Source organism: Streptomyces sp. P9(2023) (assembly GCF_032436795.1).
Classification (GTDB): Bacteria; Actinomycetota; Actinomycetes; order Streptomycetales; family Streptomycetaceae; genus Streptomyces.
This window is the reverse complement of sequence record NZ_JAUPWM010000004.1, coordinates 279187-334853: the sequence shown is the minus strand read 5'-3', so window position 1 is coordinate 334853 and position 55667 is coordinate 279187. Positions and strand designations below refer to the sequence as shown.

At 69.9% G+C, this 55667-nt stretch carries 53 protein-coding genes and 4 pseudogenes (2 of these 57 only partly in view); 32 read left to right on the top strand and 25 right to left on the bottom strand.

The features are described 5' to 3' along the window. Both xseA and Q5762_RS08715 read right to left on the bottom strand, forming a co-directional pair. On the bottom strand, positions 1 to 263 hold the 5' end (the start) of the coding sequence (gene xseA, locus Q5762_RS08720) for an exodeoxyribonuclease VII large subunit (protein ID WP_315891415.1). Its footprint begins 958 nt before the window's first position; the window shows 263 of its 1221 coding nt (coding positions 1–263); the start codon lies at positions 261 to 263; its stop codon lies off the left edge, out of view. 34 nt (positions 264 to 297) lie between these two features. Continuing rightward, complete coding sequence (locus tag Q5762_RS08715; RefSeq protein WP_315891414.1) at positions 298 to 1641, bottom strand: APC family permease; 1344 nt, start codon at positions 1639 to 1641, stop codon at positions 298 to 300. Positions 1642 to 1775: 134 nt separating this feature from the next. On the opposite strand from Q5762_RS08715, the gene Q5762_RS08710 reads away from it, so the two are divergent. Then, the gene (locus Q5762_RS08710) at positions 1776 to 2780 is read left to right on the top strand and encodes a 4-hydroxy-3-methylbut-2-enyl diphosphate reductase (RefSeq protein ID WP_315891413.1); all 1005 of its coding nucleotides are present in this window, start codon (positions 1776 to 1778) and stop codon (positions 2778 to 2780) included. A gap of 89 nt (positions 2781 to 2869) precedes the next feature. After that, positions 2870 to 3619: a polyphosphate--glucose phosphotransferase gene (ppgK, locus tag Q5762_RS08705; RefSeq protein ID WP_315891412.1), complete on the top strand. Its 750-nt coding sequence runs from the start codon at positions 2870 to 2872 to the stop codon at positions 3617 to 3619. Positions 3620 to 3645: 26 nt separating this feature from the next. Here the strand turns inward: ppgK and Q5762_RS08700 are convergent, their stop codons facing one another. Continuing rightward, positions 3646 to 4347, bottom strand: a complete 702-nt coding sequence (locus Q5762_RS08700) for a DUF6542 domain-containing protein (RefSeq protein ID WP_399494718.1) — start codon at positions 4345 to 4347, stop codon at positions 3646 to 3648. 208 nt (positions 4348 to 4555) lie between these two features. On the opposite strand from Q5762_RS08700, the gene ychF reads away from it, so the two are divergent. Further along, positions 4556 to 5644 (top strand): redox-regulated ATPase YchF, encoded by a 1089-nt coding sequence (gene ychF / locus Q5762_RS08695; protein WP_315891411.1) that lies wholly within the window; start codon positions 4556 to 4558, stop codon positions 5642 to 5644. A 243-nt stretch (positions 5645 to 5887) separates the two neighbouring features. On the opposite strand, the gene Q5762_RS08690 is transcribed toward ychF, so the two are convergent. The 5 genes from Q5762_RS08690 to Q5762_RS08670 form a co-directional block, all read right to left on the bottom strand. Beyond that, positions 5888 to 6697 (bottom strand): strictosidine synthase, encoded by an 810-nt coding sequence (locus tag Q5762_RS08690; RefSeq protein ID WP_315891410.1) that lies wholly within the window; start codon positions 6695 to 6697, stop codon positions 5888 to 5890. A 72-nt stretch (positions 6698 to 6769) separates the two neighbouring features. Beyond that, the gene (locus Q5762_RS08685; protein ID WP_315891409.1) at positions 6770 to 7636 is read right to left on the bottom strand and encodes an alpha/beta hydrolase; all 867 of its coding nucleotides are present in this window, start codon (positions 7634 to 7636) and stop codon (positions 6770 to 6772) included. 178 nt (positions 7637 to 7814) lie between these two features. Then, complete coding sequence (locus Q5762_RS08680) at positions 7815 to 8819, bottom strand: NADP-dependent oxidoreductase (RefSeq protein WP_315891408.1); 1005 nt, start codon at positions 8817 to 8819, stop codon at positions 7815 to 7817. Between the two features lie 135 nt (positions 8820 to 8954). Then, entirely contained in the window at positions 8955 to 10010 is a 1056-nt protein-coding gene (locus tag Q5762_RS08675; RefSeq protein ID WP_315891407.1) for an aldo/keto reductase, read from the bottom strand. A 58-nt stretch (positions 10011 to 10068) separates the two neighbouring features. Next, positions 10069 to 10761 (bottom strand): SDR family oxidoreductase, encoded by a 693-nt coding sequence (locus Q5762_RS08670; RefSeq protein WP_315891406.1) that lies wholly within the window; start codon positions 10759 to 10761, stop codon positions 10069 to 10071. A gap of 117 nt (positions 10762 to 10878) precedes the next feature. On the opposite strand from Q5762_RS08670, the gene Q5762_RS08665 reads away from it, so the two are divergent. Continuing rightward, the gene (locus tag Q5762_RS08665) at positions 10879 to 11448 is read left to right on the top strand and encodes a TetR family transcriptional regulator (protein ID WP_315891405.1); all 570 of its coding nucleotides are present in this window, start codon (positions 10879 to 10881) and stop codon (positions 11446 to 11448) included. Between the two features lie 384 nt (positions 11449 to 11832). Here the strand turns inward: Q5762_RS08665 and Q5762_RS08660 are convergent, their stop codons facing one another. The 5 genes from Q5762_RS08660 to Q5762_RS08640 all read right to left on the bottom strand — a co-directional run bounded on the left by Q5762_RS08660 (position 11833) and on the right by Q5762_RS08640 (position 14069). Further along, a complete protein-coding gene (locus Q5762_RS08660) occupies positions 11833 to 12240 on the bottom strand; it encodes a PIN domain-containing protein (RefSeq protein WP_315891404.1) in 408 nt (135 codons plus the stop codon). Next, complete coding sequence (locus tag Q5762_RS08655; protein WP_093723595.1) at positions 12237 to 12512, bottom strand: hypothetical protein; 276 nt, start codon at positions 12510 to 12512, stop codon at positions 12237 to 12239. Before Q5762_RS08655 ends, Q5762_RS08660 begins: the two co-directional genes overlap by 4 nt. A gap of 299 nt (positions 12513 to 12811) precedes the next feature. Then, positions 12812 to 13075 (bottom strand): type II toxin-antitoxin system RelE/ParE family toxin, encoded by a 264-nt coding sequence (locus Q5762_RS08650; protein WP_315891403.1) that lies wholly within the window; start codon positions 13073 to 13075, stop codon positions 12812 to 12814. Then, positions 13068 to 13334 (bottom strand): type II toxin-antitoxin system Phd/YefM family antitoxin, encoded by a 267-nt coding sequence (locus Q5762_RS08645; protein WP_315891402.1) that lies wholly within the window; start codon positions 13332 to 13334, stop codon positions 13068 to 13070. Before Q5762_RS08645 ends, Q5762_RS08650 begins: the two co-directional genes overlap by 8 nt. 153 nt (positions 13335 to 13487) lie before the next feature. Then, positions 13488 to 14069, bottom strand: a complete 582-nt coding sequence (locus Q5762_RS08640) for a Uma2 family endonuclease (RefSeq protein WP_315891401.1) — start codon at positions 14067 to 14069, stop codon at positions 13488 to 13490. A 207-nt stretch (positions 14070 to 14276) separates the two neighbouring features. Between Q5762_RS08640 and Q5762_RS08635 the strand changes: the two are divergent. The 4 genes and pseudogenes from Q5762_RS08635 to Q5762_RS08620 form a co-directional block, all read left to right on the top strand. Further along, a pseudogene (locus Q5762_RS08635) lies at positions 14277 to 14540 on the top strand (type II toxin-antitoxin system Phd/YefM family antitoxin); the annotation flags it as partial. A 17-nt stretch (positions 14541 to 14557) separates the two neighbouring features. Beyond that, positions 14558 to 14813, top strand: a pseudogene (locus Q5762_RS08630) (Txe/YoeB family addiction module toxin). Beyond that, positions 14723 to 15145: pseudogene (locus Q5762_RS39930) on the top strand (hypothetical protein); the annotation flags it as partial. The pseudogenes Q5762_RS08630 and Q5762_RS39930, both read left to right, overlap by 91 nt. Before the next feature lie 203 nt (positions 15146 to 15348). Beyond that, positions 15349 to 15495 (top strand): hypothetical protein, encoded by a 147-nt coding sequence (locus tag Q5762_RS08620; protein ID WP_315891400.1) that lies wholly within the window; start codon positions 15349 to 15351, stop codon positions 15493 to 15495. A gap of 204 nt (positions 15496 to 15699) precedes the next feature. Here the strand turns inward: Q5762_RS08620 and Q5762_RS08615 are convergent, their stop codons facing one another. Next, positions 15700 to 17205, bottom strand: a complete 1506-nt coding sequence (locus tag Q5762_RS08615; protein WP_315891399.1) for a phosphoesterase — start codon at positions 17203 to 17205, stop codon at positions 15700 to 15702. 385 nt (positions 17206 to 17590) lie between these two features. Here Q5762_RS08615 and Q5762_RS08610 point away from each other — a divergent pair, with 385 nt between their 5' ends. Together Q5762_RS08610 and Q5762_RS08605 are read left to right on the top strand one after the other, a co-directional pair. Further along, positions 17591 to 17971, top strand: coding sequence for a hypothetical protein (locus Q5762_RS08610; RefSeq protein ID WP_315891398.1), 381 nt, complete (start codon positions 17591 to 17593; stop codon positions 17969 to 17971). 466 nt (positions 17972 to 18437) lie between these two features. Then, positions 18438 to 19466: an NlpC/P60 family protein gene (locus tag Q5762_RS08605; RefSeq protein WP_315891397.1), complete on the top strand. Its 1029-nt coding sequence runs from the start codon at positions 18438 to 18440 to the stop codon at positions 19464 to 19466. Between the two features lie 842 nt (positions 19467 to 20308). Here Q5762_RS08605 and Q5762_RS08600 read toward each other — a convergent pair. After that, entirely contained in the window at positions 20309 to 21883 is a 1575-nt protein-coding gene (locus tag Q5762_RS08600; protein ID WP_315891396.1) for a hypothetical protein, read from the bottom strand. A gap of 1308 nt (positions 21884 to 23191) precedes the next feature. Here Q5762_RS08600 and Q5762_RS08595 point away from each other — a divergent pair. Continuing rightward, a complete protein-coding gene (locus tag Q5762_RS08595) occupies positions 23192 to 23755 on the top strand; it encodes a hypothetical protein (protein ID WP_315891395.1) in 564 nt (187 codons plus the stop codon). Between the two features lie 43 nt (positions 23756 to 23798). Here Q5762_RS08595 and Q5762_RS08590 read toward each other — a convergent pair whose 3' ends face one another. The 6 genes from Q5762_RS08590 to Q5762_RS08565 all read right to left on the bottom strand — a co-directional run bounded on the left by Q5762_RS08590 (position 23799) and on the right by Q5762_RS08565 (position 30514). Further along, positions 23799 to 25535: a TraM recognition domain-containing protein gene (locus Q5762_RS08590; protein ID WP_315891394.1), complete on the bottom strand. Its 1737-nt coding sequence runs from the start codon at positions 25533 to 25535 to the stop codon at positions 23799 to 23801. A 38-nt stretch (positions 25536 to 25573) separates the two neighbouring features. Further along, positions 25574 to 27712: a peptidoglycan DD-metalloendopeptidase family protein gene (locus tag Q5762_RS08585; RefSeq protein ID WP_315891393.1), complete on the bottom strand. Its 2139-nt coding sequence runs from the start codon at positions 27710 to 27712 to the stop codon at positions 25574 to 25576. Positions 27713 to 27718: 6 nt separating this feature from the next. Beyond that, complete coding sequence (locus Q5762_RS08580; protein WP_315891392.1) at positions 27719 to 28408, bottom strand: hypothetical protein; 690 nt, start codon at positions 28406 to 28408, stop codon at positions 27719 to 27721. Between the two features lie 203 nt (positions 28409 to 28611). Further along, the gene (locus tag Q5762_RS08575) at positions 28612 to 29367 is read right to left on the bottom strand and encodes a DUF4913 domain-containing protein (RefSeq protein WP_315891391.1); all 756 of its coding nucleotides are present in this window, start codon (positions 29365 to 29367) and stop codon (positions 28612 to 28614) included. After that, positions 29364 to 29990: a hypothetical protein gene (locus Q5762_RS08570; RefSeq protein ID WP_315891390.1), complete on the bottom strand. Its 627-nt coding sequence runs from the start codon at positions 29988 to 29990 to the stop codon at positions 29364 to 29366. The genes Q5762_RS08575 and Q5762_RS08570 overlap by 4 nt, the downstream gene beginning before the upstream one ends. 14 nt (positions 29991 to 30004) lie before the next feature. After that, positions 30005 to 30514: a hypothetical protein gene (locus tag Q5762_RS08565; RefSeq protein ID WP_315891389.1), complete on the bottom strand. Its 510-nt coding sequence runs from the start codon at positions 30512 to 30514 to the stop codon at positions 30005 to 30007. A gap of 290 nt (positions 30515 to 30804) precedes the next feature. Here Q5762_RS08565 and Q5762_RS08560 point away from each other — a divergent pair, with 290 nt between their 5' ends. The 12 genes from Q5762_RS08560 (at position 30805) to Q5762_RS08505 (ending at position 43893) form a co-directional block, all read left to right on the top strand. Then, the gene (locus Q5762_RS08560; protein WP_315891388.1) at positions 30805 to 32556 is read left to right on the top strand and encodes a conjugal transfer protein; all 1752 of its coding nucleotides are present in this window, start codon (positions 30805 to 30807) and stop codon (positions 32554 to 32556) included. A gap of 124 nt (positions 32557 to 32680) precedes the next feature. Then, entirely contained in the window at positions 32681 to 32950 is a 270-nt protein-coding gene (locus tag Q5762_RS08555; protein ID WP_315891387.1) for a hypothetical protein, read from the top strand. 82 nt (positions 32951 to 33032) lie between these two features. Then, the gene (locus tag Q5762_RS08550; RefSeq protein WP_315891386.1) at positions 33033 to 33593 is read left to right on the top strand and encodes a hypothetical protein; all 561 of its coding nucleotides are present in this window, start codon (positions 33033 to 33035) and stop codon (positions 33591 to 33593) included. A gap of 7 nt (positions 33594 to 33600) precedes the next feature. Continuing rightward, positions 33601 to 36615 (top strand): ATP-binding protein, encoded by a 3015-nt coding sequence (locus tag Q5762_RS08545; RefSeq protein WP_315891385.1) that lies wholly within the window; start codon positions 33601 to 33603, stop codon positions 36613 to 36615. Between the two features lie 39 nt (positions 36616 to 36654). After that, positions 36655 to 37191 (top strand): hypothetical protein, encoded by a 537-nt coding sequence (locus Q5762_RS08540; protein ID WP_315891384.1) that lies wholly within the window; start codon positions 36655 to 36657, stop codon positions 37189 to 37191. Between the two features lie 90 nt (positions 37192 to 37281). Then, complete coding sequence (locus tag Q5762_RS08535; protein ID WP_315891383.1) at positions 37282 to 37818, top strand: hypothetical protein; 537 nt, start codon at positions 37282 to 37284, stop codon at positions 37816 to 37818. Between the two features lie 69 nt (positions 37819 to 37887). Further along, complete coding sequence (locus tag Q5762_RS08530) at positions 37888 to 40122, top strand: hypothetical protein (protein ID WP_315891382.1); 2235 nt, start codon at positions 37888 to 37890, stop codon at positions 40120 to 40122. An 11-nt stretch (positions 40123 to 40133) separates the two neighbouring features. Further along, positions 40134 to 40748, top strand: coding sequence for a hypothetical protein (locus tag Q5762_RS08525; RefSeq protein WP_315891381.1), 615 nt, complete (start codon positions 40134 to 40136; stop codon positions 40746 to 40748). Positions 40749 to 40863: 115 nt separating this feature from the next. Then, complete coding sequence (locus tag Q5762_RS08520) at positions 40864 to 42219, top strand: WhiB family transcriptional regulator (RefSeq protein ID WP_315891380.1); 1356 nt, start codon at positions 40864 to 40866, stop codon at positions 42217 to 42219. Positions 42220 to 42232: 13 nt separating this feature from the next. Then, positions 42233 to 42472: a hypothetical protein gene (locus tag Q5762_RS08515; protein WP_315891379.1), complete on the top strand. Its 240-nt coding sequence runs from the start codon at positions 42233 to 42235 to the stop codon at positions 42470 to 42472. 53 nt (positions 42473 to 42525) lie between these two features. After that, on the top strand, positions 42526 to 42771 hold the full coding sequence (locus Q5762_RS08510; protein WP_315891378.1) for a hypothetical protein: 246 nt from the start codon (positions 42526 to 42528) through the stop codon (positions 42769 to 42771). A gap of 39 nt (positions 42772 to 42810) precedes the next feature. Next, entirely contained in the window at positions 42811 to 43893 is a 1083-nt protein-coding gene (locus Q5762_RS08505) for a zeta toxin family protein (RefSeq protein WP_315891377.1), read from the top strand. A gap of 50 nt (positions 43894 to 43943) precedes the next feature. Here the strand turns inward: Q5762_RS08505 and Q5762_RS08500 are convergent. From Q5762_RS08500 to Q5762_RS08490, 3 genes and pseudogenes are all read right to left on the bottom strand, one after another. Next, positions 43944 to 44225 (bottom strand): annotated as a pseudogene (locus Q5762_RS08500) (DUF4913 domain-containing protein); the annotation flags it as partial. Beyond that, the gene (locus tag Q5762_RS08495) at positions 44182 to 44817 is read right to left on the bottom strand and encodes a hypothetical protein (RefSeq protein WP_315891376.1); all 636 of its coding nucleotides are present in this window, start codon (positions 44815 to 44817) and stop codon (positions 44182 to 44184) included. The gene Q5762_RS08495 and the pseudogene Q5762_RS08500, both read right to left, overlap by 44 nt. A 108-nt stretch (positions 44818 to 44925) precedes the next feature. Beyond that, positions 44926 to 46047 carry a threonine synthase gene (locus Q5762_RS08490; RefSeq protein ID WP_399494705.1) on the bottom strand — a complete coding sequence of 374 codons (1122 nt, stop codon included), beginning with the start codon at positions 46045 to 46047 and terminating at the stop codon, positions 44926 to 44928. 178 nt (positions 46048 to 46225) lie between these two features. Between Q5762_RS08490 and Q5762_RS08485 the strand changes: the two genes are divergently transcribed. Together Q5762_RS08485 and Q5762_RS08480 are read left to right on the top strand one after the other, a co-directional pair. After that, positions 46226 to 47800 carry a S8 family peptidase gene (locus Q5762_RS08485; RefSeq protein WP_315891374.1) on the top strand — a complete coding sequence of 525 codons (1575 nt, stop codon included), beginning with the start codon at positions 46226 to 46228 and terminating at the stop codon, positions 47798 to 47800. A 208-nt stretch (positions 47801 to 48008) separates the two neighbouring features. Then, complete coding sequence (locus Q5762_RS08480) at positions 48009 to 49187, top strand: DUF4190 domain-containing protein (protein ID WP_315891373.1); 1179 nt, start codon at positions 48009 to 48011, stop codon at positions 49185 to 49187. Between the two features lie 82 nt (positions 49188 to 49269). Here Q5762_RS08480 and Q5762_RS08475 read toward each other — a convergent pair whose 3' ends face one another. After that, complete coding sequence (locus Q5762_RS08475) at positions 49270 to 50616, bottom strand: glycoside hydrolase family 18 protein (protein WP_315891372.1); 1347 nt, start codon at positions 50614 to 50616, stop codon at positions 49270 to 49272. A 225-nt stretch (positions 50617 to 50841) separates the two neighbouring features. Between Q5762_RS08475 and Q5762_RS08470 the strand changes: the two genes are divergently transcribed. The 7 genes from Q5762_RS08470 to Q5762_RS08440 form a co-directional block, all read left to right on the top strand. Continuing rightward, complete coding sequence (locus tag Q5762_RS08470) at positions 50842 to 51594, top strand: GntR family transcriptional regulator (RefSeq protein WP_315891371.1); 753 nt, start codon at positions 50842 to 50844, stop codon at positions 51592 to 51594. A 15-nt stretch (positions 51595 to 51609) separates the two neighbouring features. Beyond that, a complete protein-coding gene (locus Q5762_RS08465; protein WP_315891370.1) occupies positions 51610 to 51777 on the top strand; it encodes a hypothetical protein in 168 nt (55 codons plus the stop codon). Between the two features lie 186 nt (positions 51778 to 51963). Beyond that, positions 51964 to 53682 (top strand): hypothetical protein, encoded by a 1719-nt coding sequence (locus Q5762_RS08460; RefSeq protein WP_315891369.1) that lies wholly within the window; start codon positions 51964 to 51966, stop codon positions 53680 to 53682. A gap of 188 nt (positions 53683 to 53870) precedes the next feature. Continuing rightward, positions 53871 to 54050 carry an SPOR domain-containing protein gene (locus Q5762_RS08455; protein WP_315891368.1) on the top strand — a complete coding sequence of 60 codons (180 nt, stop codon included), beginning with the start codon at positions 53871 to 53873 and terminating at the stop codon, positions 54048 to 54050. A 46-nt stretch (positions 54051 to 54096) separates the two neighbouring features. After that, a complete protein-coding gene (locus Q5762_RS08450; RefSeq protein ID WP_315891367.1) occupies positions 54097 to 54513 on the top strand; it encodes a (deoxy)nucleoside triphosphate pyrophosphohydrolase in 417 nt (138 codons plus the stop codon). A 378-nt stretch (positions 54514 to 54891) separates the two neighbouring features. Continuing rightward, the gene (locus tag Q5762_RS08445; protein ID WP_315891366.1) at positions 54892 to 55311 is read left to right on the top strand and encodes an ATP-binding protein; all 420 of its coding nucleotides are present in this window, start codon (positions 54892 to 54894) and stop codon (positions 55309 to 55311) included. Positions 55312 to 55458: 147 nt separating this feature from the next. Further along, a protein-coding gene (locus tag Q5762_RS08440; protein ID WP_315891365.1) for a SpoIIE family protein phosphatase crosses the window boundary here: on the top strand, positions 55459 to 55667 show its beginning. The gene runs 2392 nt beyond the window's last position; only the first 209 of its 2601 coding nucleotides appear in the window; the start codon lies at positions 55459 to 55461; its stop codon lies off the right edge, out of view.

Here is a 55667-nt window from a genome sequence, read left to right as displayed (position 1 = left end):
TTGGCGTGCACGACGACCCGGGCGCCCTCGGAGACGATGTCGGCGACGGCGTCGAAGACCTGGCGGTAGCAGGTGACGCCGATGGAGATGTCGTACGAGGGATCGCGCAGCGTCAGGAACACGACCCCGGCGCCGGGCCGCCGCGACAGCTGCGTGATCTGCCCCTCGACCCAGATGGCACCGAGCCGGTCGATCCAGCCCCCGATCAGCCGGGAGACCTCCCCGACGGGCAGCGGCGCTTCGGCGGACGTAGTGAGAGCCATGCGGCGAGCGTAGCGGCGGGCACGGACACCGCGGTCATTCCGAGCGCGCCGCTCCCTGCAGCGCGAGCACCACCAGGCCCACGCCCAGCCAGATCACGCCCACCACCTGCGCCGACACCGACGCCTCCACGATCACCGCGATCAGGATGGCCGCGCCCACCACCGGCATCACGACGTGCTTCAGCCAGTGCGGCGGCCCTTCCATCCGGCGTACCGCGAACCAGCCGACCACGCTCGCGTGCAGCAGCGTGAACGCCGTCAGTGCCCCGACGTCGACCACCGACACCAGGTGGTCGAGGCCGTCGTCGCGCTGGGCCGCCCAGACCGCCGCCACCATCGTCACCGCCGCCGCGAGCAGCAGCGCCACGCGCGGCACCCCCGAGTCCGTACGGGCGAGGGGCCGCGGCAGCCGCCGTTCCCGGCCCATCGCGAAGAGCAGCCGGCTCGCCGCAGCCTGCCCCGCGAGCGCGGCGAACGCCGCCCCGATCGCCTTCGACACCGCCACCAGGTCGTGCAGCCAGGTCCCCACCGACGCGTCCACCGCGTCGTAGAACGCGGACCCCTGCTTCCCCGGATCCGCCGCCAGCTCGGCCGACGACAGCGGTTCGAGCAGCGCCACCAGATACGTCTGGGCCACGAACAGCACACCGGCGAGCGCCAGGCACAACAGCACCGCCCGTGCCACCTTCTCCGAGCCCCCGGTGACCTCCTCCGCGAACGAGGCGATCGCGTCGAAGCCGAGATACGAGAGCACGGCCACCGACACCGCGCCGATCACGGCCGCGAGCGAGAACGTCGTGTCCCCGGCCAGCGGCGACCACCAGTCGCGCCGCGCCCCGTCCCGGACGAGGACGACGATCGCCGACACGACGAAGATCAGCAGCACCACGATCTCCATCGCGAGCACCGCGAAGCCGACGCGTGCCGCCGCCCGCACGCCCCACAGGTTGAGCAGCGTCGTGACGACCACCGCGATCATCGTCCACACCCACCGGTCCACCTCGGGGACCAGCGCCTCCATGGCGATGCCGGCGAAGAGGTACGCCACGGCCGGGATGAGGAGGTAGTCGAGCATCGCCATCCACCCGGCGACGAACCCCGGCCCCTCGCCCAGGCCCTTGCGGGCGTACGTGAAGACGGAGCCGGCGAGCGGGGCGACCCGCACCATCTGCGCGTAGCTGAAGGCCGTGAACGCCATCGCGACGGTGGCCACCACGTACACCAGTGCCACCGCGCCGTGCGACTTCGCGTCGAGCGTGCCGTAGACGCCGACGGGGGCCATGGGCGCGATGAAGAGCAGCCCGTAGACGACAAGGTCGCGGAACCCGAGGGTCCGCCGCAGTCCGGTGTGCGATGCCACCTGTGCTTCCTCGGCCATGCGGTCAGTCTCGGCCACGGTGTCGATCACGGCCCGTACCGACGCGGCCGAAGCGGGAGGGGTGGTACGGACCCCGACGTACCGACACCCCCCGCACCCGGCCGTAGCCGACCGGGGTATCACGCGGCCTTACGATGGGACGCATGACTGCGACGCCCGCGACCAACCGCCCGAAGCGTGTCCTCCTCGCCGCTCCCCGCGGCTACTGCGCGGGCGTGGACCGTGCCGTGATCGCCGTGGAGAAGGCCCTGGAGCAGTACGGTGCGCCGATCTACGTACGCCACGAGATCGTGCACAACAAGTACGTCGTCCAGACCCTGGAGCGGAAGGGCGCCATCTTCGTCGACCAGGCGACCGAGGTGCCGGCGGGCAACATCGTGATGTTCTCCGCGCACGGCGTCGCCCCGGCCGTGCACGAGGAGGCCCGGCAGGGCCGCCTCAAGACCATCGACGCGACCTGCCCGCTGGTCACCAAGGTGCACAAGGAGGCGGTCCGGTTCGCCAACGAGGACTTCGACATCCTCCTGATCGGTCACGAGGGCCACGAGGAGGTCATCGGCACCTCCGGCGAGGCCCCCGACCACATCCAGCTGGTCGACGGCCCCGAGGACGTCGCCAAGGTCGAGGTCCGCGACCCGTCCCGGGTCGTCTGGCTCTCCCAGACCACGCTCTCGGTGGACGAGACGATGGAGACGGTCGACGCGCTGAAGGAGAAGTTCCCGAACCTGATCTCGCCGCCGTCCGACGACATCTGCTACGCCACGCAGAACCGGCAGCTGGCCATCAAGGAGCTCGCCGGCCAGGCCGAGCTGGTGATCGTCGTCGGTTCGAAGAACTCCTCGAACTCGATCCGTATGGTCGAGGTCGCCAAGCAGGCGGGCGTCCCGGCCGCCTACCTGGTCGACTTCGCGAGCGAGATCGACGAGGCCTGGCTGGAGGGCGTCACCTCGGTCGGCCTGTCCTCGGGCGCGTCCGTCCCGGACGTCCTGGTGCAGGAGGTCCTGGAGTGGCTCTCCGAGCGGGGCTACGCGGACGTGGAGATCGTCAAGACGGCCGACGAGTCGCTGACCTTCTCGCTCCCGAAGGAGCTCCGGAACAGGGATCTGCGGGCCGAGGCCGCCGAACTGATCAAGGAGTAGTACTTCGCTGATCAAGGAGTAGTACTCGCTTGATCAAGGAGTAGTACTCCGGGGAGTCACTCCGCGGCCGAGCCTCTACCGTGGGTTCCATGAACGTCTTCGGAGTGGACATCGGCGGTTCGGGCATCAAGGGCGCTCCCGTGGACCTGGAGCGCGGTGAGCTCGCCGAGCCCCGCCACAAGGTACTGACCCCGCAGCCCGCCACACCCGACGGTGTGGCGGGCTGTGTCGTGGAGGTCGTGGAGAACTTCGGCTGGTCGGGCCCGATCGGGGTGACCTTCCCGGGCGTGGTCACCGGCTCCACGATCCGTACCGCCGCGAACGTCGACAAGAGCTGGATCGGCGTCGACGCGGGCAAGCTGCTGAGCGACCGGCTGGGCGGCCTCCCGGTGACGATCCTGAACGACGCGGACGCGGCGGGGATCGCCGAGATCACCTTCGGCGCGGGCCGGGGCCGTACGGGCACGGTGATCCTGCTGACGCTCGGTACGGGCATCGGCTCGGCGCTCTTCGTGGACGGCCGGCTCGTGCCGAACACCGAGCTGGGCCACCTGGAGCTGAAGGGCCACGACGCGGAGAAGCGGGCGTCGACGAAGGCCAAGGAGGACGAGGACCTCAGCTGGGAGCACTGGGCGCGGCGGGTGACGAAGTACCTGGCGCACGTGGAGATGCTGTTCTCGCCGGAGCTCTTCATCATCGGCGGGGGAGTGAGCCGGAAGGCGGACAGGTTCCTGCCGCTGATCGAGGGGATCAGCGCGGAGATCGTGCCGGCGGAACTGGAGAACAACGCGGGGATCGTGGGCGCGGCGATGGCGGCGGGGGGCGGGCGGGGGCGTTAGGGGCGCGGGGCGCGGGGCCGCAGTCGTCAGGGCCGCCGGACTCTCTCGGGGCTTTGGGGACTATGCGAGCCCTTCCGGCTCTCCGGGCGCTCGAGCTTTTCAAGCTTCTGGAGCTTCTGGGGGGTGCGGGGGGTGCGGGGGGTGCGGGGGGTGGCGGCGAGGCGCTGGCGGCGCCCCATGTCGCGTACCTTCCGGACGCTGGTGATCAGCCCGGCGACGAGGGTGCCGCCGTACAGCCACCCGGCGTGGACGGCGAGCGCGGTGACGACGGCCATGGCCTGCCCGCCGAAGCCGCCCGTACCGCCCGCGATGGGCACGACGCCGACGGCGAAGGCGATGGGCACGCTGATCGGGGCGGTGACCAGGTCGGCGGTCCGGACCCAGAGCGCGGTCAGGGCGCTGACCGGCAGGAACAGCAGGCCGAAGGCGATCGGGGAGCCGTCGAGGAGCAGCTGGTCGAGGAGGCCGAGCACGAGCATGGTGGCGGCGGCGAAGAGCCCGGCGCCGAGGCCGGTCAGCCTCGGGTTCGGCAGCCGCCGCAGCGCGACGACGACGGGCGGCACGGGGCGTCGCACGGGCACGGCCCGCTCGACCCGGCCACTGCCGGGGCTACCCGGACGTGCGGCGACCCGGTAGACGGCGGCACCCTCCACGAGCGCGCCGGGCGGCGTGAGGGGCGTTTGCGGTCGTCGGCGGCCTTGAGGCTGACTTGTCCTGTGCTGCTCCACTACACCAACGTAGGTCGGGAGGGGGTGGGGGAGCGGCCCAGGACACGCCCTTTGGGTGACGTAGCCGTCGAGAACGGCCGAAGGTCGGCGTCACAGGCCGGTTCGAGCCCCCCGTAAACTGGGGGATCGCCCCACCCGCCGCACCCCATACGTAGCCGTATCCGTATCCGTACGCCCATCCGCACTCCAGCTCCAGAAGGTCGCCACCGTGTCGCTCACGATCGGAATCGTCGGTCTGCCGAATGTCGGCAAGTCGACCCTCTTCAACGCCCTGACCAAGAACGACGTCCTGGCGGCCAACTACCCGTTCGCCACGATCGAGCCGAACGTCGGTGTCGTAGGCGTTCCGGACACCCGCCTGACGAAGCTGGCGGAGATCTTCGGCTCCCAGCGGATCCTCCCGGCGACGGTCGACTTCGTGGACATCGCGGGCATCGTGCGCGGCGCGAGCGAGGGTGAGGGCCTGGGCAACAAGTTCCTGGCGAACATCCGCGAGTCGGACGCGATCTGCCAGGTCATCCGGGCCTTCAAGGACGAGAACGTCGTGCACGTGGACGGCAAGGTCTCGCCGAAGGACGACATCGAGACGATCAACACCGAGCTGATCCTCGCGGACCTCCAGACGATCGAGAAGGTCCTCCCGCGCCTTGCGAAGGAGGCGCGGATCAAGAAGGACGTGGCGCCGAAGGTCGCGGCGGTCGAGGTGGCGAAGGAGATCCTGGAGCGCGGCGACACGCTGTTCTCGCAGGGCATCGTGCAGGGCACGGACAAGACGGAGCTCCTCCACGACCTGCACCTGCTGACGACGAAGCCGTTCCTCTACGTCTTCAACGTGGACGAGGACGAGCTGACGGACGACGCGTTCAAGGACGAGCAGCGCGCGCTGGTGGCCCCGGCGGAGGCGATCTTCCTCAACGCCAAGCTGGAGCAGGACCTCGCGGAGCTGGACGAGGAGGACGCCATGGAGCTCCTCCAGTCGGTCGGCGCCGAGGAGCCGGGCCTCGCGATCCTGGCCCGCGTCGGCTTCGACACCCTGGGCCTCCAGACCTACCTGACGGCCGGCCCGAAGGAATCCCGCGCCTGGACGATCAAGAAGGGCGCGACGGCCCCGGAGGCGGCCGGCGTGATCCACACGGACTTCCAGAAGGGCTTCATCAAGGCCGAGGTCATCTCCTTCGCCGACCTCGTCGAAACGGGCTCGGTAGCCGAAGCCCGCGCGGCCGGCAAGGCCCGCATGGAGGGCAAGGAGTACGTGATGCAGGACGGCGACGTGGTGGAGTTCCGCTTCAATGTGTAGCGGCTGACATACCACCACGTCGCTGATCTGGCAAACGTGCAGGTCAGGTGGGGCCCGGCTCTTCGGAGTCGGGCCCTTTGTCTTGTCCCGTGCTGGGATGGTGCTGGGATAGCTGACCCCTCGTCACCTGTCATCACCCCTGCTCATCCTTACCGTGCTGGGATGGTGCTGGGACGGCATGAAGCGCCCGCGCTGGCTTGATTGCTCAGCAGGTCCGCCGGACCTGCTCCACGCTCTGGCCGTTCACTCCTGGTAACGCGGGAGGATGTCGCCGTTCTTGACGAAGGTAAAGGCGGCGGCGACGTCGTATGCATGGATCGCGGAGGCGAGCGGTGCCAGCTGGTTGGTCAGGCCCTCGATCGCATTGCCGGTGAAGAATGCGTCCCGTGCCGCGCTGTCGCTGAACCCAAGGACGAGGGAGGCGTGGAATCGCTGGTCGTGGGGGTTGTCGTGGGCGACGTTCGGGGTGTCCCAGAGCTTTTCGCTCCAGGGCAGGAACGTCTGCGTGCGCAGTTCCTTCAACGCTGCAGTGTCGGCGAGTGCGAAAACGAGCTGCTCGTTGACGAACTTCCGGAACTCGCCTGCGCCGACCCCGTCTCTGCGGCGCAGGTAGATCAGGGTGCGGGCACCGACCGTCTCGCCGGGGCCGACGACGTCATACCAGCGGGAGGAGTTCGGCGGGCCGGCGTAGAGCAGGGTGCGGCGGAACACGTTGATCTCGTCGGCGTGGGCCAGCTTCGTCTGCTTACGCCCTTTCAGGGGCGCAAGCGCCGATTGGAAGGTGACTTCGGCGACGCCGTCGATCTTCCGGTCCGCGGGGATCGAGGTCTGCACCCGGTCGGTCGCCGGCCACCGGCCCGGGTTGTGCTCGGCGAGGTGGATCTGCCGGTACTCCTCCAGGCCCGGGGTGGCGGAAATGATCCCTGAGTGCGGGCCCTTCCAGTGGTCCATGCCGGTCTGGCGGGGCTGGTCGGTGCGCACCCACAGCAGGATCGAGGAAGTGAGGTGCTTCTTCTCCACACCCAGCCGAGCGGCGGACGGTGAGGTGCTCATGGTGCTGCTCTTCTCTTCCTGGTCACCGAAGCTTCCTGGTCACCGAACGTAAGTTGCGATGTTCGCCGGTGGTCAACGGGCGAGGAACTCGACCGTGAGGGGGGCGAACTGCTGGTGGTACTGGAAGATGCCGCCGTGACCGGAGTCGGGGTAGATGATCAGCTCGCTGTCCTTGATGCGTCGGTGCAGGTCCTCGGAGAGGACCGAGGGCACCATGCGGTCGTTGTCGCCGTTGGCGATCAGGGTGGGCTGGGCGAGCTGCGACAAGTCGTCGGGGGTGGAGCGCCCCCACTTCTTGATCGCCTTCAGCTGCATCTGGAATGCCTTGACCTTGATTTTGGCATCGCGGTCAGCGGTGCGCTCCTTGAGCCGGTTGACGAACGCGCGCGCGGCGGGCTTGCCGGTGGCGTTGCGGTTGAAGAACAGGAACTCCTTGGGGTCCGACCGGGTCAGGGTGGCGCGCAGCACGTCCCAGTACGTGATACCGGCGACCTTGTCGATGTCCTTGCCGCCCTTGGGCCCGGTGCCGGTGAGGACGAGTTTGCGGACGAGCTCGGGGTGCTTCACCACCAGGGCCTGGGCGATGAAGCCACCGAGGGAGAAGGAGAAGACATCGATCTTGTCGAAGCCGAGCGCCGTGATGAAGGTGTAGGCGTCATCAGCCATCGCCTCGATGCTGTCCGGCACCTGGCCCGTGGAGGCACCGACACCGCGCTGATCGAAGGCGATGACGTGACGGCCCTTCGCAATGGGGTCGATGATGCGCGGGTCCCAGTTGTCCAGGGTCGCGGCGAGGTGCACGAAGAACACGACGGGGACGCCGCCCTTGGGCCCTAGCTCGCGAAAAGCGTAGGTTACGCCGCCGGCAGTGACGGTGCGGGCCGGGGCATGGGCGTACGAGGTGATGACGGGTTCGTTCGGGGTGCCGGTGCTGCTCATGATGGTTTCTCCTGGTGTGTTTCTGGTCGCCTGCCGCGGGTGGCGGAGGGTCAGCTGGGGCTGATGACGACGGCGGCCCTGGCGAAGCCGGGCGCCTTGCCTGCGACCGGGCGCACCACGCCTTGCCCGACGCGGGTGGTGATCTGGCGGAGGGCCGGGCGATGCCGGCGCGCCCGCCCTACGTCATGGAGACGACGACCTTGCCGGCCTTCGCCCGGCCCCTCTCGACGTACTCCATGGCTTGAAGGGTTTCGCCGAACGGGAAGACACGCTCGACGACGGGGCGGATCTTCCCGGCGTCGATGAGAGGGTTGAGTTCGCGCAGCTGGTCGCCACTCGCCTTCATGAACAGGAACGAGTACGTCACGCCGAGGCGCTTGGCCCGGCGCCGGGTCTTGGAACTGAGCGCGGTCATGGCCAGGCGGAGGACCGGGTTCGCGCCGAGTTCGCGGGCGAAGGCCGGGTCGGGCGGGCCCGCGACGCTGACGGCCTGACCGCCGGGCTTGAGTACACGCAAAGACCTGACCAGATTGTCGCCGCCGAGGCTGTCCAGGACGACGTCGTAGCCGTCGAGGATCTCCTCGAAGTCCTGGGTGCTGTAGTCGATGACGACGTCCGCGCCGAGTTCCCTGACCAGATCGACGTTGGCGGTGCTCGCGGTGGTGGCCACGTGCGCGCCCAGGGCCTTGGCCAGCTGGACGGCGATGGAGCCGAGGCCGCCGGCGCCCGCGTGGATGAGGACCTTCTGGCCCGGCCGTACGCGTGCCCGTTCGACCAGCGCCTGCCATGCGGTGAGGGCGACCAGGGGGAGGGAGGCGGCCTCGGTCATCGTGAGACCGTCCGGCTTCGGGGCCAGGTCGTCCTGGTGGACGGCGAGGCGTTCGGCGAAGGTGCCGATGCGGTCCTTGTCCGGCCGGGCGTAGACCTCGTCGCCCACCGCGAAGCGGGTGACGGACGGGCCGACCCGGACGACCTTCCCGGCGAGGTCGTTGCCCAGGACGAGCGGGAGACGGTAGGGCAGGAACGCCTTGAAGGCCCCGTCGCGGAGCTTGATGTCCAGCGGGTTGACGCTCGCCGCCCGGATCTCGACCAGGACGTCCTCGGCGCCGACCTGCGGGTCGGGTACCTCGGCGGCGCGCACCCCGGCCGGGCCGCCGTACTTCTCGACCAGGAAAGCCTTCATCGTCGTCTCCGTTCCGATGCCCGTCCGTGGGAGGACGGGGTCTTCGTTCGTCCCGGGCTTCTCCCAGTACGAGACAGTTTGTGGCGTCTTCTTGACTGCGGCGCGGGGCGCCGCTCCCGCATCCGCGTTGGCCCTTCAGGCCACCGGCACAACCGGGCCGACGACGCGGTCGGCGGCGCCTCCCTGGAGGCGGTCCAAGGTGGCGGCGATCCCCTCGTGGGGCGCGCCGAGCGGCACCGCGCTGACCTCGGCCAGGCGGGTGTACTGCTCGTCGGTCAGCCGGACGTCGAGGGCGCCGAGGTAGCTGTCGAGCTGGGCGAGGTTGCGCGGGCCGATGATCGGGACGAGCGTCGCCACGGACCGGGAGGCGCGCTCGCGCACCCAGGCGACCGCCACCTGGGCGGGCGTCACGCCGGTCTCCTGGGCGATGGCCAGGACGGTGTCGACGACGGCGGTCTTCTGGTCGGTGCTCTCGGTGTGGATGACCGCCCCCAGGTCGGTCAGGCGCCCCTCGGCGGAGCCGCGGTACTTGCCGGTGAGCAGTCCGCCGCCGAGCGGAGACCACAGGGCGGCGCCGAGCCCGAGGCTCTCGGCCATGGGCAGCAGTTCGCGGTCGGCGGTGCGCTCGACGAGGCTGTACTCGTGCTGGATGCCCACGATCGGGGCCCAGTTCTTCAGGTCCCCGAGGGTCACCGCGCGCGAGACGCGCCAGGCGGGGAAGTTGGACAGTGCGGCGTGGTGGATCTTGCCGGCGCTCACCAGGTCGTCGAGTCCACGCAGGAGCTCCTCCATCGGAGTGAGCTCGTCGGGGAAGTGCACCCACAGCAGGTCGATGTAGTCGGTGCCCAGGCGCTTCAGGCTGGCCTCCACCGAGGCGACCATGTTCTTGCGGCTGTTGCCCGTCCTGGAGATGTCCGGCTGCGGCGCGGCCCCGAGGGAGAACTTGGTGGCCAGGACGAAGTGATCGCGGTCGGCGGAGATCAGCTTTCCGGTCAGCTCCTCGGACTCCCCGAACTGGTAACCGTCCGCGCTGTCGAGGAAGGTGCCGCCCGCCTCGGCGAACCGGTCGAACATGCGGCGTGCCTCGTCCGGCTCGGCGCCGGCGCCCCAGCCGGTGCCGAAGTTCGCCGTGCCGAGCGCGTACTCGGACACGCGCAGTCCGGTCCGGTGTCCGAAGGTCGTGTAACGCATCAGGGGTCCTTACGTAAGGGGATCAGGAAGGAGCTGTGCTGCCGCGGAGGCGGGAGACTCAGGCCGCGTTCGGCTGAGGCGTGGCGGCCAGGCTCTGCTTGACCTGACGGGTGAGCTCGTCGGCGACGATCTCGGGCAGGCCCGTCTCGATGCCGTACAGGGCCTGGGCTGCGACGTCGGAGGCGGCGGTCTTCTGGTCGGCGGGGATGCCGGCGGCCATGTCGGTGTCCATGTAGCCGACGTGCAGCGCCGAGACGGCGATGCCGCGAGGCGCCAGCTCGTCGCGGGTCGCACCGGTCAGTGCCCAGGCGGCGGCCTTGGACGCGGCGTAGGAGCCGAGTCCTGCCGGGTGCAGCCAGGACAGGACGGACAGGACGTTGAGTACGGCGCCGCCGCCGTTGCCCTCGATGACGGGGGCGAAGGCGCGGGTCGTGGCGAGCGGGCCGTAGAAGTTGGTCTCCATCTCCCGGCGCACCTCATCGGTGTCGCCTCCGATCAGCGTCGCGCCGGTGGAGATGCCCGCGTTGTTGATCAGCAGGGTCGCATCCGACGCGATGCGGGCGGCCTCCCGTATCGATGCCTCGTCCGTCACGTCGAGGCGCAGCGGGATGACGTCCGGCACGTCGACCGTCTCGGGGCGGCGGGCCGCCGCGTACACCTTCGCGCCGCGCTCCACGAGCTGGGCGGCCAGGTGCCGTCCGAGGCCCCGGTTGGCGCCGGTGACGACCGCGACCGCGTTCTTCAGTTCCATGCCTGCTCCTGGTCTTCGGCGGGTGCCGTCGGGCCACCCGGACGATTTAGATTATGAAACCAATCTAAACACGGGTCTACGATAGATGCCAGTCGACATCCAAACGGGAGGGTGATCATGGGCCGCGTATCGCAGGCGCAGGCGGAGGAGAACCGCAGGCGGGTGGTGGACACCGCCTCGCGGCTGTTCCGGGAGCAGGGCACGCAGGTGAGCGTCGCCGACCTGATGAAGGCGGCCGGCCTGACCCACGGTGCCTTCTACAAGCAGTTCGCCTCCAAGGAGGCGCTCGTCGACGAGGCCACCGCCCACGCCTTCGACGAGCTCGCCCGGGGTCACACCGCAGGGCTCGCGCGGTACGAAGGGCAGCGGGACGCCGCCCAGCGGGCGCTGATCGACGCCTACCTCTCCGTCGAACACCGCGACGACCCGGCGGACGGCTGCCCGGTCGCCGCGCTCGCCACGGACATCGCACGCGAAGGCGGGGGTCGTGAGGCCCGTCGTGTCTACACCGAGGGGGTGGCCGACTTCGCCGACTTTCTCGGCGGTGACGACCAGGACGGCATCGCCCGCCTCTGCACCCTGTTCGGCGCGCTGGTCCTGTCCCGGGCCACCAAGGGCTCCCCGCTCTCGGAGGAGATCCTTGCCGCCGCGCACGCAGCCTTGATCAGGGGCGCGGCGGTCGAGTAGGTGATGCGGGGTGATCCAGCGACCACGGGGCCGGGCTGACACAGTCTGCGGCACTTGGCCCTGTGCTCACTGTGGATCGTGCCGGATTGGTTCGGCGTCGTCTGCGTAGGCCAGAGGCGCCTGGGCGCCGGTGAAGGCACCGCGAAGATCTCCACCCACCCCAGCGCCAGCCCCGCACGGGTGTCTACGTCATCGGGCAGCAGTGGGGCGGCCATCGCCGGCCAGAGCGGGGTGTCGGCGGCCCGCTCGCCTCCCCGGGTGCCGCCGGAGGCGGGGCAAGGAGGGCGGTGCGGGCAGCGGGCATCGCTCGCGCACTCGTGGTAGAGCCGTGACCTGGCTCGACCGCTCACCGAACCCATTCGGTCAAAGGGCCAGACCCCAAGCTCAGACATCCTTGATCTGTACGCGATCGCCGCACAGTTTGGACCAGTCGTCGCGGTCCGAAGTCAGGACAAGCACGGGCGCCGGAGAGCGGAGCGCCATCGCGGCGACGAGGGCGTCAATGGCGTACTTGTGGCCGTGCAGGCCGCCGGCGTCGCTGAGCAGCTGCACCGCGGTGAGACTGTCCGCCTCGGTGACGTCCTGGACCTGAAGCCGGGAGAGCACCCAGCGCAGCCGGGCGGCGTCGGTCTTCCCGTAGACGGCCTCCACGACCGTCAGGGCCGACACCAGGACGGGCACGCCTACGCGTCGGGCGGCCTCGATCCGGGTGATCATCTGGCGGTCGTTGCGCAGGAGCAGCGAGAGGGCCTGGGAGTCCAGAATCAGGGTCCTGGCCGCGGGTGCCTTCATGCGGCGCTGTCGCCGGACGCGTACGGCGCCGGTGCGTCACCGAACAGTTCGCGCTGCGCGGCCTGGACCTCGGCCTCGCTCAGCGGCTCGTGCTCGGCTTCGTATGCCGCCACGATCTCGGCGAGGCCGTCCATCGCCAGCTGATGCCGGACCGCCGCGGTCACGTAGGCGGACACGCCGCGCTTGCCGGTGCGCGTGCGCAAAGCGCCGAGGAGTTCCGAGGGCATCGAGACGGAGATGTTCTCCGTGCCGCCGGGGCGGGGTGACTTCATGCAGCCAGTCTAGTACAGGAACTATTACAGCGCTGAGGTGCTGTGCGGCCTCATCGTTGATGCGTAGGCTTGGCGCCCCGGACCTTCTTGTACTTTGTCGCGGCTCCCGTGCTGGGATGGTGCTGGGATGCGCCTGTATTTCCGCAGGTCAGAGCCTTGTGGTGGAATCCCGCTTCAACGTGTGATCCCCTACCCAGAGGTGGCCTGACCTGCGAATACACGGGTCAGGCCGTTTCGCTGTCCGCAGCTGTCCGCAGCTGTCCGCAGAACTCCGGCGTGGTTTCCCGCCGCCGCGCGGGTCAGGTGCCGTAGATGGTGGATCGGTGTCCGACGTGGACGACCCAGACCACCAGTTCCCCGTCGTCGATCGTGTAGATGACGCGGTAATCGCCCACCCGGAGGCGGCGGCGGTCGGGCTGGGACACGAGAGCCGTGGTGCTGAAGCCGAAGGGGTCACTCTCCAGCTCGGTCAGTTTGGCCAGGATGCGGAGCGCCATGTCGCGGGGGAGCTTGCGCAGCTCCGCTTGAGCCTCGGGGCGGAAGACGGTGCGGTACTCACTCACCGCGAGCCAGCGTTTCCCTCATGACGTCCTCGATCGGGACGCCGGCCGAAGTGTTCGCCATGCGTTCGTCGATGATCCGGTTGATCTCGCGCTCTTCCCACTCCTGGTACTTGCGCAGTACCTCGATCGACACCACGGCGGCCACTTGCTTGCCGCGCCGCGTGATGACGGTGGGTACGTCATCCCGGTCGGCCCGCTCGACGACCTCGGCCAGGTGGGCACGTACATCACGGATGGACTCTATGGGCATCTGACTCATGAGCCCAAGCGTACCGAGTGTTGCATGTGTACACAATCTGCGCCGACTCTGGGCGCCCGCCGCCGTCCTGCCGTCGCGCAGCACCGAGAGATGGGGCCTCCCGTGATCCACGGGTCCAGGGCGACGTCCGCGTGCCGACGTGGTGCTGACCTTTCAGCTGCTTCGGGGTGGTGTGAGCCTGTCGAGGTCCAGGCTGATCGCGAACGGCACCGGGCGCTGGAGGGTGCCCCGGAAGATGCCGGCGGGCGCGTAGGCGCCGGTGGGTTCGTCGAGTTCGTAGACGTGGACGACGGGTGCGCCGTCCTCGTCCTCGATGCACCAGTAGTGCGGGATGCCAGCCTCTGCGTACTTGCGAAGTTTGACTGTGCGGTCGCGGTGGGCGGACTCGGGTGATACGGCCTCAACTACGAGCTTCACGTCCTCCGGGGTGTACCAGGTGCGGTCCGGGTCGTAGGGCAGGTCAGTCAGCAAGAGATCCGGCTCGGGGCGGTTGCGGGCATCGAGGCGAATCGTCATCTCCCGCTCGACCTCGAAGCCGGCTGGCGCCTGCGCCATGAGTGTGGTGGTCAGGGCGGTGACGAGGCGGCCATGCCAGGACCGCTGGGGCGACATCATGAAGACGAGGGCTCCGTCGATGAGCTCGGTGTGGCGGGGCGCCTCGGGGAGGCGGTCGAGGTCCTCCGCGAACCAGCCTTCCGCGCGCGGCGGGCGCATCCAGTCGGGCAGTGCGGTCATGGCTTCACGGTAGCGGCCCGCGGCTCTGGCTGAAGAGCCAGTGTCCTCGGTTGGAGATTTTCGGCCCATGGCTCCACATCCCGATGGAGCCGCTTGGGTGATGGCGTCGAGCCCTCGTGGCGGACACGATCTTCCCGTGCTGATTCTGTGCTGACTTGGACCCGCTGCAACCGCGTTTCCGCAGGTCGGGGGTCGAGAGGGTCAGGTCTGTCGATAACTGCGAGCGAAGCCCGCAAGGCGCTCCTTCCGCTGATCAAGAAGGTCAACGACGATCACGAGGCCAGCGAGATCGTCTCCAAGCACGGCAATGCCGTGCTCGTCTCGGCCGAGGACTACGCGGCGCTGCGCGAAGGCTCGTACCTGCTGCGCTCTCCGGCGAATGCTCGTCGGCTGCTCAAGGCGTACGAGAACGCCCTCACCAACATCAACGTGTCGGAGCGCGAGCTGATCGATCCCGACTCGGCAGATGCCGCCGGTGAGGGTGCTGCGTGGGGCTCGTCGACGAGGATCAGGGCTGGGAGGACTGCACGTCCTGGCTCAAGAACGATCGCAAGATGCTCGCTCGGATCAACAAGCTCATCGAGGACGTCAAGCGTGACCCCCTTCACCGGGATCGGCAAGCCCGAGCCACTCAAGTACCACTTGCCCGGGGCGTGGTCGAGGCGGATCGACGACGAGCACCGCCTTGTCCACCTGGTCACGGACAGAGGGATCGTGATCCTCGCGGCTCGCTGTCACTGCTGACTGCTGGGCCGTCCGTGCCAGGTGCCGCTCCCGTGACTGGGCGGCGTTGGAAGGGGCTCCGATCTCACGTCGGCAGGTGCCTGAAAGGGACTCGGCGTGGCGGTCTGGTGCATCTCTTCGAGCGGGAGTGCTCGCTCCAGCGCCGCCATCAGAAGATCATCGAGGAGGCTCCTGCGGCCGGCCTGTCCTCCGAGGTCCGTGAGGCGCTGCTCGAAGCGGCCGTGCGAGGGGCCATGGCCCTGGGTTACGTCAACGCCGGGACCTTCGAGTTCATTCTCGACGCCGACGACCGCTTCTGCTTCTTGGAGGTCAACACGCGGCTGCACGTCGAGCGTCCGGTCACCGAGGAGATCGCCGGTGACGACCTCGTGGAGTGGCAGCTCCGCGTGGCCGGCCGGGGAGCGGCTCCTGCTGGCCCAGCGCGAGATCACCGCCACCGGGCACTGTGGAGTGCCGCGTGTACGCCGAGGACCCGGACGCCGGGATCCAGCCGGCCCCCGGCGGGCGGACGTGACGGAATGGCCCGCCGACGTACGTGCGGAGGCCGCCTTGCGACACGTACGGAGAGCTCCCGGCCTTCTACGACCGCACCGGCGCCGCCCTGCGCTCGCTCGCCCGCCCGGAACAGTTGGGCCGTCTGGTCCACCACGACGGCAGAACCAGCCACTTCGAGCAGGTCTGAGCAGGTGGTGCAGCCGGATTCCAGGGCGCCGCCGTCTACGGACCTGACAGGGGCGGTGTTGTAGCGGGTGGGGCGTGCGCCCCTCGACCTCGTATACGACGCCGACCAGGTTGGTGCCCGCGCTCGTGGCGGGAGCGCTGGACCTACGACGGACCCCGCTCAAGGAATCAGCCTGACCCCGCCACGAACTTTCGCGGGGCAGTACTAGCGGAGGTTGATGAACACAGGGTTCGAGTAGAACCAGAGGTCGGCCCAGGGGCTTTCCAGCCCGTCGGCGAGGGGTTCGGCCTCGTCGGTGCTGGTGCCGCGCACGCGGGCGTAGAGGTCGGATTCCACGTTCCGCAGGGTGTGCCGGATGACGTATTCCTTGCCCTGCATGCGCCAGTCGCGCGGGCCGAACCGCGCCACGACCTTCGTGGTCGGGTTGGTGTCGGTATCGATGCTGGCGCTGGGACCTGTGATCTGGCCCACGATCAGGTCGACGCGCTGGACCTCGGGGTGGTCGCCACCTGCGTTCTTGCCCTCCAGCGGCCGGAACCGGATCTCGATGTCGACGTCCGTGCGGTTGCGGGAGCTCACCGTGAGCGTCTCGCCCATGGTCGCCTGCTTGCCGCGGTTGCTCGCGGTGAGGTCGAGACTGGTGATCAGGTCACCGGTTCCCACCCAGATGCGGCCGTTGCGCAGGCCGTCCATGACGTCGGCGTAGTCCTGACGGGCCAGCACCCACGTCTTGCTGTACTCGCCGGGCCAGAAGTCCGAGCCGCCCCGCGTCCAGTGCACGTGCGAGTCCGAGGTCGCGGTGATCCACCACCGGCGGCCCTCGCCGAGCAGCGAGTCCCACAGTCCGCCGACGCGAGCCGTCATCTGGTCGAAGCCGCCATAGGTCGGGTGGCTCCCGTACGCGCCGCGAGCCTCTCCGACGAGCGGGCCCGCCTGGTGGCCGGGAGCGCCTTCGAAGCCGACGTAGATCTCCGGAGCGGCGTTGTTGCCATTGCGGAACTCCCTGGGAGTGTCCTGCCCGTAGACGCCGAGACCGGTGGCCGACCGCGAGGCGTGGTGGGCGATCACCAGCGGCTTGCGGGGCATGTCTTTGGCGGCCTTGAGGAACTCGACCATCTTGGCCTCGGTGTCGCGGCCGGGATCGGCGGGGAAGGCGTCGCGCTTGGCGAAGCGGCTCTCCAGCTCGAACAGCTGCTGGGCCTCGTCACGGTGGTGAGGGATCATCAGCGTGTGGTGGTCCAGGGCCGGGGCGTCGAACTCCATGCCCCAGAACTGCAGGACCTCGGGCACCAGTACACGCGAGCGCAGCAGGTCGGGGTACGCCTGCTCCAGGTTCACCTTCGAGTGCGTCGGACCGCCGTGGTCGGTGCACATCACCCAGCTGAGACCGAAGTGCTTGGCCATGATGGCGTTCGTGACGATCGGGTAGACCGCGTCGCCACCCTTGATGAACTTAGGCGGGTTCGTCGACGTGTCGAACGAGCCGCTGTACTCCGAGTGCACGTGGTGATCGCCGGCACGCCATACCCGGTGTCGGGAGTTGCCGGACTGCCCGGTCCTGCGGTCGTCCTCGTCGTCGTCGGCCGCCGCCGGGCCGGCGCCCAGCAGGGGGCTCGCCGCCGCCAGCGTCGCTCCCACGCCGGCGTACTTGACCAAACGGCGCCGGGAGATCGCGGAGTACTCAGGATCTTCGCTGTGTCTGTCCGTCATCGTGAAGCCTCTCCTTCAACTGACATGGGGGCACCTGAGTTTCGAGGGAGAAACCGAACGCAGGATGAACAGCGTTGGGGGCGACCGAGAACACCAATTTCCGGCCTTCTGGCCGACCCGGCGCCGTCGCACGTCCGACACCGAGTCGCACGTCCGACACCGAGTCGCACGTCGGCGGTGCGGAGACGTGAGCCGAGTCGGCGTCAGTTCGAGCAGTGGGTACCCGAGGCTCCATCCGGTGTTGAGAGGAACCCGGCCAAGCAAATTGATCCATTGAGCGGTGTGCATCGTGAGAGCGGATCACGGCTGGCCGAGGTGAACTGGACATGCCTGCCGAGGAGTTGGCCAAGCAGCTGCAGGCGTTCCAAGCCGAGCGGGGGAGCTGGTGATCGCCGAGTCGGTCCTCGGCCGGGCCGAACAGGACCGGGCCGCGGCGCAGGCCGCCGCGGCCGTCGCCCTGACTCCCGTCCGGGTGGCGGGGCGGGTGGTCCTGCCTGGAGATGGCGGTGCGCGGCGGGCTGCAACCGCCGTGCGCGAAGATGACCAGGATCGCCGGCCGCGGCTCGCCGACCCGATACGCGGCCGCCTGAAGAAGATCGGCTCACGGTGGCGGGCCCTGCCCGCGGGGAGGATCGCCGCCATCGTGCCGGCGGTGCTGCGCTGTGACCAGCGGCCGGGCGACCTGGCCGGCGGTAACGGGATATACCGCACCATCGTGACTGGAAGGCCTATTCGGACAGGCGCAAACACCACGGCCTGCTCGTGATCGCGCTCACCGACGACCGGGGCGGCTGATCTGGGTCTCGGCGGCCCGGCCCGGGCAGACCTCGGAGATCACCGCCCGCCGTCATGACAAGCTCACGCAGAAGTCGCGGGCGGCCGGCCTCGGAGCCATCGCCGACCTGGGATTCCTTCGGGCTCGACTGCAGCGATCCTGACGCCGCCCGCGTTGGTCGTGCCGGTGCCGCTGCTGCCTCGCTGGTCGCCTGTCCGCCCGGGTCTCTCGGCAGCTGACGCCCGAGCTGGGGCGCTCCTCATGAGGCCGCTGTGACACCGACTCACTTGCGATGCGCGATTCAAAGCTACTAAGTTCTAATCCGCTTGGTAGTGCAGGGGGCGCGCGGGGGGCGCGGGCTCGGGGCCATGCCCCGGCTCTGTGTCCATCGGCTCATGCCGGCCCACGAGCAGAGCCCGTCGCTCGATCCACAGACGCACAGAGGAGTCTCCCCACGATGGGAACGCACCGTCGGCCGAAGCCGCCCAGCCGTGCTGCCCGGATCGCCACGCTCGGCATGGCCGCAGGCGTCGTGAGCCTCCTGCCGACGCAGAGCCAGGCGGCCCCCAAGCCCACGGTGGACGAGGTCCGCAAGGAGGTGGCGCGGCTCTACGAGGAGGCCACGGGTCCCACCGAGGAGTACAACGCCATCAGCGAGAAGCAGCAGAAGCTGCAGGGCGAGGTCAGCAGCGCACAGGACCGGCTGGCACGCAAGCAGCAGGAGGTCAACGAACTGCGGGAGAAGATAGGTCCGTTGGCAGCCGCCCAGTACCGCGGCGGCGGCATCGACCCCAGCCTGCAGCTGCTCCTGTCCGGCGACCCGGACGACTACCTCGAACAGGCCGAGATGCTCGACCGTACGAGGAGTCGCCAGGCCGACGCTCTGCGGGCGATGCAGGCCAAGCAGCGCGAGCTCACCCAGGAACGCCAGGCCTCCCAGAAGCGTCTGCAGGCCCTGGAAGAGATGACCACCAAGGCCGCCAAGAAGAAGGGCGAGGTCCAGGCCAAGCTCACCCAGGCGCGCAAGCTCCTGAACAGCCTGACGGCCGCACAGCGCGCCAGGATGGAAGCCGACCAGAAGCGCGACAACGCCGCGGCGGGCGTCAGCGACTCCGCCGCCACCTACAACGGCCCGGCCAGCGGACGCGCCAAGGCCGCTCTCGACTTCGCGTACGCGCAGCTCGGCAAGCCCTACGAGTGGGGCTCGACCGGTCCCGACTCGTTCGACTGCTCCGGACTCACCGGCGCCTCCTGGCGCGCGGCGGGCGTCAGCCTGCCGCGCACGGTCAAGCAGCAGTACGACGCCGGCCGCAAGGTGGCCAAATCCGACCTGCAGCCCGGCGACATCATCTACTGGTACAACGACACCCAGCACAACGGCATGTACGTCGGCGACGGCAAGGCGATCCACGCGCCACGCACCGGCAAGAACGTCGAGATCGTCCCGGTGGACTCCATGCCGTTCTTCGCGGCCAGCAGACCCTGAGCACCGACCCCTTGCCGGACAAGGGACATCAGTGACCGCACACCCGGCCGCCCGCCCGCTGCCCGGGCGGCGAGCAACAGCTCGTCCCGCACTACTCGCAGTACTCCATGCGTCACACCTGTGCCTTGTGGCTGGTCCAGAAGGGAGTCTCGCTCTACGAGGTCCAGCACGTCCTCGGCCGCGAGAGCTCCCGGACCACCCGGCGCCACGCCGACCGTCTCTCCCTCCTCCCTTCTTCGCAGGGCAGGGCCGAGTCAGCTGGATTGCCTTCGAGCAGCGGCCGGCGGCTCTTGGCGTTGAACGGCGGCGGGTACCTCCGCTGGGGTTCCCCCGTACGGGCGGGGCCACGGCGGCACCCGCACACTGTTCAACGTCTTGAACCCGCTTCCGCAGCAGCTCGGGGACGAGGCCGCCTTCCTTCGGGAGCTCGCCTACCTGCGGGGGCGCGCCTATGAGGAGTTGGGCCGGGCGGAGGAGGCCCCGAAGCAGTTCCAGACCGCGTTCCGGTACAGCCCGGCCCTGGCCGACGTGGCCCAGCGGGTGAACGCGGTGCCTCCGCCCGGTCCACGCGTGCCCGCCCAGGGCGGCGGGCCGGTGCGGGACCGACCAGCTCGGCAACGGCCGGTTCGCCCGCGAGCCGGCCCGGAAGGCGGCTGCTGTACGGGACCTGCGCGTCTACGACCTGCACGGCAGCGCCGGAATCCCGTCGCAGGAGGAGGTCACGACGCTCCTGATGGGCGACATCACGGCCGCGTACCGGGAACTCGTGGAGAGCATTCCGCCCTCGGTGTGACCGCGGGCGGAATGCTCATACCGGACAGGGCCGGGTATGACCCGTTACGTCAGTCACCCAGGCCGGGCCCCCGGGCGGGCCCCGGGCGTTGCTGGTCCGGGGGGAGCTGCTGGGTGGGGGCGGGGGTGCGGATCTTACGGGTCTGCGGGACGCCCATCTGCCACAGGTGCGCGTCGGGCGCCCCTCGGCCGGGGGCCGGCTTGGGGACGGGGGCCTGCTCGGGCGCGGGGGCGGGCTGGCGCGCCGGGGCCGTCGGCGCCGACTGCTTCGGGATCTCGGGCGCCGCTTCCCGCTGGGGCGTCGTGGGCGCGAGGGTGGGCGCGAGGGTGGGCGCGGACCCGGGCGAGGGTGGTGCGGGCGTGGTGGGGGACTCGGCTTCCGCCGCCGGTCCCGGACGCTTCCAGCGGTCCGGGATGTCCTGCAGTCGCTTGACGGCCTTCTCGTCACCGGCCTGTGCGGCCGCCACGGCACGCGCCTTGAGCGCGCTCTGCCGGGCGATGGGGGAGAACCCCGGCGAGGCGTTGCCGGTCTCGGCGGGCAGGGCGCGGGCCCCCATGTCGTTCAGCTCCCCCTGGATGCCCGGCCTGGTGAAAATCTCGCGCGGAAGCTGCCAGGAGGCGGCCCCGTCCACGTCCACGCGGTGCTCCCGGCCGTCCTCGGTGCGGAACGTGAGTCCGTAGCCGATGTACTGGTCGTCCTTGTCGAACATCAAGTCGCCGGTGATCTCCCCACGGTCGGCCCGTACTTCGTCCGCCATCCTCTGCAGGGCGGGCGGGATGGGGTTCGTACGGCCGAGGTTGGCGACGTAGCCGTCGCCGCGCAACACCCTCCCTTCCTTCTCCCCAGTGGTTCCGTTGACGTCGTAGGGCACCTCGAACGACGTCCTGCCGTTCTCGTCCTGGACGGTCTTGATGGCGCCGACCCTCGCCTCGACGAACCTGAGGCGGGGGTCGGTGCCCTTCGTGAAGTCCTCGAGCATCTGCCGGTACTGCACCTGGTGCGTCAAGGCGGGTGGCGGCGCCGAGCCGATGATCGTGACCTTCGCCCGGGGGTCCTTCTTCAGGATGATCTCGGCGTTGGCGACCCCCGTACCGCCCGAACCGGCGACGATCCAGTGCTCGGCGTCCCCCGGGGTGAAACCGTTCTCGGCGACCTCGTCGCCCATCAGCGCCCGCCCCGGAGCAGCCTTCCGGGCGGTCTCCCACTCGTGGGTCGCCTTGAGGGTGGTGAAGCAGTTGCCCATTCGTTCGCCGGAGAGGGCCTCCCTCAGCGGGGACGACTCCAGGGTTGTCAGCAGGGCGGAGGTGGGCGAGTTGGGTTTGCCGCTCTGATCAGCCAGCTGCTTGCGCAGTTCCGTCGCACCGGCGACACCCTCGCTCTCCAGTTCCTGGAGCCGCTCGCCGATCAGCCGTAGTGCCTCGCTACGGCTCTCCACGCCGTCCCGGCCCCGCGCGATGCCCGGGACCACCTCCGGCGGCAGACCGGTCGCGACGGTGGGCGTCCCGTCGCACGCGATCCACAGCGGTGGTCCGCCGCGCGGCTTGCCGTCCTCGTCGTACGGCCGCACCTCGGCGAGCAGATCCTTGTTCGCGCCGCCGATCCTCAGCTGGGCGTGACCGTTCACGACGTCGCCCTGGGCGGCGTAGTTGGTCCTCCCACAGCCGTACGGCGTCGATGGAGATCCGCTGGCCTGGATCGTCGACCGCTTGGTACGGATCGACACCCATCCACTGGGCGAGATCCCGGTCCTGGTCCGCCGACTGGACGATGCCGGCACCGGGGTCCAGATGCCACCGGCCGACACCGTCCACCAGCAGCGCCCCCGAGTCACGCCCGGTCAGGCTCGCGCCACCGCCGATCACCACTTTGCGCAACGGGAACTGCTGGGTCGCCATCTGGTCGTCCAGCGCCCGCACGGTCTGCGCACTCCGCTCCGCACGGAGAGCGGCCGCCTGCTGGGCGGCGGCTTCCAGATGCGCGCGGGGGAGCGGCACCCCGTTCTGGTCGTAGCCCGGCATGGGCATCGTGATTTCACGGTTGCCGATGAACGCCTCGACCTGCCGCTGCGCGACGAGCGCGGCGTCTCGGGAGGCCTGGAGGGCGGAGGCGTCGGTGGGGTCGAGTTGCTCTATGGGGCGGGCGAGTTCGCCGACCAGGTGCTGGGCCTCGGCGGAAAGAGCGTCCCACGAGGCGAAGAGCCGTGCGCGGGATGCTTCGCCTTCGGACTCGTGCACCTCGAGATCGTCCATGGGCGCGATCGGCCGAAGACCGCATTGGTCAAGGTACGCGGACAGCTCCGCACGTGCCTCGGTCTGCAGTTGCTGCGGAACCTCCGCGTCTTTGGCGCGGTCGGCAAGCCAGTTCAGCTCGCCGATGCGCCCATGGTCCTGGTCCGACAGTTCAAGCCGTTCGCCGATGCCGGCGCCATTGTTGAGCAGGCTCTTGCGAACTGGTGCCATCCCTTGGCTGGACCGATCGCGCACGGCGACGAGTTCCCCCAGCTCGTGGGCGAGGACCCGGGGGAGGTGCTCCGGTGGAATACGGTCGGACAACTGCACGCTGTAGTGGCCTGATGTTGTATTCGTCGCCGTTTCGGCGACCGTGCCCGCCACCATCGGTATTGCGTCGACATGGATCTTCAGCGATTGACCTTGGGCGTCCTTCAGGACGAAGACCTCTCGGCCGTCGTCTGTCCTGCCTTCAGCCAGCGAGCCGTATCGTTCGCCCAGGACCGCAGCCGCGACTGCGCGTAGCTGGCCTTTGGAAGCGTCCACCAGCGCCCGCTGTCGGTCGCTCCATTGTGGTCCCGACGCTTCGTCGAATTCCGATGACAGAACATCCGCCAGCAGTCGGGGATCGGCCGACCTGTCCATGTGATGCTCCCCCGTACTCTTCCTCTACGCATTCATCGAACAGCCCGTAGAATCGTGCCATGTTGACGGCGCGTTCATCGTTCGAAGCCCACCTGTACATGGATCTGCACCCTTGTGAGTGTGGTTCCGGCGACTTCGATCGTCAGCATCGGCTGGAGCAGCGCGGCGATGACATCGTGGCGGTGTACGAGGGTGCCTGTCGGCAGTGTGGGACGGCTCGGCGTTTCGCCTTCCGCATGGCGGGGGAGATCCCGCCTCCGCCGCCCGCCTTTGGTGGGTCCCAGCCGTCGGAGATCATTGACCCCGGGGAGTTCGCCGAGGTCGCCTTCCGTATCTCCGAGTCTGCGGGACTCCAGCTTCTCAGAACCCCGAAGTCCGAGCGCTACAAGCTGCGTGATGCTGTTGCCTACACAGTTGCGGCCTTCGAGGAGATGCTGAAGTTCCTGCCCCCTGGGGAAGACGCAATTCCGGCCAGTGCTTTCACCTCTGAGGTGGGCAAGGCCCGCTACCGTCGTGAGCCGCGCAAATACAGTCGCGACATCCTTGAGATGAACGTTCGCCAGGCGCGTGCTGTCCTCGCCGACATCGACAGGGCCGGTCGGCCCCCGCAATCCCCTCAGTAGCCCCCCGAGCGGCGAGGCCCCCAGGCCCCGCCGCTCGAGGTCCTCAGCGCCTCGCGCCCGGGTCGTGCTTCGCCAGGGAGGCCTGGACCGACTGGGCGTAGGGGCCCTCCCACCAGGGGATGGTTTCCACCAGGACCGGCTTCGTGCCCGAGGCCAGGACCAGGGCTCGGCCGGGGGGCATGGAGCCCAGGTCCGAGACGTGGAGGACGCGTTCGCGGCGGACCGACTCGTTGACCGTGCGGTTGCCCGACCAGTGGCCGTGTTCCGACTCGCGGGTCGTGGAGTAGTCGCGGTGCTCGTACTCGCCCGCCAGGTCCGACAGGTCGCCCAGGAAGCGGGTGTCCGAGACGCCGCCGCCGTACACGCGGATGTTCGCGGCCGACCACAGCTTCTCCATGCCGCGGTCGCCCCACACCTCCACGCCCTGCGCCCAGGACTGCAGGATCGTCATCAGGATGATGCCGCGCGAGCCGTAGTGCGAGTACAGGTCGGGCAGGGCCCGCCAGCGGCAGACGTTCGCCGCCTCGTCCAGGACGCCCACCAGGGGCTGCGGGAGGCGGCCGCCGCGCTGGGTGGTCGCGTACTCCTCGGCCGCCTCGACCGTCGCCACCGTCAGGGCCGTCACCAGCGGGCCCGCCGAGTCCGTGCCCTCACGGGACAGGGAGTACAGCGTGCTGGGGCTGCGGACGAACTCGTGCGGGTTGAAGCGCGGGCGGGTGTCGTCCGGGCCGTTCGGCGTCACCCACTTGTTGATCTCGGGGTTGATCAGGCACGACGCCATCTGCTGGGCCACGCCGTAGATGCCGCTGCGCTGCTTGTCGGGGGCGGTGATGACGCCGTTCAGCGCGTCGGCCGGCATGGCGTGCCCGGCGCCGCGCAGGATGCGCTCCGGAGTGTCGTCCTTGGGGTTCGACAGCCAGGTGTAGACCTGGGTGATCGGGGCGTTGCCGGTGGCCGCCGCGAGCAGGAGGTTGGCCAGGAGGTCCTGTCCCGCCGGGTCGAAGAACGCGTCGGTGGAGGCGTTCGGGTCGCGCGAGCCGGACGCGAAGTGGTCCGCAAGCTTACGGGCCTTGGCGACGTCGGTGACGTACGACAGCGGGTTCCACCACCACGCGGGCGGCTCCGTCGCCACCTGCTGCGGGTCGAACACCCACACCGTGCCGACCGCCTCACGCGGGCCGCGCGTGGCGTCGACGATGTCCCGCTTGTTGGACGTCACGAGCACCGCGCCCGGGCCGTCCAGGATCGCCGGAATGGCGCGCCGCGTCGTCTTACCCGTACGCGGGCCCCAGATGTCGACGTGCATGTCCTCGAAGGAACCGAACAGCGGCTGCTTGCCCTTGACGGAACGGCCGATGAACACGCCCGGGACCCGGCTCAGCACGCCCAGACGCTCCGCGATCGCCGCCGCGCCCTTCATCGTCAGCTTGCCGAGCTGCTCGCCCTTCGCCAGGTGCTGGGCCGCCGCGTCGACGTCCGGCTTCCTCTTCGCGCGCTGACGCAGCCGGTAGCCCGTCAGGATCAGGATGCCCAGCAGTACCGCCTCGGCCGCCGCCACCGCGCTCGCCGCGCTGCCCGGCCAGGCGTAGTCGCCCTTCGCGAGGGCCACGGTGAACGAGAAGGGGTTGCCCGGCGGGGCGGGCGCGTCGTCGAAGGACGCGCCGAGGTACGCGGCGCCCCAGGCGCCGCACAGCACGACCAGGACGACGGCGACGAGACCGGTTATCTCGTACGTCCAGTCGTCCTCGGCGCGTGGCTTCTTCTTCTGCTCAGCGGACATCTCTCAGACCTTCCTTGACCTTCCGTGCGTCACGCAGGTCATGCATCCTCGTCGCCGCCCTTGCCGTCGGCCTCGGCCGGGTTGGTGCCGGCCGGAATCGGGACCCGGAACACGCCTGTGATCTTGCCCTGCACGTCCCAGGTACCGAACTCGACGTTCTTGCCGGAGCGCGGCGCATGCACGATCTTCTTGCCCTTCGGGTCCCAGACGATCCCGACGTGCTCCGAGCCGTTGGGGCCGGGACGGAAGAAGATCAGGTCGCCGGGCTGTGCCTTCCCGACGTCGACCTCGGACGCGGCGAGCTTCTTCTCCTGGTCGTACGTCACCGCCCCGATGTTGATCTTTCCGCCACTCGCCTGGTAGTACGCCCACTGCGTGAAGCTGGAGCAGTCGAACGACACCGGGCTGTCGCCCTGGAGGCGCGGGGCGCCCCACACGTACGGCAGGCCGACGCCCCGCTGCGCCCAGCCGAGCGCCGCGCGGACCACCGGGTCGTCGGAGTCGGGCAGGACGCCCGTCACGCCGGCGCCGTCGGGGGCGACCGGGGTGCCGCCGCTGCCCTCGGCGCAGTTGGCGTACTCGGCGTCCCGCCCGTCGCCACCGCCGGGTGCGCTGCCGTAGTCGGGGTTGGCGGTGATCTTCCCGTTCAGCCAGTCCTCGGGGTCGATCATGCCGGGGCCGTTGTCCTGGCCGCCGATGAACGGGTTGTCGACGCCGGGCATGCGGACCTCCCAGTGCAGGTGTGGGCCGGTGACGTTGCCGGTGGCGCCGACGGCCCCGATCTGCTGGCCGCGCTTGACCTGGTCGCCGACCTTGACGTCCATCCGGGACTGGTGGGCGTAGAGGGTGATGACGCCGTTCGCGTGCTCGATGTTGGTCTCGTTGCCGTACGAGCCGCCGTACCCGGCCTTCACGACCTTGCCGTCCGCCGGGGCGTAGAGGGTGGTGCCGGTGGGGGCGGTCAGGTCGAGCCCGGTGTGGTAGCCGAGGCTCCACATGCCGCCGCGCGCCTTGTACTTGGTGCCCACCTGGTACGTGCCCTGCTTCATCGGCCACTGCCAGTCCTTGCCGGTCGCGGGCGCGTCCGGGTCGGGGGCGGGCGCCTGGGGCGCGAGGGGGGCGGCTGCGAGGGAGATCGGCTCGGCGCCGAGCGAGAGCGGTGCGAGGTCGCTGAAGCCGCCCTGTGCGGCCATCGCCGTCGTGGTCGTCGCGCCGTCACCCTCCAGCGGCGGCGTGGACCAGGAGCGGGGCGGGGAACTCGCGATGCTCAGCGCCTGGTTCGGCTGGGCGTTGTTGCCGACCGGCTCCGGGATGTCCGACTGCTGGCCGAGCGTCGGGAAGTTCGGGTTCTTCTCGACGGTCTTCTTGAGGTGCGCGTACCAGTTGTTGATCAGGTCCTTGTCGCCGGTCAGGTTGCCCCGGTAGCGGGCGGCCTGGGTGAGGACGACGCGCATGTAGATGGTGTTGCTGGGGCGGGAGCCCGAGTATCTCATCAGCGCGTTCCAGGCGTTGGTCTCGGCCTTCATCGCGTTCAGGAAGTTGGCGGCGGCGAAGGCCGCGTCGTCGATGTTGTAGAGGTCCTTCTCGCCGTCGCCGTTCCCGTCGGCGCCGTAGTCCTGCCAGGCCGGCTTGCCGAACTGGAGGATGCCCATGTAGCCGGCGCTGTTCTTGCCGCCGGGCGCCGCCGACGGGTCCTGCCCGTACTTGGTCTCCTGGTACATCTGACCGGCGATGAGCGTCCAGTCGAGCCCGTCGTAGCGGGCGGCCGCGCGCATGGCGGCGAGGATCATCCTCGGGGGTATCTCGTTCCGGGCCGTCGAGCTCGGCATGTACATCTTGCCCGCCGGCATGATCGGCGACGTGGCCGCCGCGTCACTGGTGTTGCCCGCCTGCGCGTTGTCGCCGTAGTCACCGCAGGCCGCCTGGGCCGCACCGCCGCCCATGGCGCCCATCAGGCCGCCGATCATGACGAGGATGACGAAGCCGATGCCGCCGATCGGCAGCAGCCCGCCGCCGCCGAGGAGCAGCCACAGCGTGAGGTTGCTCTTCTTCGCGCCGCCGGGGCCCTGTCCGCCGCCGCCTCCGCGTGCGGACTGGGCGACGTCCTTGGCGGCCTTCGCCGCCTTGGCGACCTTGGCGGCCTTGGCGGCGGCCGCGAGAACGGCAGGAGCCACCATCGGTGTCTACCCTCCCGCCTGGTCGGACGCGCCCACGTTGCCGAGGCCGAAGATGGAGACCGAGGACACCTTCCACGTGCCGTTGCTGTTGCGGGCCGTCACGAGCCAGGAGTTGGTCTCCGTACCGGTGTTCCGGCCGTCCTCGCTCCGGGCCGCGGTCACCTCGACGAGGCTGGAGAGCGTCTTGCCACTGCCGCGTACGAGATCGGACGCGACCATCGCGTCGCGAACCACGGTCGCCTTCCCTTGCGAGGCGCACTTGGTGGCCACGCAGGTGTCCCAGGCCTTGCCGGTGGGCAGGCCCGTGTCCTGCCTCAGCTGTGGGTCGTTGGCGGTCAGCGCGAGTAGCGGCTCGGCCCAGGAGGCGTTCTTGTCGGTGTGCGTGTAGGTGCTGAGGCCGGCCATGTAGTCGGTCATCAGCTGGTGCGCCGCGGCGGCCTCGGCCTGCGTGAGGATGGGCTTGACCGCGCCCGCGCCGGAGGTGGTGCCGTCCGAGGGCTTGCCGTCGCCGCCCGCCGAACCGCCGGAACTCCCGTCCGGGGGCGCGCTGGTGGCGGACGGGTTCCCGGACGCGTCGTCCGAGGTGTCGTCGTCCCCGTTGAAGAAGATCAGCACCACGAAGGCGCCGACCATCAGGAGCCCCAGTACCGCCAGGGCCAGTGCCGCAGTTCGCTTGTTCTCGGCGGGTGACTCCACCGTCCCGGGCCTCCCTCAGTCAGGTTGCCGGGACACGGTAGGTGGAGAGGGCGGCTGGGGACCGCATGTTTTCCCCGGCGGGGAAAGTCGGGGACGGAGTGAGGAAGGACGGGGAATCGGGGACGTGTGGGGAATTGGTGGAGGCGGAGGTGAAGGATTCTCACGGTCCCGTCGGGGACGACTTCTTCGCTTGCCAGGCTTGCTCAGGCCAGTGGGTCCTGGCTCGCGTCGTACGGCTCCAGGGGCAGCGGGTCGAAGGGGTAGGCGGTGTGTCCGTCCTTCGGGGAACAGGCGGCGAAGGGCCCCATGTCCGGGTCCATCAGCACCCGCAGATGCGGGTCCGCGTGGTGCAGCCACCACGTGGACATCCCGGTCCCCGGCTCCTGCCGCAGGTGCTCCCACGCCAGCCAGAGCGCGGTCAGCCGCGCCCCTGCCTCGGGATGCGCCCACCAGCGGGGGCACCAGGTGCTGGAGGAGCCGTTGACGCGGCGGCGCAGCATGTTGGCGAGGTACTCGGTGACGAAGACGAAGACGTCCGCGTACAAGAACTCGCCAGGGTCCTCGTCGGCCGGCTGCTGCTGGGGTGCCTGTGCGGGCGGCTGCGGGGGTTGCGAGGGCTGAGGCTCCGCCGCAGCGGGCCCGGTGAGGACCGGGAACGTCGCGAGCAGCTGGGCCATGGCATCGCCCCGGTGGCGGAGTTCGGCGACGACCATGGTGCTCAGTTCGGTCCCGGCATTCGTCTCGGCCATCGCGTCCCCCGCCGCGCGAGCGGTGAGCAGCCGGGTCTTCCACAGGTGCAGCTGATGGCTGTGGTGCCCCTCTTCGTGGGAGGACCGGGCCCCGGCCAGGAAGAACGTCAGATTCCTGTGCATGGACTCCCAGGCGTGGGAGTCCGCCAGGAGAACCGTCTGCTGCGCCAAGGCCTGGGCTGCGCGGGTGAAGTCGGTGTCGCTGTTCATGAGGTCTCCAGAGACTCGGGCGGCGCCCAGAGGTTGAGCGTCAGAGCGGAGCCGCCGGGCCTGGTCGTGGTCCAGGTCGCGGGGTAGATCGACTGGTGCAGCACGACCCACGGCCGCCCCACCTCGCCTTCGGCCGGCTTCCAGTGCGCCAGCGCGTGAGGACTGCGGTTCTCGAGCCGATAGGACCTGCCCGCCCAGTACGAGCGGTGCGGGGGCTCGGGGAAGCCCGCCGCGTTCCACGATCCCGACCAGGTGGGGGTGCCGAGCACGGATTCGACCGCAGTCAGGTAGGCCGGCCAGTCCTCTGTGGCGCGGGTCAGGACCGCGTCGTTCTCGGACGGATCGCCTGCCCTCGAACGCCACGCGTCATGGACCCCCTGTCGGACCCGGAAGAGGGTGCCCATCTCGATGGTCAGATGCGCACCCGTACGGGTCCGTACGGTGACGCTTCCGCGTTCATGAACGGGGACGTCGTACTCCCAGCCGTACCGCTCGAACAGCGTGTGGAACTCCCGCCCTCCGAGCTGCGGCAGCCCCTGCCACACCCCGGGCCAGTCGACCGCCAACTCGTCCTTCAGCTCGGCGACCAGGTCCTGAGGGGTTCGCCCCGTCTCTGTCAGCATCGGCCGTCTCCCGGTCAGGCGAAGATGATGCCGAGGAGCAGCAGCACCACCACCACGCCGCCCATGATGAAGCGGGCCTTCGGGTCCTCGCGTTCCCACAGGTCGTGGACGACCGCCCAGCCCGTCAGCCGGGCGGCGTGGCCGTCGTGGATGCTCGTGGGGCCGGGGTTCCCGTCGCCGAGCGGGCCGTCGGGGGTGTCCGGGTCGAGGTCGCCGGTGATCCCCTGCTGCTCCTGGGCCACCATCACCAGGCCCTCGAGGAGTTCGGGCATCGTGTTCGGGGTGAGCGGGTACGCGACGGTGCCGAACTCGGTCTGGAAGACGAGGCGCGACTGCCAGGGGTTGCCGGGTTCGTAGCCGTCGATCCAGGCGTGCTGGGCGTCGTAGGACGGCGCGGCGGGCGCTGCGGGCGTCACCGGCGTGGCGGGTGCGGCCGGTGTGGCGGGTCCGTACTGCTGGGGCGGCGCCGCTGCCGCCTGGGCGGCAGGTGCGGGGTGCTGAGGTCCTGCGGTCTGGTCGCTCAACTCTCGTCCTTGGGAAGGTCGGGGACGCATCCGCGCCCGGCGGCGCGTGGCCAACCCCCGCATTGTGCCGAGCCCGCCCGAGTGCCGGGTCTTCTTGAGTCCCGGGGGCACGTCACCACTCCCGTCCGGATTCCTCTGTATTCCTCGGTCGCACTCCTTGTTTTCCTCGACGAGGAAATCGAGGCGTTGTTGTCCCCGCCGTTTGCCACACTGCCCACCGCACCTGAGCTCACCAGGGCCCGCCGCGCCCGATCGGCGGCCCGGATCACACGCGGGGGGAGATCGAGCCGATGACGGACCACAACAGCCCTGCCGGCGGCAACGGCGGGAATCAACCGCCCGTGCAGCCCGGGCAGTTCGGGCCGCCGAACACGGCCGCCGGGCAGCAGCAGCCGGCGCCGCAAGGGCAGCAGCCTCAGCCGCCGCAGCAGGCCCAGCAGCAGGTGCCGCCGCAGGCGCCCGGGCCGTACGGCTATCCGGCGGCCCCGGCCGCTCAGGGCCCCGCGGCCGCCCAGCAGCCGATGGCCTCCGAGGCCGCGCGTGCCCAGGTGGCCGCCGCCTGGACGCGCCGCGCTCCGCAGGCAGTCGTGCCGCCCGGCGAAGCCGCCGTACCGGCCCTTCCGCCGCGCCAGAGCCCGGCTCCGGGCGCTGCGGGCCCGAGCAAGAAGGACCGGCGCGAGCAGGCGAAGGCCGAGCGGAAGGCCGCGTACGAGGCGAAGAAGGCCCAGCGGGAGAGCCGTAAGCGCGGTGGTGCCCCGGCGGCCACGCCCTCGGCCATGCCCGTCGGAACGTCCTCGTATGCCCCCGGCGGTACCGCCACACCCGCCGCCACTCCCGCAGGCGCCCCCGCGCGCACCCCCGCCGGTGCCTCCTTCGACGTTCCCGCCCCCGGCGGCCGGCTCCCCGCGACCGGGCGCAACACCCACGTCGCCCTGCGCGCCACCCTGCTCTTCACCACCTGCGCCTTCGCGCTCGGTTCGTGCGGAGTCGTCGGCCTGGCGATCGGGAAGTCCTCCGATGCGCCGACGGCCGCGCTCGACAAGAAGGACGTCCAGAAGTACCGGCTCACCGAGTTCCCGACCCGGTCCGCCGCCACCTTCGCCGAGAAGTACGCGACGCTCTGCCTGACGTACGACGAGAAGACCGCCGATCAGCGGCGCGACGAGCTGGCCCGCTACGCGACCTCCGGAGTCGACCGCGACTGCGGCTGGAACGGGCAGGGCACGCAGAGCGTCACGGGCGCCGCCTGGGACGGCAGCGTGGAGGACCTCCCCGAGTACGGCAAGAACGGCCGCTACCTGGGCGTCCAGGTCACGCTGTCTTCCGGGCGCGTCACCACCGTCTCCGTACCCGTGTACGTGGCGAATCCCGCCGCCGGCTCCGGGCTGCGTGTCGTGGGTGACGTCGGCGAGATGCCGCTGCCCGGCCGGGGCACCGCGCCCGAGGTGGACCGGGAGGGCGAGCTCGTCGACGACACGCTCTCGGAGCAACTCAAGGAGCGGGTCCTGGGGGGCTACTTCATCGCCTGGGGCGCTTCCGACTCCACCTCGATGTCCCGCTTCACGACCCCCGACGCCACCGTCGCCGCGACCTCCGGCCTGGCCGGCGCGCTGTCCGTGCCCCAGGTCGAGAAGGTCGAGGCGCTGGCCCCTGCCGGTACGGAGGACGGCGACACGATCACGTACAAGTACGGGCAGTCCGTGCCGGTACGGGTCACCGTCGTCTGGGGAGGGGCCCGGGTCGAGGGCGCCACCGGTGAGGCCGCCACGACGCAGATCAAGCGCTCGTACCGGCTGACCGTCGTGAACACCGCCCAGGGCTGGTTCGTCAAGGACGTGCGGGGCGCGGTCCTGGATCCGGCGGGTGGGAGCGGCGACGGCGGTGAGCCGGGCGCCTCCCCGTCCCCGGGGCAGGCGACCCCGTCGGCCGGGACCACCACGCCGCCCGCCACCGGCGCCACGCAGCCGCCGGCCACGAAGCCGGCCACGAAGCCGACTACGAAGCCGACTACGAAGCCGCCCACGAAGCCCGGCAAGTCCTGACAGCACGTTCCGACGGGGAGCCGCGCGTTCCCCGTCACCGATTCGCTCACCGCACGTCCCTCACCACCACCCCCATCAGCGGACGCAGCACACCGCGGCACACCGCAGAACGAAAGGACACCTCATGTACCTGGCAGCGACCACGCTGGAGGGCATGTTCGGCGAGATCCAGGACATCCTGCGCACCATCGGAACGATGGTCGCGGTGATCGCCCTGCTCATTCTCGGCATCCGGATGCTGATGTCCATGAAGCGGGGCGACGGCATGCGCGAGGCCTTCCAGGGCTTCGGCATGATCGCGCTCGCCGCCCTGATCATCGGTGGCGCGACCGGCCTCGCCGGTGTGCTGATCAGCCTCGGTGGCCAGATCGGTGGCGGTGGCGGCGGTAACTGAGCCATCCGGCCGGGACCGTGCCGTCCCGGCCACGGAGGGGCCCAGACAGTCGAGCGAGGTCGAGAGAGAGGGGGAGTGACCGATGGCGCAGAACGTACAGGGCGAGCCGGAGCCGATGGTCGCGTACGACCACACGGACCTGCTCAACCGGCCCAAGCGCATCTGGAACTGGGGCAACATCCCGCTCCCCGGACTGCTGCTGCCCGCGCTCGGCGCGGCGTTCGGCTTCGGTGTGGTGTGGATGGTGGCGCTGCTCTCCCTCTCCGCCTTCGTGCCCTTCCTGGGCATGTCGATGCTGACGTCGGTGCTCTACTTCGGGCCGCCGTTCGGCGTCTACTTCATCTGGGGCCGGCCGCTCCCCTCCGCCCTCACCCTCAGCCAGCAGCTCGTGGTCTGGGCCGACTACTGGTGGCAGCCGAAGCGGTTGCAGGGCCTGGCCGCCGACCGTGAGCCGGAGGCGCTGCACTGGCAGGTCATCCTCTGGCAGCCGGGTTCGGGGCGCTGGCAGCAGAGTTACGAGCAGGCGCTGGCCGAGGCCGCGCGGCACGGTTCGTCGTACGCCGGTACGGGACCGGTGATCCCCGCGCCCACCGCGCCCGCTCCCGCACACACCGCCGTACCCTCCTCCGAGACCGCAGGATGACTCCACCATGTTCATGATGATCCTTCTGGGCGGGGCGGTCGCCTTCTTCGCGATCGCCATGATCATGGCCGCCTCCTCCTCCAAGACCAAGGGCGCCAACGGCGGCCAGGGCAACGGAAAGCAGGGCTCCGGTTCGCGGAGCGGCTCCGGCTCCGGGAACCGTGGATCCTCCAAGGACCGCGCGGAGGCCCGGCGCGAGGAGATGCGCCTGCCGTACCGCTACGCCGACGACATGATCTTCGTGCACGGCGACTCGGTGTGGACCGGCATCGTCCTGCCCACCTCGATCGACGAGTACCTCAACGGCACCGAGCTCCAGGCCATGGCCGAGGCGCCGGCCCGCGCGCTGCTCAACCTCGCGCGCGGCGACCGTAACGTCGAGTGCCACTACCGCAAGGTGTACCGGCCGATCACCGCGGTCGGCTGGGCCGAGGAGCTCAACGCCGTCGCGTGGGACCCGACCGAGAACTACAAGGCGTACAACTTCCGCAAGGCCGAGTACCAGGAGCGCATCGGGGCGATGCGCGAGCGGAACATCCTGCTGGTCAAGCTGGGTTCGCTGAAGCGCGGCTCCGGTGACGGCAGTGGCGTACTGCCCGGTGGGGACGACCCGGTCGAGGACCTCGCCCTGTCCCGCGCCCTGAGCGGTACGGCCGACAAGGCGGCGGCCGCCGCGACCGGTGTGCACGGGGAGTACCTGTCGCCGGGCCTGCTCGCCCAGTGGACGCAGGTGGCGCGTGAGGTGCACGAGAGCCTGGAGAGCCTCGGCGGTACGCCGCTGGTCCGCGAGGAGCTGGTCTGGCTGATCCGCAAGCCGCTGCACGGCGATCTGCCGGTGCCGCCCGAGCCGGTGCTCGGCTCGCGGTCCTGGGGACCGGACCAGTTCGACCTCGTCGTCGACTTCTCCGGCGAGAACCGCAAGACGCACATCGTGCTGCACCAGTACGACGAGGTCACCGGCGAGCAGCACACCAGCTACACGACGACGCTCGTCGCCGCCAACTGGCCGACGGAGACCAGGTTCCGCCAGTCGACCGCCTGGGCGCGGTACGCGGCGCAGAACGTGGAGTTCCCCGTCGAGATCGACATGCGCTTCACCCTCATCCCGTACATGAGGTTCCAGGACCGCGCCGGCAAGATCAGCGGCAACCTCCTGGACGAGATGAACGACATGGCCAACTCGGGCCGTTCGCCGGACACCAAGCTGGCCAACCAGGTCACCCGCGCCCAGCACCTCGTGGACGACATCGAGGAGCACAAGATGCCGGGGATGGAGGCGCAGATCCGTTTCACCATCTCCGCGGCCGACCCGACCGAGCTGGAGCGGCGACGCCGCATCCTGGAGATGCAGTTCAAGCAGGATCTGAAGGTCACCCTTCTGCGTCCGACGCGCCAGCAGTGGCGGCTGCTCCAGTCGCAGCTGCCGGGCAACGCGCCGAAGCTGCCGATCGCGCCGTACCTGCGGCTGCAGGAGGTGGAGCAGCTCGGCGCCGGGCTGCCGACTGCCGGTACCGAGCTGGGCGACAACCCCGAGCAGCGGTCCGGCAAGAAGCTCGGCTGGGTGGGCAACCTGGTCGGCTGGGCGGGCAAGATGCCGGTCCACTACTCCCTCCACGTCGGTCCCGCCCGTAACGACGGCGGTGGCCTCGCCATCGTCGGCGCGTCCGGCGGTGGAAAGTCCTCGCTGGCGCTGCAGAAGTTCTACGAGGAGTCGGAGTCGGGCGTTCGTTGCCTGGTCATCGACCCGAAGACGGACTTCGCGCAGCTCTGTTACTACCTGGGCTTCGGCGCCCAGGTGAACGACCCGGAGTTCGCCAGCGACGCGGAGCGGGGCGTGCTGGGGACGCCGGAGAGCCGGTTCCAGCCGGTGAACCCGGAGTTCTGGGCGGAGACGGAGGTCGTCGACCTCCTCAAGGGCCAGGCGGGTGTGCTGGACCCGTGGGTGATCGCCCGCGACGTGCCGTCGGGCCGGCTCCTTGCCGAGTCGATGCTGCGTGGCTTCCTCGGTGACGAGGACTACCAGCGGGTACGACTGCCCGTCATCGAGGGGATGGCGACGGTCGTCGGCTGGTACAACTCGGCGATCCGGCAGGCGACCGAGCAGGGCCTGAGCGCCCGGGACGCCGAGGAGCGGGTGCCGCGACCGACGCTGTGGGCCGTTGTCGACGAGGTGGTACGGGCGTACGAGCACGCGCTCGCGACGAACGACCGCGAGGCGGCGAAGGACCTGAAGCTCGCGCAGATGCTCCTGACAGAGCTGCGGACGCTTCCCTACGCGCGACTGGCGTTCGCGGAGACGCCGCAGACCCTGTCGGCGATGCGCAAGCGCCGTACGGTCATCACGCTCCGCGGCTTCCAGTCGCCGGCGGCCTCCGACCCGCGCAACTGGAACCCGGCCGAGCGGCTGGCGGCGACGGCGCTGATGGCGGTCGTGGAGCTGGGCAGCCAGATGCTCGACGTCGGGTACGAGAAGAACCCGGTGACGGGCGAGATCGGCCTGCGCCCGAAGGCGCTGTTCGTCGACGAGGCGTACGTCGTCACGGCGACGGAGAGCGGCCGGGACCTGATGCGACGGGCGCTGAAGCAGGGACGTTCGTACCTGGCGGTGACGGTACTGATCACCCAGCAGGCCATCGACCTCGTCCAGATCGAGGACTCCGAGGCGCGCAGCGGTGGCGCGAACCAGATCCACACGGTCTTCGCGTTCAAGCAGAAGTCCGCGCAGGAGGCGTCGCTGGTGGCGCCGCTCCTCGGCCGCCCGGAGACGGACGCGAAGGTGGTCTCGGCCCTCCAGGAACTCCGCACGGGTGTCTGCCTCCAGCGGGACGCGGACAAGCGGGTGGGCACGGTGGCGGTGGACCTGGTCTTCAGGGAGATCCTCGCGGCCACGGACACGAACGGCACGACCCGCCCGTCCCGCCAGGGCGTGAACCCGCCCCTGAGCGTCTGGGACTGGACCTTCCTCCAGGAGACGAACGACCTGGACCCGACGCCCGCACCGGACGCCACGGCCGCGGTCTGACCTGCCCCGGCCCACCCGAATCGACCCGAGGAGAACCTCATGCGCCTGACCAAGACCCTCGCAGCCGGAGCTGTCGCGCTGAGCGCGCTCGTGACGCTGACCGGTTGTGGTGGCAGTGACGAGCCGGCGGAGGGCTCGGGACTGCCGAAGGCGGCCACGATGGCCGAAGTGCAGAAGTTCATCAACGGGTCGGGCGCCCAGTGCAACGAGCTTCGGCCGTACTCCGAGACCGCTGAGATGGCCAAGGAAGCCAGGGACCCCGCCTGGAGCATCAAGGAGCGCGCTGTCTGCCAGGACGCGTCGGGCGAATACATCATCGTGCTTCTCGTCGACGACATGACGAAGTTCCAGGAGTCCACGGCGAAGGCGCAAGCCAAGGGCGACGGGAAAAGCTTCCTGATCGGGCAGAACTTCGCGGTCGATCCCACTGCCGACGACACCAGCCGGACTGTGGTGCAGGGCGGTCTTCAGGTCATGTCGTGCGATCCGAAGGACCGAGAGGACATCCCCAGCGGCTTCACGGTGTCTGAGGGCCTGGCCAAGGGCTGCTTCACGACGAACTACATCCCCGCGTAGCGACGACCACCCGGGCATCGGAGTCGGCTCCGGCCTACCTCAGCCGCGGTTCAGCCCTCAATCGGCACCCAAAACCTCAAGGAGAAAGCCATGCGCCTGACCAAGACTCTCGCTACCGGAGCGGTCGCCCTGACCGCGCTCGTGACGCTGACGGGCTGCGGCAGCGACGACCCGATGGAGGACTCGGGCCTTCCGAAGGCGGACAGCATGGCCGCCCTGCAGCAGCTCATCAACGAGCGGGGCGCTCAGTGCAACGAGCTCGAGCCGACGGGTGACGAGGCGAAGTACATGCTGGAAGAGGCCAAGGACCCGGCTTGGGGCATCAAGGAGCGCGCGGTCTGCCAGGACGCCCAGGGCGACGACATGGTCCTGCTGCTCATCAGCGACATGACCAAGCTCCAGGAGGCCAACGTCAAGGCGGTGGCCAAAGACGACGGCAAGGATCTCATCGTCGGGCAGAACTTCGCTGTGGTGCCGGTGGGCGATGACACGGGTCGGGCTCTGATGCAGAGCGGCCTCCTCGCGCTGACCTGCGACCCCAAGAACCGCGAGGACATCCCCAGCGGCTTCACCGTCACGGAGAGCCAGGTCAAGGGCTGCTTCACCACGAACTACATCCCCTCATAGCGGGGACCACAGCACACCTCCCTGTCGCGGAACTCTGGAAGGAAGCCGATGTTCGTGCGCCGTAAGGCCATGTCACGCGGAACCGCCGCCGAATCCCGGTCGTTGGGCCACCGGGTGCGTGGCCTCGGGCGCCTCGCGAGGGCCGGTCTGTTCGTGGTCATGGCGCTGTTCGCCCTGACGATGGCCGTCCCCGGCACGGCGCACGCGGACTTCACATGCCAGTTCACGGGTTCGGACAACTATCAGATGGACCACCCCGGGGCGAACGGCGAGAGCATCTTCCCTGCGGTGAACCAGTGGGAGGGGGACTCCAACAAGCAGGCCAAGAACCTGAACGACACCACCGGCATGGTGACCGGCGCGGTCCCCATGGACGCGGAGCGCCCGGAGAGGTACACGCTCTACGAGCTCAACGCGCTTCGTGGTCTCGACTGGTCGATGACCTTCAAGGGGAAGGGCGACGCCGCCGAGGACAATGGTGACTGGGGCAGCGGCGCCGACAACTGCTCGATCATGGACTATGCCAACAACAACATCGCCGACATGGTCTTCAACGGCACCAAGCTCCTGACCCGCGTCGCGATATCCATCAAGGAGTACGCCTCCAACCCGAGTCCGCTCAGCGGCCTCTACGAGGGACGCGACAACGTCGTGGAGACGTTGAAGCGGAACGTCTTCATCCCCGCCGTCCCCGTCATGATCATGCTGACCGGTCTCTGGGTGTTCACCAAGTGGCGGCAACAGCAGATGCGCGAAGTGTGGTCGGGTGTCGGATGGGCCACCCTTACGACCATCGCCGTCGTCACCCTGCTCACGGGTGGCAACTTCGGCAAGCTCATCGAGGAAGCGGACTCGGGCATCGCCCAGGCCAACGCACTGCTGTCCGAGGCAGCCCTCAGCGGCGTGTCCGGGCAGATGCAGTCCCCTTGCGATCTCGCGGAGAACGCGGAGAACCGCGGCCTGCGTGTGTCGAGCTGCGCGATGTACGACACGCTGGCGTTCAGGCCGTGGGCTCTGGGGCAGTTCGGCGACGTCGGCACCAGCTGCATCTTCAAGAACAAGACGGGGAGCATCAAGGACGGCGCCTGCATTCCGGCCAACAGTTCGTCCGAATGCGTCTCGGGCAAGGGAGTCCGCTGTGAGGACCTCCGCGTCAAGCAGGTCGAGTCCCAATCCCTGAACAACATCGAGGCCCTCAGCGGGAAAGAGTTCAACAAGCTCGACAATGAGTGGCAGCGCATCCGCAAGGACATCGCTGTGGGCGAGAACAAGCCCGACAAGAGCATCTATCCGGTGGGCTTCGACGAATGGTCCGGAAAGAACGCCGGCACGCGCGTCGGGATCGCCTTCTACTCGCTGATCGCCGCCCTTATCGTCGGCCTGATGGTCATCGTCCTCAGCGCGCTCACCCTGCTGTGGCACGCCGTGACCCTGATCCTCATCATCATGCTGCCGCTGATCGCCACGATCGGTATCCACCCGTCCCAGCAGAAGCTCCTCAAGGGCTGGTTGCAGACGTTTATCCACAGCTTCGTGCTGCGGGCGGGCTTCGGGATCATCCTGACCGTGTTGTTGGTGCTCTACCAGATGATCCTGCCCTCCAGGATCTCCCTGGGCATGCAGCTCCTCATGCTCCTCCTCGTCACCGTCGCCGTCGTGATGATGCTCAAGAAGCTCATCGGAGGGGCGTACAGCCCGAAGATCGCCGGAGCTGAGGACGCCCTGGGCGTGGGCGACATGCCGGGTGCGGTCGCCGGGAAGGCCGTGCCGATGCTGGCTTCGGCCGGGCGGTTGGGGGTGGGTGCCACCAAGGCCTCCGGGCGGGTCGCGGCGGGGGCCGCGGCCGGGACCGCGAGGGGGGCCGTGAAGGGGGCCGGGTATGCCGCTCGGGGGTTGGACAAGAAGTTCCTCGGCGAGAAGCTGCAGAAGGGTGGCTGGCTCGCGATCAACAACTCCAAGCGCCAGCAGCGCAAGAGCGCCTACCAGGGACGTGCGATCCAGGAGAACTCGTACGAAAACCCGAACGGGGGCAACGGCAGCACCGCTTCGGACGACTCCGGCCAGCAGCAGCAGCCCCCTCGCCGCACCGGCCGCGTCAGCCAGGGCAACACCACTCCGCCCCCGCCGGCCACGCCGACGCCCGCTCCCGTGCCGCAGCAGCAGCCCGCGCCGCAGGCCGAACCGCCCCGGCCTCCGCGCGTCCAGCCGGCTCAGCAGCCGGTGACACATCAGCCCGCGCAGCCGAACCCGCCGCAGCTGCCCCCGCAGCGGCCGCCGGGTGATGGCAACCGCATGCCCCGATAGGAGGACCGTTCATGTCACGAATCGACTCGGTCGCCAGGGCCGTGCGGCGGCTCGTCCGGCAGGAGAAGAGCGACGACTGGGCAGTCCGGCTGCTGCCCAGGCTCGTCCTCGGGCTCGCCGGGGCGTACACGCTCTTCATCCTCGCCTCCTCCAGCATGAGCTCGTTCATCACGATCTGCGCGCTGCTGGTGCTCGGCCTGCTGGTGTTCCTGCTGCGCCGGCGCGGCCAGTTGCTGCTGGCGCTCGGGTCGACGGTCCTGACCGCCGCGTTCGCGGGCTATCTCGCGGCCGTCGCGGACATCGCCCGGGGCATTCCGGCCGGTTGGGCGGGCGGGCAGGCCGTGTTCGGGCACTGGGCGCTCGCCGGGATGGCGCTGCTCGGGACCTGGGTGGTCAAGGAGCATCCCGGGCGGCGCGGGCTCACCGTCGTGCTCGCCGATGTCGTGCTCCTGGTGGCGGCCGGGATCGGGACCGTGGCGCCACCGGTCGCCGTACCGCTCGGGTTCGTCGGCATCGTCGCCGTGCTCATGTTCCGGGGTGGAGGGGGTGCCGCCGTGGGGCGATTCGTTCGGCGCCTGGCACGGCGGCCCGCGCCCGACACCAAGGCGAACAGCAAGCGGGTCTGATGCCGGCTCAAGAAGGTATGGAGCAACTCGGTTACGGTTTGGAACGGCTTTGCGGTCGCCATTTGCACTGCTCTAGAGTCCCCAGGTATCAAAAAATGCCACGGGGGGCACTTTCATGGTCACAACCGCTCGCAGGACCCTTCCCTCACCATCCATATCCACCGGCGCCGGCACGAGCGCAGCTTCCCTGCCCTGCCGCCGCCGACCGGACATTTTCCGCCATCCCCTTCTGGAGAAGCCGCCCGTCGCCGCCGCCGAACTGCCCCTGCAGGGCCGGCGCGTCCAGGCCCTCGCGCATGCGGCGCGGCAGCTCTGCGCCTCCTGCCCGCTCCGTCAGGAGTGCCTGCGCGACGCCGTCCTCCGCCCCGATCCGGGCGGGTACCTCGCCGGGACCACCGAGCAGGACCGGCGGCTCATCCGCCGCCGGCTCGGCATCGGCACGCCGCAGGGGGACCTGACCGCGCCCGTCGACCTCCGGGACCGCGCCGCCGAACTCGCCGCCGTACTCGACGTGTTCGCGCCGCAGCACGCGGCCGGGCACGAGGCCGGGCACTCGGCCCGGCCTGCGCGCCGGCCCGCCCGCTCAGGTCCCCGGCTGCCCGCGATTCCACCCCAGAAGACACACCACGTAGCAGAGGTATCCATGGCGGTTCCGGCAGGCGAACGGATCACCTTCGCTCTCGACGATCCCGTTCTCGCCGTGCGGAAGGGCGTCCTCGCGCCGCTGCTGCACGCCGCGCTCCCCGCCGTCGAAGCCACCGAGCAGCTCGCCGGGATGCTGGCGCACGTGCCGTCCGCCGGGCCGACGCCGGAACTGGCCGAGGCCTGCCGACGCGCGCGTCGCTGCCTGGAGACCTGGCGCGCCGAGAACGGCAACGACGCGTCCCGGCTTCCGGCGGACACCGGGCTCGTCGGCTCGGTCAGCGTCGAGCTGGCGACCAGTGACCCGATCGCCGCGCTGCGCCAGGACCTTTTCGAGCCACTGCTGCGGCGGGTCTCGGAGTCGATCGTCCGCATAGAGGCGGTCATGTCGGTCCTGGACGGGCCGGGCGGTACCGACGGAACGGACCGTGCGACACCGACCGACCTCCGGGCCGCCCTGCGCGAACTCGCCGCACGCATCGAGGCGTACGAAGGTGTCGCCGCCACCACTGCCGTTCCGCGGCTGCGCGCCGTGGACAGCGGGGACGCGGTGGTACGTCCCTTCCCGCCCACCACGAGCCTGCGCCAGGCCGTGGACCGGGCCGTCGCCTCCTTCCCCGGTCCGTTCACCGCCCGCGACGTGCTGCTCGCGCTGCCTCCGGAGGTGTTCCAGGAGTCGGCCAAGTCGATCAGCAACGTCCTGTCCGCCCTGGTCAAGTCCGGGCGGTTGCGGCGCGTGTCCCGCGGCACGTACACCATGGACCCCATGGCTGGTACTCGTCCCCTGGGTGAAGCCCCGTCCACCGGCGACCTCGCCGCGCACTCCTGAAAGGACCCGAGTCGTGCAACCCACACCCCCGGCGGCCGAAGTCCGCATCTTCTCCCCGAACGCCGGCCTGATCGACGGCGTCCCCGTCACCGCGCCGCCCTACGGAGACATCCAGGAGGTCGTCATCTCGATCCTCCAGCAGCGCGCCCAGCAGTTCGGTGCCCCGGCCCCGGCATCGATCACCGACGACCGCTACGGCGGCGCGATCCGCCTGCTCATCCACCCGGACGGCACCACGGAAGCACTGGACTGACCAGCCCAGGCAGAAGCTGTTGTCATACCGATCGTGAAGAGAGGGCGGCACTCATGACCGACAAGCAATCGCTGCGTGACTACATCGACCGCTACGCGGCAGGAGAGATCCCCCGCGACGAGGCACTGGCGACCATCGCCGCCTGGGACTTCGAGGAGGAGTGGTTCGACCCGACCCACACGGCCCCGACGCATCAGGACAACACCCTGGCCGTGGTCAACCAGGGCCGCGGGCTCGGAAAGCTGACGGCTGAGGACATCGAGGTGATCCGAGAACTTCTCAAGCGGCGTGGGCTCTGACCGCGGAGTGTCGAAGTCGAGCAGGGGGAGGGCGCGCGTGTGCGTGTGACGGGGGAGTACGAGCCGGTATACCGGGAACTCCAGCAGCGGATGGGGCCGGGCGGGGACCTGGCGATGGCGGGGGAGTTCGACACCAGGAACCGCCACGCGGTGGAGGGACTGTGGACACCCGAGCGCGCGCTCCTGCACGACGCGCTCATGGAGCGGTTCAAGGATCAGTGCAAGGGGAAGCCCCGAGACGGTCATGCTGTTCTCTTCACGGGCGGAGCGCCCGGGTCCGGCAAGGGCAGAGCGCAGCGCGGTCTGTCGCAGTGGGAGTCTCAGGATTCGGCACTCGGGGACGAGCTGCGGCGCGTGCACGGTGTGAACCTCGACGAGTACGTCGTTCTCGATCCGGACGAGTTCAAGGTGGCGCTCTTCGAGCAGGGCGGTGCACCGCAACTTCCCCCCGCGCTCGACCGGCTGTCCGACGGCCGCCCGCTGTCCCCGTCGGAGAAGGCCTCGCTGGTCCACCGGGAGTCGGGCCATGTCCAGAACCTGATCGAGCAGTGGGCACGCGGTGAGGGCTACAACCTGCTCTACGACCAGTCCCTGCGGGCCCTGGGATGGACCGCGAACCTTCTCACGGACCTTCAGCGGGAGGGCTACGACAAGCGCGTGCTGCTCTCCGTGGAGGTCCCCGAGCAGCAGTGCCTGGAGCAGAACGCGGCGCGCTGGCTGGCGGGCCGTCAGGAGTTCGACGCGGGGCGCGACTGGTACGGCGGCCGCATGGCGCCCGAGGGCTTCATCAAGGGCCTCTACGCGGACAGCACCACGGGCCGGGGCTACTCCATCGGCCGGGAGAACGCCGAGCAGCTTGCCGAACGCGGCCTGGCCACCGGGTTGATCACCACCGATCGGGGTGACTTCGGCCCGAAGGCGGTACCGGAGGCCGCTGTTCCGGCCGCGGGCCGGGCGTTCCAGCAGGGCGATGCCACCGTGCGAGTGGCCAAGGGCGCCCAGTTCATGCCCGGCGTGAACATCACCCCCACCCGCGCCCCGGCGCCGCGAGGTGTTCCCCTCCCGACGACTCCCCCGCCGCCCACGCCGGGCCCCCGGCGCGGCCCCGGCGTCGGCCTCTGACCTGCGGGCATCTCACGCGGGCTACAGCTGGGGGCCGTGCGGCTCCAGGGGGAGCCGGTCGAAGGGGAACAGGCTGCGAACGGGCCCAGGTCCGTGTCCATGAGTACCCGCGGGTGTGGATCGGCGTGGTGCAGCCACCAGGTCGACATGCCCAGGGCAGGTCCGTGGCGGAGGTGCTCCCAGGCCAGCCATAGGGCGGAGAGCCGCGCCCCGGCCTCGGGGTGCTCCCGCCATCGGGGGCACCAGGCGGCGGAGGAGGACCCGTTCACTCGGCGGCGGATCGCCCTGTCATCGGCGAGCCTCCCGGAAGTCGCCGGGTGCGTACACGGCAAGGGCAATCGCGGACGCGCCCGCCACGTTCGTGGTCCACGTCGGGAACGACACCGATTGGCTCAGCACGATGAACGGCTGCCCGGGAACGTCTCCACCGGGAGCCCAATACGCGAACTCGTACGGGCGCCGACTCCTCATGCGCGCTTCGCGTCCGTGCCAGTACGCCGGGTGGGGCGGTTCCGGAAAGTCGGCGGCGTCCCAGGAACCGCTCCACGTGGGCGCGCCCAGGACTCCCACCGCGGCCTCAAGATGCGTCGGCCAGACTGCGGCGGCGGTCGCGAGGACCGTGTTGTTCTCGGCCGGGGAGTCGGCTCGTACCTGCCATGCGTAATGCGTCAGCCTCTCCACCGGGCTCCACTCGCCACCGATCCGGTCGAAGAACGTCCAGTGACCGCCGCCAGGAGTCACCACTGCCAACTGCCGGTCGAACGTCTGCGGCTCCCACCCGTACCGCCCGCACCACTCGTCGAACTCCCCCGACCCGCCCTGCGGCGGTCCCGACCACACCGACGGCCAGTCATCGACGGCCCGCATGTTCGCCAGTTCGGCTGCAAGGTCCTGCGGCGTCCGGCCGGTCGTCTCCGTCAGCATGCACATCTCCTTTGTGCGTGATGTATTTGACCGTACCTGGTCAGGACAGGTGGACTCCGGCATGGGGAAAGCGCGAGGACAAGCGGGACAAGCACGTGAGACCCTCGCTCACCCCCGCCCCCCGCTCAGCCCCGTCTTCGCCCCCGCCCCGCACAGCGGCAGCACCGTCAGTCCCGGACGGGGCGGGGTCGCGCGGAGTGCTGCCCAGCAGGCCGCGGCCGTCGTCTCGACGAACAGGCCGCGGCGCGCCAGGTCCATCTGGGCGGTGTGGAGTTGGTCCTCCGTCACAGTCAGGAAGGTTCCGCCCGTCGCTCGGACCGCCCGCAGGATCTGGGCCGCGCGGGGCGGGTTCGGGATCGCGATGCCCTCCGCGAGGGTCGGGCGGGCGTCCCCCGGCGCCAGGAGTTCGTCGGCGCCCGTGGCGAACGCCTCGGCCAGCGGAGCAACCGCCTCCGCCTGTACGGCGATCAGCGCGGGGCGCCTGTCGATCAGGCCGTGACCGTGCAGTTCCTCGATGGCCAGCGCCGCGCCCAGCAGGAGCGTGCCGTTGCCGACCGGGACGACGATCGTCTCCGGGAGCCGGCCGCCGAGGTCCTCCCAGAGTTCGTACACGTACGTCTTCGTCCCGTGCAGGAAGTGCGGGTTGTACACGTGCGAGGCGTAGAACGTGCCCGGTTCGTCGGCGGCCGCGCGGGCCGCCCGCGCCGTCGCCTCGCGGTCGCCGGGTACGACGGTCAGCCGGGCTCCGTGCGCCCGGATCTGCTCCAGCTTCTTGGCGGACGTGGCCTCCGGTACGTACACGACACAGTCGAGGCCCGCCCGTGCGCAGTACGCGGCGATGGCCGTGCCTGCGTTGCCGCTGCTGTCGGCGAGGACGCGGCGCGGGCGGAGTCGCCGGGCCAGCTCGGCGAGCATGACCGCGCCGCGGTCCTTGAACGACAACGTCGGCATGAGGAAGTCGAGTTTGGCCGAGATGTCGTCGGTGAGGGGGACCAGCGGAGTGCGGCCCTCCCCGAGCGATACGCCCGGGGAACCCGTCGCGAGCGGCAGCGCCTCCTCGTAGCGCCACAACGAATTCACGCGTGACGCAAGGGACGTGAGAGACACGGGGGCGCTCGCGAAGTCGAGATCCCAAGGGCCCCGGCATCGCGGACAGCACCAGGTGAGGGCGTCCGCGGGGGCGTTGACCAGACATCGGGGACACACGTAGGCCGTCATGGCCGCCAGCATGGCAGTTGTGTGACACACGTGTGTCGGGGCGCTCGGGACTCTTGTGTGATTCCTATGGATCCGTCAATCTTTCGCTCGGCGGCCGGATGTACGAAACGGCGTGGACACCTCATGCCGCTTTGTCATGCGCCTGCCATACCCCCACAGCAGCGCACCACCAATGAGGAGGACCCCTCACATGTCAGTGATGCGTGACTCGCGGCGCAGACTCGCCGCGGCCAGTGCCATAGCCGTCGCCGCCCTGGCTCTCGGCACCGCCGCCACCTTCCCGGCCACCGCCGCCGAGGCCGCCCCCGAGGGCGTCATTCTGAACGCCGGGGCCCCGGGAACGATCGCGGACAGCTACATCGTCACCCTGAAGGACTCCGCCCCGGCGGAGACCTCCCAGGGCCGGGCGGTCGCGGCCAAGCACGGCGCGAAGATCAAGAAGACGTACACCGCGGCGCTCAACGGCTACAACGTCGAGCTGAGCGAGGCGCAGGCGAAGAAGCTCGCCGCCGACCCCGCGGTCGCGTCGGTCGTGCAGAACCGTGTCTTCAAGGTCACCGGCACGCAGCCCTCCCCGCCGTCCTGGGGCCTGGACCGGGTGGACCAGCGGGCCCTCCCGTTGAACCAGAGCTACACCTACCCGGACAGCGCGGGCCAGGGCGTGACGGCGTACATCATCGACACCGGTGTACGGATCTCCCACAGCGACTTCGGCGGCCGGGCGTTCAACGGCTACGACGCCGTCGACAACGACAACGTCGCCCAGGACGGCAACGGCCACGGCACGCACGTCGCCGCCACCGTCGCGGGATCCTCCTACGGCGTCGCCAAGAAGGCCAAGATCGTCGGCGTCCGCGTCCTCAACAACCAGGGCTCCGGCACGACCGCGCAGGTCGTCGCCGGCATCGACTGGGTGACGCAGAACGCCGTCAAGCCGGCCGTCGCCAACATGAGCCTCGGCGGTGGCATCGACTCGGCCCTCGACACGGCCGTGCGCAACTCGATCGCCTCCGGCGTGACGTACGCGGTGGCCGCGGGCAACGACAACTCCAACGCCTCCAACTACTCACCGGCGCGGGTCTCCGAGGCCATCACGGTCGGCTCCACGACCAACACCGACGCCCGCTCCAGCTTCTCCAACTACGGCACCGTGCTGGACCTCTTCGCCCCGGGCTCCTCCATCACGTCGGCCTGGAACACCAGTGACAGCGCCACCAACACCATCTCCGGTACGTCGATGGCGACCCCGCACGTCGCGGGCGCGGCGGCGGTCTACCTCGCGGACAACCCGTCGGCCACGCCGGCCCAGGTGTCCACGGCCCTGACCGGTGCGGCCACCCCGAACGTGGTCGGCAGCCCCGGCACCGGCTCCCCGAACCGGCTGCTGTTCGTCGGTGGCGGCGGCACCACCCCGCCGCCCGGCAAGAAGTTCGAGAACACCGCGGACTTCGCCATCGCCGACAACTCGACCGTCGAGTCCCCGGTCACCGTCAGCGGAGTCGCGGGCAACGCGCCGTCCGCCCTCCAGGTCCCCGTGAACATCGTTCACACCTACATCGGTGACCTCCAGGTCCAGCTGATCGCCCCGGACGGCACGGCGTACACGCTGAAGGGGTACGGCACGGGCGGCAGCTCCGACAACATCAACACCACGTACACGGTCAACGCCTCCTCGGAGGTCGCGAACGGCACGTGGAAGCTGCGCGTCAGCGACAACGCGAACTACGACACCGGGAAGATCGACTCCTGGGCACTGCAGTTCTGAACCGTGGCCCTGAGCACGCCTGAACAGCCCTGACATAGAGGGGGCGGCCGCCGATCCAGGCGCCCGCCCCTTCGCTGTGCGCCCGTGGTAGGCAGCCGCTCCGCCGGGGATGTCGTCCGTGTACCGTCGCCGCCCCTCGACCACGTACGATGCGCGTCCCGCCGACCGCACGTGCGTATCACGCCGCCCCTACAGGAGCACCGTACTCGTGGAGCCCTCCCAGCCGCCCCAGGAATCCCAGCCGGCCCACCAGGGCTGGCCCGCCCCCGAGCCGTCGAACCCGACCGGCCCGCCGGCGGCTCCGGCGGCTGCTCCCGGGCCGTACACCTCCGCCCCCTACGGCCCGTACGGGCCCGTCCCCTACGGAATCCCCCCGCAGCGCACCACCAACGGGATGGCCATCGCCTCCCTCGTGTCCGGCATCGTCTGCTGCCTTCCGCCGCTCGGTCTGATCTTCGGCCTCGTCGCCCTCCCCCAGATCCGGAAGCGGAACCAGACCGGCAAGGGACTCGCGATCGCGGGCATCGTCCTGTCCTCCCTCAGCTGTCTCCTCATAACCGTCGGCCTGGTCAGCGGCGTCCTCGGCGAGGCGTGGGGCGGCTTCAAGCGGGGTATGGACGAGGCCGCGCGTTCGAGCTCCGCCTTCTCGCTCCGTACCGGCCAGTGCTACAACGTCGACGGCGACGTGGAGGCCGAGACCGCCGAGGTCGAGGTCGTCGACTGCGAGCTGCCGCACGAGGGCGAGGTCACCGGCGGATTCGAGCTCACCGGCTTCTCCGGGTGGCCGGGCGAGAACGCCATCGACGATGCCGCCGCGGAGCGCTGCGCCGACTTCGGCTCCGCGTACGCGCTCGACAGCTGGGCCTTCCCGGAGGAGGTCGTCGACTTCTACTACATGCCGAGCCGCTCCAGTTGGCGAGCCGGCGACCGCGCCGTGACCTGCGCCTTCATCGTCGACGGCGGCGATCCGATGAAGGGCTCCCTGCGCGCCGACAAGACCACCCTCGACGCCGACCAGCTCCACTTCCTCACCACGATGAACCCGATCGACGACGTGCTCAACGAGGAGCCGGAGGCGGACGTGGACGAGGATCTGGCCGCCAACAAGGCCTGGGCGGGCAAGGTCCACGGCGCCCTCACCACGGCGAGCCGGGGGCTGAGGACCCACTCCTGGCCGGCGGCCGCCACGACGGACGTCGCCGATCTCGTCAAGGAGCTGGACGCGTCCGCGAAGCAGTGGGACAAGCTGGCGAAGGCGGCCGACGCGGACGCGTTCTGGGAGCACTACGACGCCGCGTACGACGGCACCTACTGGGACTCGGAGTCCAAGGCCCGGGCGACCCTGAGGCTGGCCGCGACCTCCTCCGAGCCCGATACCTCGGCCTGACCGTAGGTGACCGCAGGGCGTACGGACGGGGCCGGGTTCTCCCGTAAGGAGAGCCCGGCCCCGTCGCCGTACTCGTAGGCCGTCAGCGGCGGCCGAGCGCGCGGTCGACGGCCGTGATCAGCTCGCCGTCGGGGGTGTCCCCGTCCAGCGACCAGAACATCGCGCCGCCGAGCCCCTTGGCCCGCACGTACGCCGACTTGGTGCCGAGCACCCACGGGTCGTCGTACGTCCACACGGTCGTGCCGTCGAAGAGCCAGGCGTGGCCGTTCCGCCAGTCGCGGTGCACCTTGTACGTCCCCGAGTCGGCGAGCTTCTTCAGGGCCTTGTAGTCCTCGTAGCCGTTCGCCCAGGTGGCCGGTGCCGGGCCGGTCGCGGGCCGGCCGAGGCCGTCGCCGCCGCCCGTGACGCCCGTCCAGCCCTGGCCGTAGAACGGCATGCCGACCACGAGCTTGCGCGCGGGCGCGCCGCGCCGCAGCCAGTCGTTCACGGTCTGGTCGACGCTGAAGTCGCCGTCCTTGGCGAAGAGGGCCGACTGCTGGGCCGTCGTGGTCTCCCAGGAGCCGTGGAAGTCGTAGCCCTGGAGGTTCACGAAGTCGAGGTCCCGCATGATCTTGGGGACTTCGAAGCCCGCGTCGATCTTCGCGGGCGCGGTGGGGACGAAGGCGGTCAGCTCGTAGTGCTTGCGCTTCGGCATCGACCTGCCGTACGCGTCGAGCTGGGTGCGGAACTCCCGTACGAGTGCGGTGAAGTTCTGCTTGTCCTCCGGGCGGAACACGGTGTCGACGTCGCCCGCGGAGCCCGGCCACTCCCAGTCGAGGTCGATGCCGTCGAAGAGACCCGCGGCGGCTCCCGCGCCGCCACGGGCGCCGTCGGTGGGCAGGTTGCCCTTGATGTAGAGATCGACGCAGGAGGCGACGAGGGCCTTGCGGGAGGCCGGGGTGCGGGCCGCGTCGGAGAAGTGGGTGGACCAGCTCCAACCGCCCAGAGAGATCAGGACCTTGAGGCCCGGATGCTTGGCTTTCAGCTCGCGCAGCTGGTTGAAGTTGCCGGCGAGGGGCTGCTCGGCGGTGTCGGCGACGCCGTCCACCGAGCCCGCCGCGTCGAGCGGGCGGACGTAGTCGGACCACGCGTCGGACTCGCCGGGCGTGTTGCCCGTGAAGCACTTTCCGTCCGGACTCACGTTGCCGAAGGCGTAGTTGATGTGGCTGAGCTTGGCCGCCGTGCCACTGGTGTCCAGGTCCTTGACCTGGAAGTTCCGTCCGTAGACGCCCCATTGGGTGAAGTAGCCGACCCGCTTGTACGCCGGGCCGTGCGACGCGCCCTTGTCGCCGTGCGACGCGGGGTCGGCGCCCGCGGCGGGGGCGAAGGCGGCCACCAGGCCGAGGGAGAGGGCGGCGATCGTCAGCCGGAAAGGGGTGTTTCGACGCATGAGGCTCGTTTCCTGTGCGTGTGCCGGAAGGGAGCGGTGCTCAGCGGTGCGCACAGGAACGTATTGGTCTGGACCATTTACGTCAAGATGTGGGGCGGCTATACCTGCGGTAAGCGCAGGCGTAAAGGCGTGTCATCACTTCGGGTGAAACTTTGGCCCATGCTTGCGGGTGGCCACCGAGGGTTGTCACTCTGTAGCTGTCCGTCAACCTGAGGGGAGTGTCCAGTGACGTTCGGTGAGCAGCCGGCCTATTTGCGCGTGGCGAGCGATCTCCGGAAGAAGATCGCCAACGGCTCGCTTCCGCCGCATACCCGTCTCCCCTCCCAGGCACGCATCCGCGAGGAGTACGGCGTCTCGGACACCGTGGCCCTTGAGGCCCGCAAGGTGCTGATGGCCGAGGGGCTCGTCGAGGGCCGCTCGGGTTCGGGGACGTACGTCCGGGAGCGGCCGGTGCCGCGCCGGATCGCCCGCTCCGGATACCGCCCGCCGTCCGGCGCCAGCCCCTTCCGGCAGGAGCAGGCGGCCGACGGGGCGCGCGGCACATGGGAGTCCAGCAGCGAGCAGGAGCACGCGAGCGCCTCCGTGGCCGTCCGGCTCGGCATCGAGCCGGGGGAGCGGGTGATGCGCACGCGGTACGTGTACCGGGACGCGGGCGAGCCCATGATGCTCTCCACCTCCTGGGAGCCCCTCGCGGTGACGGGGCGGACGCCCGTGATGCTGCCCGAGGAGGGGCCGCTGGGCGGCTGCGGGGTCGTCGAGCGGATGGCGGCGATCGACGTGGTCGTGGACAACGTGCTGGAGGAGGTCGGCGCCCGCCCGGGGCTCGCGGAGGAGCTCCTCGCGCTGGGCGGCGTCCCGGGGCACGTGGTGATGGTCGTGGAGCGGACGTACTACGCGTCGGGGCTCGCGGTGGAGACGGCCGACGTCGTGGTCCCGGCCGACCGCTACCGCATCGCCTACCACCTGCCGGTGCGCTGAGCTCCAGGCGCCGCGGTGAGCGTCGGGGCCGCGCTGAGCGTCGAGGCCGCGCTGAGCGTCGGAGCCGCGGTGAGCGTCGAGGCCGCGCCCGGGGCGGCTGCGGGGCCGACCGGGGACGCGGCGATCGGCGACACGGCGGCCGGGGGAGGCGGTGACCGAGACGCAGTGACCGAGACGCAGTGACTGGGACGCGGCGATCGGGACGCGGCGACCGCTGGGCGGACAGGGGTGCCCGAGCGGCGTTTCCGGGAGTTTACGAGGCGTCAACTCCCGTAACCGCGAGGCAACCGAGCCCTGACCCGCCCCGACACGACCGGCTCCTAGCTTCCTCGTCCGTACCCGCATACAGGTCGGACGACAGGAACCCTCATGACGGACACGGTCACCCCAGCCGAGACCCCGGCGGCCGCCCCGCCGCCCCGCCGCAGTTACGCCAAGCTGGCCGCCGACGAGAGCCGCGAGGACTACTCGCTGCGCTACGCGCCGCACGCCTTCCGGCGCTGGTCCCCCTCGATGGTGGCCGGCACCGCGCTCGGCGGCATCGCCTATCTCGCCGACTTCGCCATCGGCGCATCGATCGTCTTCACCTACGGCTTCACGAGCGGCCTCGCCTCGATCCTTACCGCCGCCGCGATCATCTTCCTCACCGGCATCCCCATCGCCCGCGCCTGCGCGACGTACGGCCTGGACATGGACCTGGTGACCCGGGGCGCCGGCTTCGGCTACTTCGGCTCCACCCTCACCTCCCTCATCTACGCCTCCTTCACCTTCATCTTCTTCGCGCTCGAAGGCTCGATCATGGCCCAGGCCATGCACCAGGCCGTCGGTCTGCCGGTCGAGATCGGCTATCTGGTCACGACCCTGATCGTGATCCCGATCGTCTTCCGGGGCATGGGCGCCCTCGCCAAGGTGCAGGCCTGGACCCAGCCGATCTGGATCATCGGCATGGTGCTGCCGTTCCTCGTGCTCGCCTTCGAGGCGCCGGACGCCTGGGGCGCCTTCGCCTCCTTCGGCGGTACGGAAGGGGCCGGTTCGGGCTTCTCATGGATCGGCTTCGGTCTCGGCACGGGCGTCGCGCTCTCGCTCATCGCCCAGATCGGCGAACAGGCGGACTATCTGCGCTTCATGCCCGCGAAGACCGAGGCGAACAAGCGGCGCTGGAACCTCGCCGTGCTCGCCGCCGGACCCGGCTGGGTGATCATCGGTGCGGCCAAGCAGCTCGGCGGCGCCTTCCTCGCCTTCGTCGCCCTGGCGGTCGTCGGCAAGACCCACGCCCTGGAGCCGATCGCCCCGCAGATCGAGGCGCTCAAGCCCTGGCTCGGCACCTTCGCCCTGCCCGCGGCGGCCGTCTTCGTGATCGTCTCGCAGATCAAGATCAACGTGACCAACGCCTACAGCGGCTCGCTGTCCTGGTCGAACTTCTTCTCCCGCGTCACCCACCGGCACCCCGGCCGGGTCTGGTACATCTTCCTCAACCTCGCCATCGCGCTGACGCTGATGGAGATGAACATGTTCGCGGTCCTGGGCAAGCTGCTCGGCTTCTACTCCAATGTCGGCATCGCCTGGATCGCCGCCGTCGCCGCCGACCTCGTCATCAACAAGCGGGCCGGCTGGAGCCCGCCCTACATCGAGTTCAAGCGCGCCTACCTCTACGCCGTGAACCCGGCCGGCTTCGGCGCCATGGTGATCGCCTCGACCGTCTCGATCCTCGCCTTCTTCGGTCTCTTCGGTACGTACGCGCAGGCCTTCTCCACCTTCATCGCCGCCGGTCTCGCCCTGGTCCTCTGCCCGCTCATCGCCTGGGCGACCAAGGGCCGCTACTACCTGGCCCGCCCGAACCCGGTGACCGGCCCCGGCGCCGACGTACCGGACATCACGGCGACCCATGACTGCGCGGTCTGCGAGACGGCCTACGAGCTGCCGGACATCGCCGACTGCCCGGTCCGGTCCGGGCCGATCTGCTCGCTGTGCTGCTCCCTGGACGCGGAGTGCGGCGACGTCTGCCGCAAGGATCCCGAGGCCGCCGGTCCGGTCCTGATGCCCGTACCGACCGTCCCGCAGGCCGCCGGACCGGCCCCCAGGGCCTGATCAGGCCGCCCGGAATGCCCCCCAGGGCCTGATCTTCGGCCTCCCTCCGTCGGTTCCCGGCCGGATTCGTACCTCTTTGTAAAAACCCGCATCCGCTGTGTAAAGGTCAGGCGTAAGGTCGGGCATATGCGGATTGCCATTTCAGGGAGATCCTTAGAGACGACCGGACCGGCGGAGGGAGAAGCCCGATGACCGACAGCGGCCCTGTCCTGCCCTGGCTGGTCATACGGCAGGACGACAACGGCAACCGCTATCGGGTCGGGCGGTACGCGACGAGGGACGAGGCCCAGCAGGTGGCCGACAGCCTCGACGATCGGGGGCACAAGCAGCTGTACTGCGTGGAGCGCATCGGTCAGCCGGCGGTCTGACCCGCACCGGCCCGCGCTCCGACCCGCGCGGGTTACGCTCCGGCCCATGACAGAGAGCACGTCCGACCACGTGGCCGACCACGTGGTCGTGGTCGCCGGAGCCCTGTACGACCGGGGGCGTCTGCTGGCCGCGCGCCGCAGCGCCCCCGCCGAGCTCGCCGGCCGCTGGGAACTGCCCGGCGGCAAGCTGGAGCCGGGGGAGAGCCCCGAGGAGGCACTGGTCCGCGAGTTGCGCGAGGAGCTCGGCGTGGAGACCGAGCCCGGCGAGCGCATCCCCGGCGAGTGGCCGCTGAAGCCCGGTTACGTCCTCCAGGTGTGGACCGCCCGGCTGGTCTCCGGTGAGCCCCGCCCGCTGGAGGACCACGACGAGCTGCGCTGGCTGGCGCGCCACGAACTGGACTCCGTCGACTGGCTCGACCAGGACCGCCCGGCCGTCGCGGAGGCCGGCCTGCGCTGGCCGTAGACCACTGGGCCGTCCGGCACCGCGCCCCGTCGACGTCGCACCCGTCGGCACCGCGCCCCGTCGACGTCGCACCCGTCGGCACCGCGCCCCGTCGGCACCGCGCCCCGTCGGCGTCGCGCCCGTCGAGACCGCAGCCGCCGAGACCGCACCCGCCGAGACCGCGCCCGTCGGCGCCGCGTCCGCCGGTGTCGCACGCGCCGACATCCCACCCCGCTCCGACGGAGCGTGCGGCTGCGGTTCTACGCCGTTCGTGCCACCGTGCGCCCACTGGGCCGATCGCCGCGATATCCCGCCCCGAATATCGGGTATGTGCTGATTAACCCCCCGAAAAAGGACGTGGGCCTTCCTTCTGGTGATGGGCTGGGGAAGTGATCGGGCGTGATCGACACCGAAGGCGACTGCGTCGAGTGGAATTTCCCGGCGGAGGCCAACGCCGTGCGCACGGCACGTCACGCGGTGCGCGACACGCTCCGGACCTGGCAGATCGACACGGCGGTCGGTGATGTCACGATCCTGCTGGTGAGCGAGCTGGTGACCAACTCCCTGCGCTACGCCTCCGGCCCGATCGGCGTCCGGCTCGTCCACCTCCAGCCCGAGGAGGACGACACCGCCCACCGCCCCGGCCTCCTGGTGGAAGTCTCCGATCCCCTTCCGGATCCACCCACCGAACGCCCCGCCGGGCCCGACGACGAGGGCGGGCGCGGTCTTCAGCTCGTGGCCTGTTCCGCGCGCCGCTGGGGCACCCGTAAGGGCAGAACGGGCAAGACAGTGTGGTTCGAGCTGGCCCTGCCGGGTTAAGAGAGGGGAGGGACAACGATCACCACGGTCTCGGCCGGAAATGAACGAGACCACCCTGTGATCGTGAACGTCGTGCCGTCGGGGGCCGTAGTGCTGAATACTGCGGGCATGGCCGGTCCGGTGCGGTGAGCTGGAGGGGACGGTCGCGTGAGCGAGATACCTGAGACGGCGAGCGGCGTCGTGTGGCAGAGCAGCCCGCCCGGCTCGATCTATGACTACATCCGGGTCGCCTCCTTCTCGATAGGGCCCGACGGGCTCGTCGACCAGTGGAGCAGGCGAGCCGTCGACCTCTTCGGCGTGCCCGCCGACGACGCGATCGGCAAGGACCCGGTCGAGGCCTTCATGCCCGCCGACCT

What these genes read in the sequence shown, in the direction of transcription:
- Q5762_RS08485 (WP_315891374.1), top strand. Translation starts at nt 46,226, where the DNA reads ATGTCAGTGATGCGTGACTCGCGGCGCAGACTCGCCGCGGCCAGTGCC.
- Q5762_RS08535 (WP_315891383.1), top strand. Translation starts at nt 37,282, where the DNA reads ATGCGCCTGACCAAGACTCTCGCTACCGGAGCGGTCGCCCTGACCGCG.
- Q5762_RS08715 (WP_315891414.1), bottom strand. Translation starts at nt 1,641, where the DNA reads ATGGCCGAGGAAGCACAGGTGGCATCGCACACCGGACTGCGGCGGACC.
- Q5762_RS08530 (WP_315891382.1), top strand. Translation starts at nt 37,888, where the DNA reads ATGTCACGCGGAACCGCCGCCGAATCCCGGTCGTTGGGCCACCGGGTG.
- Q5762_RS08670 (WP_315891406.1), bottom strand. Translation starts at nt 10,761, where the DNA reads ATGGAACTGAAGAACGCGGTCGCGGTCGTCACCGGCGCCAACCGGGGC.
- Q5762_RS08680 (WP_315891408.1), bottom strand. Translation starts at nt 8,819, where the DNA reads ATGAAGGCTTTCCTGGTCGAGAAGTACGGCGGCCCGGCCGGGGTGCGC.
- Q5762_RS08475 (WP_315891372.1), bottom strand. Translation starts at nt 50,616, where the DNA reads ATGCGTCGAAACACCCCTTTCCGGCTGACGATCGCCGCCCTCTCCCTC.
- Q5762_RS08450 (WP_315891367.1), top strand. Translation starts at nt 54,097, where the DNA reads ATGACAGAGAGCACGTCCGACCACGTGGCCGACCACGTGGTCGTGGTC.
- Q5762_RS08660 (WP_315891404.1), bottom strand. Translation starts at nt 12,240, where the DNA reads ATGAAGGCACCCGCGGCCAGGACCCTGATTCTGGACTCCCAGGCCCTC.
- Q5762_RS08685 (WP_315891409.1), bottom strand. Translation starts at nt 7,636, where the DNA reads ATGAGCAGCACCGGCACCCCGAACGAACCCGTCATCACCTCGTACGCC.
- Q5762_RS08495 (WP_315891376.1), bottom strand. Translation starts at nt 44,817, where the DNA reads ATGCTGACGGAGACGACCGGCCGGACGCCGCAGGACCTTGCAGCCGAA.
- Q5762_RS08555 (WP_315891387.1), top strand. Translation starts at nt 32,681, where the DNA reads ATGTACCTGGCAGCGACCACGCTGGAGGGCATGTTCGGCGAGATCCAG.
- Q5762_RS08640 (WP_315891401.1), bottom strand. Translation starts at nt 14,069, where the DNA reads ATGACCGCACTGCCCGACTGGATGCGCCCGCCGCGCGCGGAAGGCTGG.
- Q5762_RS08675 (WP_315891407.1), bottom strand. Translation starts at nt 10,010, where the DNA reads ATGCGTTACACGACCTTCGGACACCGGACCGGACTGCGCGTGTCCGAG.
- Q5762_RS08615 (WP_315891399.1), bottom strand. Translation starts at nt 17,205, where the DNA reads ATGACGGACAGACACAGCGAAGATCCTGAGTACTCCGCGATCTCCCGG.
- ppgK (WP_315891412.1), top strand. Translation starts at nt 2,870, where the DNA reads ATGAACGTCTTCGGAGTGGACATCGGCGGTTCGGGCATCAAGGGCGCT.
- Q5762_RS08590 (WP_315891394.1), bottom strand. Translation starts at nt 25,535, where the DNA reads ATGTCCGCTGAGCAGAAGAAGAAGCCACGCGCCGAGGACGACTGGACG.
- Q5762_RS08550 (WP_315891386.1), top strand. Translation starts at nt 33,033, where the DNA reads ATGGCGCAGAACGTACAGGGCGAGCCGGAGCCGATGGTCGCGTACGAC.
- Q5762_RS08595 (WP_315891395.1), top strand. Translation starts at nt 23,192, where the DNA reads ATGTTGACGGCGCGTTCATCGTTCGAAGCCCACCTGTACATGGATCTG.
- Q5762_RS08540 (WP_315891384.1), top strand. Translation starts at nt 36,655, where the DNA reads ATGCGCCTGACCAAGACCCTCGCAGCCGGAGCTGTCGCGCTGAGCGCG.
- Q5762_RS08510 (WP_315891378.1), top strand. Translation starts at nt 42,526, where the DNA reads ATGACCGACAAGCAATCGCTGCGTGACTACATCGACCGCTACGCGGCA.
- Q5762_RS08455 (WP_315891368.1), top strand. Translation starts at nt 53,871, where the DNA reads ATGACCGACAGCGGCCCTGTCCTGCCCTGGCTGGTCATACGGCAGGAC.
- Q5762_RS08655 (WP_093723595.1), bottom strand. Translation starts at nt 12,512, where the DNA reads ATGAAGTCACCCCGCCCCGGCGGCACGGAGAACATCTCCGTCTCGATG.
- Q5762_RS08690 (WP_315891410.1), bottom strand. Translation starts at nt 6,697, where the DNA reads ATGAGCACCTCACCGTCCGCCGCTCGGCTGGGTGTGGAGAAGAAGCAC.
- Q5762_RS08710 (WP_315891413.1), top strand. Translation starts at nt 1,776, where the DNA reads ATGGGACGCATGACTGCGACGCCCGCGACCAACCGCCCGAAGCGTGTC.
- Q5762_RS08560 (WP_315891388.1), top strand. Translation starts at nt 30,805, where the DNA reads ATGACGGACCACAACAGCCCTGCCGGCGGCAACGGCGGGAATCAACCG.
- Q5762_RS08645 (WP_315891402.1), bottom strand. Translation starts at nt 13,334, where the DNA reads ATGAGTCAGATGCCCATAGAGTCCATCCGTGATGTACGTGCCCACCTG.
- Q5762_RS08460 (WP_315891369.1), top strand. Translation starts at nt 51,964, where the DNA reads ATGACGGACACGGTCACCCCAGCCGAGACCCCGGCGGCCGCCCCGCCG.
- Q5762_RS08490 (WP_399494705.1), bottom strand. Translation starts at nt 46,047, where the DNA reads ATGCTGGCGGCCATGACGGCCTACGTGTGTCCCCGATGTCTGGTCAAC.
- Q5762_RS08525 (WP_315891381.1), top strand. Translation starts at nt 40,134, where the DNA reads ATGTCACGAATCGACTCGGTCGCCAGGGCCGTGCGGCGGCTCGTCCGG.
- Q5762_RS08520 (WP_315891380.1), top strand. Translation starts at nt 40,864, where the DNA reads ATGGTCACAACCGCTCGCAGGACCCTTCCCTCACCATCCATATCCACC.
- Q5762_RS08545 (WP_315891385.1), top strand. Translation starts at nt 33,601, where the DNA reads ATGTTCATGATGATCCTTCTGGGCGGGGCGGTCGCCTTCTTCGCGATC.
- Q5762_RS08585 (WP_315891393.1), bottom strand. Translation starts at nt 27,712, where the DNA reads ATGGTGGCTCCTGCCGTTCTCGCGGCCGCCGCCAAGGCCGCCAAGGTC.
- Q5762_RS08605 (WP_315891397.1), top strand. Translation starts at nt 18,438, where the DNA reads ATGGGAACGCACCGTCGGCCGAAGCCGCCCAGCCGTGCTGCCCGGATC.
- Q5762_RS08665 (WP_315891405.1), top strand. Translation starts at nt 10,879, where the DNA reads ATGGGCCGCGTATCGCAGGCGCAGGCGGAGGAGAACCGCAGGCGGGTG.
- Q5762_RS08570 (WP_315891390.1), bottom strand. Translation starts at nt 29,990, where the DNA reads ATGCTGACAGAGACGGGGCGAACCCCTCAGGACCTGGTCGCCGAGCTG.
- Q5762_RS08575 (WP_315891391.1), bottom strand. Translation starts at nt 29,367, where the DNA reads ATGAACAGCGACACCGACTTCACCCGCGCAGCCCAGGCCTTGGCGCAG.